Here is a 57,671-nt window from a genome sequence, read left to right as displayed (position 1 = left end):
TTTTATTATTTTCAAGTAAATACTCCCTCAATTCTTTGAATAACTCTGATGAATAAACGAAATCGATCAGATTTTTATTGCCTGCAGTGATGAGTATGTCTTTGTCTCCCTCCCATTCTTTAATTCCTAATCTGAGATAAACGATTTTCTGACCAATCGTCATTACAGAGTTCATATCGTGGGTGTTGATAATGGTTGTAGTGTCGTACTCCTGCGTAATTTCCACCAAAAGATCGTCAATAACATTTGATGTATATGGGTCTAATCCTGAATTAGGCTCATCACAGAACAGATATTTGGGATGGTTTACAATTGCTCTGGCAATCGCCACACGTTTCTGCATTCCTCCTGAAATTTCAGATGGAAACTTTCTGTTGGCTTTATCTAAATGTACTCTTCCGATTACCTCGAAAACCCTTCTTTTCTTCTCTCTAAAAGTAAGATTGGTAAACATATCGAGCGGAAACATAATATTTTCTTCCACCGTCATGGAGTCAAAAAGTGCACTTCCCTGAAATAATGTTCCGATTTCTGAACGAAGTTGCTGCTTCTCTTCACGGTTCATCACATTGATGTCTCTTCCGTCAAATAAAATTTCTCCTGATGATGGCTGAAAAACATTCAATAAACTTTTAAGAAAAACCGTTTTACCCGATCCACTTTGTCCGATGATCAGGTTTGTTTTGCCTTTTTCGAAAGTGGTTGAAATTCCTTTAAGCACTTCAACATCACCAAAACTCTTTTTAAGATTTTTTACCTCTATCATCAACTTAGTATTAATTGTGTTAAAAGTAATTCGGAAATAATGATGAAAACCATCGTCCAAACTACCGCCTGTGTACTTGCTCTACCAACCTCTAATGAACCACCTTTCACATTATATCCGAAGTATGAAGGAACTGTAGCAATTACGAAAGCAAAAACAATTGTTTTGGAGAAAGCATAATAGATGAAAAGGTTGGGCATATACATTTGGATTCCGGTAATATAATCTGCCGTTGTCCAGCTACCGGTGATCATACCTGCGATATAACCTCCACAGATACCGAAAACGATACTTATTGCAATCAGAATAGGGTTAAAAATAAGACAGGCGAGAATTTTAGGTAAAATCAGAAAATTAGGCGAATTGACCCCCATGATATCCAATGCATCAATTTGCTCAGAAACACGCATGGTTCCTATGGTTGATGCGATATAAGAACCTACTTTTCCGGCCAAAATCAAACTGATAATGGTAGGTGCAAATTCGAGTACTAAAACAGCTTTGGTTGCGTACCCTACAAAAGCAGGTGGAATTGGGAATGAAGATGCATCAAAATTATTAAACATCTGAATGGCAACAACAGCTCCCACAAATATCGATGTGAAGATGACCAACCCGAACGAATTCACGCCCAGATCATTGATCTCCCGCATAAACAGCTTCCAGAAAACCCTCATTTTCTGGGGCTTCTGAAGAGATTTACCGATAAGGATCATGTATTCTCCTATGGCTGTAAAAAACTTTTTTAACATTCTGCTAAATTATACTATTTTTATTTAAATACTTGACCCTGAAATTAAGATTAGCACACAAGAACTAATCTTTCAAAGGCATTTTAACCTGCTTTTTTATCTCCTGTACAAACGAGGAAAACGGTTTTTAAAATGATCACAAGATCCAGAACAAAACTCCAGTTTCTCACGTAAAAAGCATCTGCCAAAACTCTTTTGTTCATTTCAACTTCCACATTACCATCATCGCCACGAAGACCGTTGACCTGAGCGAGACCTGTAATGCCAGGATTGACCAAGCTTCGGAGACTATATCTTCCTATTTTCTGCTTGTAGTGATTATCTACCGCAAGCATGTGTGGTCTTGGTCCTACAACAGACATTTCTCCTTTCAAAACATTGATGAATTGTGGCAACTCATCAAGACTTGATTTTCTCAATAACTTTCCTATTTTTGTAATTCTTATATCATTCTTTTCAGTCGTTTTGGTGGAAGAATCATCATTTACAACCATCGTTCTGAATTTTAAACAACAAAAAACTTTTTCATGAAAACCATATCTTTTTTGAATAAAAAAAACAGGTCCTTTTGAGGACAGTTTAATCAAAATGGCAATCAGGGGAAACATCCACGAACAGATGAATAGCAAAACAAAGACCGAAAAAACAATATCGAAAGTTCGTTTAAGAATTAAGTTTGAAAAATAGTCCAGAGGATATTTTGTCTGCTTTAAAACAGGCTGCGTTTTGATGTATTCGAGATCATAAAGGAAAAATTCGTTTTGCGAAATCGATGGCACCATCGTAACATTTACCTTATTCTCTTCAGCGAGACTGAAAATTTCTTCTTCAGTTTTCTTATCTATTGAATTTTGGGTAGGAATAAATACGGTATGAATACCTTTTTCTTTCCAAAACAACGTCATTGAATGAGGCGAAAACGATTGACTGTAATCAAAAATCCTGTATCCATAATCTCTTCTTTCTTCCAGAAAATTTTTCAGAACCTCAGTAGATGTATTTTCTTCCAGGAACATGATGTTTCTGTTATTGACACCACGTGATCTCAAATATTTAATTCCGAAATAAATGACAGATTTTGAAATCATTACGAAAACAAACAGATACAGTGAAAGCCAAGCCAACTCACTTCTGAAGAATTGATTATTACTCACTTTCCGAATAAGAACCAAACCTATTACAAACAGCACGAATTGGGCAATAATTCGCTCTGTGAATAGAGTATAAGTTAAATTTCGGGGAATGTTGTAAATCTTCGTTCGCCCGCTCAGGAGCAACCAAAAGGAAACCAGCAGAAGTAACGGAAAAGAGTTTTCATACCAAAGATTTACATCGTGAATAAGATCTGAATTTCGGCTTACATAAAAAAAAATGAACACCGATGCCAGCACCAGAAGGTCTAGCAGAACAATGATCATTTTTAAATATCTGGAATACCGGATTCTCTGCATCGTACACTGAATACTTATCGGCTAAGATAACGAATTTTTAAGGGATATTCAAGTATTTATGCGTTTGCACAGATGCCTGCCAACGCGGATTTGCGAGAATAAAATCTGTAATTTTAGGATAGATTTCTTCACGCTTGCTCCATTCACTCTGAAGATATAATCTGCAGTTTTCAGAAACTTTTGCAGCTTGCTCTTCAGCGAATTTTAAATCATTATTATTAAAAACAATAACTTTCAACTCGTGCGCTTTCTGATAGATTTCTTCTTTCGGCAATCCAGTTTTCTTTGGTGAAAGCGTAATCCAGTCCAGCTGTCCGCTCATCGGATAAGCTCCCGAAGTTTCGATGTGAACGGTACAGCCTAATTCCTTTAATTTTCCAGTTAATACATCCAGATTCCACATCAAAGGTTCGCCACCTGTTAATACAACAATTTTACAGTGTTTCGCAGCTGTCTCTGCAATTTCCTCAGCATTCATTAAAGGGTGAAGGGTAGGATCCCAGCTTTCTTTCACATCACACCAGTGGCAGCCGACATCGCAACCTCCCAGTCTGATGAAGTATGCTGCTTTTCCTGTATGCGCACCTTCGCCCTGAATAGTGTAAAAATGCTCCATCACCGGGAGCATTTTACCTTCTTTTAATAATATATCTTCTACTAAATCCATTTTAAATTAGTCGTTATAGACTGAAGTTTTGTAGGCAATGATGGTGTTTTTCATCAACATCGCTCTCGTCATAGGACCTACTCCTCCCGGAACCGGCGTGATCCAGCTTGCTTTTTCTGCACAGCTGTCAAAATCTACATCACCTGCCAGATAATATCCTTTTGGAGAATCGTCATCTACTCTTGTAATTCCTACATCCACGATAACCGCTCCGTCTTTGATCATTTCACCTTTCAAAAAGTGTGGATCTCCCAAAGCGGTAATCACGATATCTGCTTTCTTCGTGTATTCTTCTATGTCTTTTGTGTAAGAGTGTGTCAAAGTAACGGTAGAGTTTCCTGGAAAATCTTTTCTTCCCATCAGAATACTCATTGGTCTTCCCACAATCTTGCTTCTTCCGATAATAACACAGTCTTTACCTTTTGTTTCGATATTGTATCTTTCCAGTAAAGTTAAAATTCCGAATGGTGTGGCCGGTAAAAATGTATCCATTTCCAAAGCCATTTTCCCGAAGTTTGTCGGGTGGAAACCGTCAACATCTTTCCTTGGATCGATTGCATTGATAATTTTTTCCTGATCAACCTGATCGGGTAACGGTAACTGAACGATAAAACCGTCAACCGCTTTTGATCTATTTAATTCATCGATTTTCTCCAACAATTCAGACTCAGAAACCGTGCTTGGAAATTTCACTAAGCTCGATTGAAAACCAACTTCCTCACAATCTTTCACTTTTGCGTTAACATAAGCTTTACTCGCACCATTGTTTCCAACAAGAATGGCTACCAAATGCGGTGCTCTTCTTTTGCTTGCAATGATTTTATCAACTTCAACCTTGATTTCTGCTTTTATTTCTTTGGAAACTTTTAATCCGTCAAGAATTTCTGCCATTTTTACTTTTATTTTTTACTTTAATTAGATTTTAAGTCAGTTCTAGCTATAATTCAAAATATTAATGCATCGTATTTTTAAAGCCAATAGCAATAAGCTAGATGCTAAAAGCTATTTATTTATTTGATTTATAGTAATTAATCAACCCATTTGTAGAACTGTCATGAGAACTGATGGACTCACTATTTTTCAGTTCAGGTAAGATTTTATTCGCTAAAACTTTTCCTAATTCCACTCCAAATTGGTCAAAACTGAAAATATTCCAAATTACACCTTGTACAAATATTTTGTGTTCATACATTGCAATTAACTGACCTAAAGAAAAAGGAGTTAATTCTTTGATTAGCAATGAGTTTGTAGGCGTGTTTCCGTGGAAGACTTTGTAATTTAATAAGAAGTCAATTTCTTCTTCAGATTTTCCGGATGCTTTCAATTCAGCCTCCACTTCTTCTTCGTTTTTACCGAAAGCCAGGGCTTCAGTCTGTGCAAAGAAGTTAGCCAACAATTTATCCTGGTGGTCAGAAACTTCATTCGGACTTTTCGCATACGCAATAAAATCTGCAGGAATCAATTCTGTTCCCTGGTGGATTAACTGATAGAAAGCGTGCTGTCCGTTAGTTCCCGGCTCGCCCCAAATGATTGGTCCCGTTTCATATTCCACAAATTCACCGTTTCTGTCTACACATTTTCCGTTGCTTTCCATGTCTCCCTGCTGAAGATAGGCTGCAAAACGGTCAAGATATTGAGAGTAAGGTAAGATCGCCTGCGTTGTTGCTGCGTAAAAATTACGGTACCAAATACCTAAAAGCCCCATCAAAACAGGAACGTTCTCAGAAAAATCTGCCGTCTGGAAATGCTGGTCCGTATTTTCAGCACCTTTTAATAACTGTTCGAAATTGTCATATCCTACTGCAAGCACGATACTTAAACCGATCGCGCTCCACAATGAATATCTTCCGCCAACCCAATCCCAGAATTCGAAGATGTTTTCTTCTGCTATTCCAAAGTCTTTAACGGCTTGAACATTAGTTGATAAAGCTACAAAATGTTTTGCTACGTCATCCTGTTTTCCGGCTTTCAAAAACCAGTCTTTTGCAGAATTGGCATTCGTCATTGTCTCCTGAGTGGTAAACGTTTTCGAAGCGATGATGAATAAGGTGGTTTCAGGGTTTAAATTTTTCACCACTTCAGCGATATGATTTCCATCCACATTCGAAACGAAGTGGACATCAAGTCTTGTTTTAAAATGCTTTAAAGCAGAAACCACCATCACAGGACCCAAATCTGAACCACCGATTCCGATATTCACCACATCGGTAATTTCTTTTCCGCTAAAACCTTTGTGATTTCCTGAAATTACGTTTTCAGAAAAAGATTTCATGTGATTTAGAACTCTTTTGATTTGTGGTTTGATGTTTTCACCGTCGACCAATATTTCTTTATCAGAAAAATCTCTTAATGCAGTATGCAAAACCGCTCTTCCTTCTGTTTCATTGATTTTATCTCCTGAAAACATCTTCGTAATAGCATCCCTTAACTGACATTCTACTGCAAGATTCAGCAATAATTCTTTCGTTCTTGCATCAATTAAATTTTTAGAATAATCGAAAAGATAATTTTCTTTTTTAATTGAAAACTCTTCAAAACGTTTCGGATTGTACTGAAAAAGACTTCTCAGTTCAAAATCGCTGTCGCCAAAATGTTCATCGAGAGAGATCCAGCTATTGGTTTGAGTAGGGTTTATTTTAGATAGCATAGTGTAAGTTTAAAATTAAATTTAAAAGATTTTGTGAAGAAAATTCCTTTAAATTCTTTCTGATAAATTTTGATTTGCAAATTTACGGAATTTCGGGCAATGATGTTAATTGTGGATTAAAAATCAGTTTGTGGATTTTATAATTTAATTTTAGAAAATTTCGACAATAGAATCTGATGACATGGATTGAATAAAAAATCTTAGATTTGAATTGATAAATTAAATCAATCTTTAAATGCTAAACAGAAGAACATTCATCAAAAAATCATCACTCGGATTGGGATTCTTTGCAATGCCAACTTCTGCAATATTTTTATTTGAAAACGATTTTACATCCAAAAGACCTAAATTATCCGACCGAAAATTCAGTTCAGAAGCCGTTGAAAACGCTATTAAAAATATTAAAAAAACGATTACAGATCCTGAACTGGCGTGGATGCTTGAAAACTGTTTTCCCAATACTTTAGATACAACTGTAAAATATTATCAGAAAAACAACAAACCTTTCACGTACGTAATTACGGGAGATATCGATGCAATGTGGCTTCGGGATTCTTCGGCGCAGGTTTATCCGTATTTGAGTCTGGCCAATGAAGATGAAAAATTAAAAAAATTATTGAAAGGCGTTATTAATAAACAGGTTGAGTGCGTTCTGCTTGATCCTTATGCCAATGCATTCTTTGATGATGCCAGCGAAATCAGCGAGTGGAAAGATGATTTAACGGAAATGAAACCCGGAATTCACGAGCGAAAATGGGAAGTAGATTCTTTGTGCTACGTGATGCGTCTTTCATACAATTACTGGAAAACGACAGGCGATTCCTCTGTTTTTGATTCTGAATGGAAAAAAGCAATGCTTTTAATTCTGAAAACATTTATAGAACAGCAGAGAAAAGATTCAAAAGGGCCGTACAAATTTCAGCGGGCAAACGGAAATTCTTTAGATACACAGTTTGCGGGCGGTTACGGAAATCCAACAAAGAAAGTCGGATTGATTCATTCGATGTTCAGACCGTCTGACGATGCTACTTTTTATCCGTTTTTGGTTTCCTCGAATATGTTTGCAGTGGTTTCACTGAGGGAAACGGCTGAGATTTTTTCTACAGTTTTAAAAGATGAAAATTCCGCTTCTCAATTCAAAAATTTAGCTAAAGAAGTGGATGAAGCCATTCAGAAATACGCGATTCTGAATCATCCCACAGCCGGCAAAATCTACGCTTTGGAAGTTGACGGTTTTGGAAATGCTCTGTTTATGGATGATGCGAATGTTCCGAATTTACTTTCGATTCCGTACTTAGGTTACGCTTCAAAAGATGATGAAGTCTATCAGAATACCAGAAAGTTTTCACTAAGCCAAGCAAATCCATGGTTTAGCGAAGGAAAATTTGCCAAAGGAATAGGCGGTCCGCACATTGGCGAGAATAAAATCTGGCCTTTGGGATTGATTATGCAGGCGCTTACGACAGATAACGACGCAGAAATTATTTCCTGTCTGAAAATGATTAAAGCCACGCACGCAGGAACCGGATTTATTCACGAATCTTTCGATGTAGATAATCCTAAAGACTTTACAAGATCATGGTTTGCATGGGCCAATACTCTTTTTGGCGAACTGATTTTACATCTTCATAAAACGAAACCGGAAATTCTGAAAAGAAAGTTTTAAAACAAAAAACCTCCGCAAATGCGAAGGCTCAGAAAAATCTATGTTGATAACCTAAAGGTTAGGATGCCGAATTATGTTCTTTTGTCTGCTGAATTCTATTGTTAGATTTGTTTTTTCGGTAAAAGTAAAATCCGATAACAACAATTAATACAATTGGCCAAACAGTAACCAATCCCACCAAAATTCTCTGAATGAGATAAAAGCCCTCCACGAAAGCGTTTTTCACATCATACAGGAAATTAAATTTATATTTATTGTCGATATTTTTTGTGTTGGTCACTGCAATTTCCGCAATACGGAGCTTAGGTTCTTTGATGTAAATATCAACTGTACTGTACTTCAGATTGTTGGCCACATCCATGTTGGCGAGTTGCTGCTGGTTTTCTTCAGACATATTTTCATCGCTCAAATTTACTTTGTCTTTGTTTGTTTTGAGCTGAGTGATATTTTCGCCGGTTTTTTTAGTTCTTTTCCCTTCCAATTCTGCATATTTAATGTTGGCAGTAACGTCTTCTGCGTTGATAACTCTTGAATTCAGGAAAAGTTTTTTGCTGTTGATCAGTGTTAAAAATTCGCCCAGCTTTTCTGTAGGTATACGAACCTGCATTGTATTTTCCGTCTGATATTTCTTGACCAACATCGCTTCTTCATTGGATGTGTTGAATGTTTCTTCCGAAAAGACATTGCTTTGAAGATTGCTGTGTGTAACAAATCCACCAAGCTCCTGTACTGATTTTTCCAGAGAAGTGGTTGCTTCGTACACGTCTTTAACTTCCATGTTGACGTTTGCTGTTTTGATGAACTGTTTGTCTTTTACAGACATTGTAGCAGCCGAAGAAATGCTGTCTGTCGTGGTGAAATCTTTGGATTCTGCTGCAATTTCACTTGCCGTAGCTTCGCCTTTTTTGCATGAATAAATTCCGAGTAAAAGAGCTGTTGCGATGCTTAATTTAATGTAAGTCGTTTTCATATTTTATATTTTTGATGTTTATAAATAATTGAATTCTTTACGATAGCTGAATCGATGCATTGTGATTTTGCGGTTCAGTTTCCGTTGCTTTGCTTATTTCAAAGTTGGGGAAGAATGTTTTGCAATGTTTGAAAATTTAAAGTAAAAGAATTGTAAATAATTATTTAATTTAAATCATTGCAAATCAAATATTTGTAAAACTAATTCATTCTTCTGTGTGGTATTTCGGATTGATTTTTGCTTAAATTTTACAAATCAAAACCCAACTTGATATGTCTAAAACTTTTTCCAAAATCAGAAACGCGATAGAATTATTTAAATCCATTGATTTTGATCAGCTCAGCGAAATTTCTCAAAAGGTTAATCTTCCCAAACTCATGGAAAACTTTTCCAAACTGGATGATAAGCAACTCAGCGGAATGATGAAAATGCTCGACCCGAATAAAAAAACACGACAACTTCCACCCATCGATGGAGATTTCTACGATGTTTATCATACTTTAACCCCTGAGCAAAGGGAGGTTCAGCAAAAGGTCAGAGAATTTATGGAAAAAGAAGTCAAACCTTTGGTGAATCATTATTGGCTTCGTGATGAATTTCCACACGAATTAATACCAAAATTTCAAAAATTAGATATTTGCGGCGTAACGTATGAAGGGTATGGTTGCAAAGGAATGCCTTTCTTAATGGAAGGAGTCATCGCTATGGAAATGGCGAGAATCGATGCCTCGATTGCAACTTTTTTTGGAGTGCAGTCTGGTCTGTCGATGGGATCCATTTACATTTGCGGTTCAGAAGAACAGAAGCAGAAATGGCTTCCTCAAATGCAGAAGTTTGAAAAAATCGGTGCATTTGGATTAACTGAACCTGAAGTAGGTTCCGGTGCTGCTGGTGGTTTAACTGTTACCTGCAAGAAAACTCCGGAAGGCTGGATTTTAAACGGACAGAAAAAATGGATAGGTAACGCAACATTTGCAGACATTATCATTATTTGGGCCAGAGATTTAGACGATGGTGAAGTGAAAGGTTTCATCGTTGAAAAAGATAATCCAGGATATTCTGTTGAGAAAATCAGAGGAAAAATGGCATTGAGAATTGTTCAGAATGGTTTGATTACGTTAAAAGACTGTGTCGTTACAGAAGAAAACCGTCTACAAAATGCCAATTCCTTCAAAGACACTGCAAAAGTTTTAAGAATGACAAGAGCCGGCGTGGCCTGGATGGCAACAGGATGCGCGCGAGGTGCTTACGAAAGCGCACTGGAATACACCAGAACAAGAGAACAGTTCGGAAAACCGATCGCTTCATTTCAAATGATTCAGGGGCATTTGGTGGAAATGCTTTCCAACCTAACAGCTATGCAGACGATGGTGTTCAGACTTTCTGAAATGCAGGATGAAGGAACTTTAAAAGATGAGCATGCTTCATTAGCCAAAGTCTTCTGTACGATGAGAACAAGAGACGTTGTTTCCCGAGCGCGCGAAGTGATGGGCGGAAATGGAATCCTGCTTGAATACGATGTGGCAAGATTTGTCGCCGACGCTGAAGCAATTTATTCTTACGAAGGAACTAAAGAAATCAATTCGCTGATTGTCGGAAGATCGATTACAGGATTTAGCGCATTTGTATAAAGGTCAATGGTGAATGGTCATTCGCTTCGCTTGTCAATTTGAAATTCACTTGCGAAGCAAAATTCACTATTCACTATTCACTTTTTTATTTCACTAATGCTTTATATTTCTCTTTATTATCAATAATCATCCAAAGATTAATGACAAACAAAATACCCGCGATAGACATTCCTGTTGTGGATTTGTCTATGGTGAAAACGTGAAGAATAATTCCGACCATTACCGGTAAAATAACGATGGCACCCAAGGCTCTTGTTTTCGGGAAGATAAATAGCAATCCGCCAATAATTTCTACCGCTCCTACCAGAGGCATCAGCCAGTGTAATTTGTTGAAGGCATCAAAGATTTTCAGCTGTTCCGGTGTGATTTCCGGCATTGGCATGTAGTGAAGAAACTTGTCTAAGCCAGCGTTGGCAAACATCAGCCCAAAGAGAAGGCAGATAATAAATTTTATGATTTTCATGATTGTTTATTTTAAATCAAATTTAAACAAAATTTTAATTCGAAAATTTCATAACAAAACTCATATTTTAATTTTCATTATTTTTAATTATTCTAATTAAATTTGTAGTAGATTTCACAGAAAAAAAAATGCCATCAGAAACTAATCTACCTTTTTTCAAAAACGAAAATATCTCCGTACACATTGGTGGATTAGATAATGAATACCAAATCGAAACTGAAAACTGCTTCAATCTTGTATTTTTCCTGAGCTCCAATATAAGTCTGGAAGCAGATGATATTCATTCTGAAATTTCGATTCAAAAAAATTCTTACATTCTTCATTATAGTTTCTCTAAAAAAACCGCGAAACTAATTTCTACAAGTACTTTTGCAATGGAATTTCTACATTTTCAGTTTGAATATTCCTATATTTCGAATCTTTTGGATCCTCAGGAAAGTAACGAAAACAAAAGCATTTTGGACAGAATGATTAAAAATCAGTTTATATTATTAAATCATTCAGAACCTCCAAAAATCACTGTAGAAATGCACATGATTATTAAGGAAATAACAGAAAGTTCTAAAAAAGGGGTTTTACAGAAACTCTTAATTGAAGCCAAAATTATAAAACTTCTCATGCTTATTTTTGAGCAATTCAGCGAATCTAAAAACATTTCTACTACTGAAAATACTGCTCAGATAACAAAAAGTTTCATTGATAAATATTACACACAGCAGATCAGCACACATGATATTGCACTACAATTGGGTTTAAATGAAACTAAAATAAGGTCTGAATTTAAATCTGAATATAAAATTACAATTTCAGAATACATCAATGAACTCAGAATGTTGAAAGCCAGAAAAATGATTATTGACAGAGAGTTTCTCATCAAAGAAATAGCATCGGAGTGCGGCTATGAGTACGTACCCAATTTCAGCCGTGCATTTAAAAAGAAATATGGAATTTCACCTGATAAACTGAGGAATATTTAAATAAAAAGAAAAACCACCGTAAAAAACAGTGGTTTAAATATATGTTGTTTTGCTTTGATAGTCCTTTTTCCGAATTCAGGGGAAAAAGAACTGACAATCAATTAATGATGTCCGTGACTTCCGTGGCTATCGTGAACAAAAGGACCGTGACCTTTAGGTGAGTTGTAAACAACTTCTACACCTTCCTGCTCATAAAGCATTTTGCTTCTGATTTTTTCAGGGTCGAAAGGCTTTACTTTTCCGAAATATTCTTTCAAACCTGCTGTTAACCAAAGTGGAATGATAAAACCGAAAAACATTATAATACACCAAAACCCGACAAGCAACATACATACGAAGTAAACTGTCCAGATGAATTGGTAAAACGGCCAAAATGCTGATAACATCATGATTCTTTTCTTAAAGATTTACGCAAAAATAGAACATTTTTACCTCTTAGGCAAAAGATGAAAGCTGATTTTTGCTATTTATTTTAAATTTAAACTAATTAATGCGCCAAATTTGCGAAGAAATCATTCCCTTTATCGTCAGTTATAATAAATGCCGGGAAATCTTTAACCTCAATTTTTCTTACCGCTTCCATTCCTAATTCAGCGAAATCAACCACTTCCACAGACAGAATATTGTCTTTTGCCAAAATCGCCGCCGGTCCGCCGATTGAACCGATATAGAAACCGCCGTATTTATTACAAGCATTAGTTACATCAGCAGTTCTGTTTCCTTTTGCCAGCATCACCATACTTCCGCCGTGACTTTGGAATTCGTCGACATAAACATCCATTCTTCCTGCAGTCGTTGGCCCGAAACTTCCTGAAGCCATTCCTTCCGGTGTTTTCGCAGGTCCAGCGTAATAAATCGGGTGGTTTTTGAAATATTCAGGCATTGGCTGTCCTGCATCCAATAATTCTTTGATCTTTGCATGAGCAATATCTCTCGCAACAATTAAAGTTCCGTTTAATTTTAACCTGGTTTTAATTGGATATTTTGAAAGTTCAGCTAAAATTTCAGGCATTGGCTTGTTCAGATCGATTTCTACCGCTTCTTCCAAATGTGGCGGCGTTGCAGGTAAAAATCTTTTCGGATCCTGCTCCAATTGCTCTAAGAAAATACCGTCTTTAGTGATTTTTCCTTTGATATTTCTGTCAGCTGAACAGGAAACTCCCATCCCAACAGGACAAGAAGCTGCGTGACGGGGCAATCTGATCACTCTCACATCATGCGTTAAATATTTTCCACCAAACTGAGCACCAATAGCACTTTCCTGGCAGATTTTCTGAACTTTTGCTTCCCACTCCAAATCTCTGAACGCCTGTCCTGCTTCATTTCCTTCAGTCGGAAGATTGTCATAATATTTTGCAGAAGCTTTTTTCACTGCAGCCAAATTCGCTTCAGCTGAAGTTCCACCAATTACCAAAGCCAAGTGGTAAGGCGGACAGGCCGCTGTTCCCAAATCTGAAATTCTCTCTTTCACGAAAGCTTCAAGAGATTTTTCATTTAATAAAGATTTCGTTTTTTGGTAAAGGAAGGTTTTGTTGGCAGAACCTCCACCTTTTGTTAAAAATAAAAATTCGTAGTAGTTTCCTTTTTTAGCATAGATGTCAATCTGCGCCGGAAGATTTGATCCTGAATTTTTCTCATCAAACATCGTCAGAGGAACGACCTGAGAATATCTTAAGTTTCTTTTTTGGTAAGTATTGTAAATTCCTTTGCTTAAATATTCACCGTCTTCTACTCCGGTGTAAACGTTTTCACCTTTTTTTCCCATCACGATTGCTGTTCCGGTATCCTGGCAAGAAGGCAAAGCTCCTTCAACCGCTACCGCAGCATTTTGAAGTAAGTTGTAAGCAACAAATCTGTCGTTATCGGTTGCTTCAGGATCATCAATAATTCTTCCTAAACTTTCCAAATGTGAAGAACGAAGCATGAAAGAAACGTCTGCCATAGCTTCCTCAGCCAACAGTTCCAAACCTTTCGGATCAATGGTTAAGACTTCTCTTTCCCCATGTTGCTCCACTTTCACATAATCTGAAGTTAATTTTTTATAAACCGTATCATCTTTCAAAATTGGATACGGATCCTGATATTTAAAATCCATTTACTTTCTATTTTCGGTGCAAAAATAAAACATCGTGCAAAAAGCATGAGCAAAATCAGCGATTTAGGCACGTATTTATAATGATTATAAATTGCGAGGTTTTCAAGTAATGAGTAATTTTATAGAGCAAATTTTCATCATAAAACAAATAGAAATTTTCGGTGTTTTTGTCATTCCGTAGGAATCTCAGCAAAGACTTTAATGTAAATAGTTCAGATTCCTTCGGAAGGACAAACCTAATGGATAGTTTGATGGCTAAAATTTGTGATTAAAATTTAATAAACAGAAAAAATAATATCAATCACTATGAATTACAGAATAGAAAAAGACACCATGGGTGAAGTGCAGGTTCCTGCAGACAAATTTTGGGGCGCACAGACAGAGCGTTCAAGAAACAATTTCAAAATCGGTCCGGAAGGCTCTATGCCTCATGAAATTATCGAAGCATTTGCTTATTTAAAAAAAGCTGCGGCCTACACGAACACTGACTTAGGAGTTTTAGATGCAGGGAAAAGAGACATGATCGGAAAAGTTTGTGACGAAATACTGGATGGAAAACTCAACGATCAGTTTCCTTTGGTGATCTGGCAAACCGGCTCGGGAACACAATCGAATATGAATGTGAATGAAGTAATTGCCAACCGATCTCACTTTAACGCAGGTGGAAATTTGGGCGACAAAACTGAAGTTCACCCGAACGATGATGTTAATAAATCTCAGTCTTCCAACGATACCTATCCAACCGCGATGCACATTGCTGCCTATAAAAAAGTGGTTGAAGTTACCATTCCTGCGGTTGAGAAACTAAAAAATACGTTGAACGAGAAAGCTGTTGCGTTTAAAGACATTGTGAAAATCGGGAGAACGCATTTGATGGATGCTACCCCATTAACTTTAGGTCAGGAATTTTCAGGATATGTCGCTCAGTTGAATTATGGAATTAAAGCTTTAAAAAATACATTGCCTCACCTTTCTGAACTGGCTTTGGGAGGAACTGCAGTAGGAACCGGTTTGAATACGCCTCAGGGTTATGATGTAAAAGTTGCGGAATACATTGCAAAATTTACCAACCTCCCTTTTGTAACAGCAGAAAATAAATTTGAAGCATTAGCCGCTCACGATGCAATCGTCGAATCTCACGGAGCGCTGAAACAACTGGCAGTTTCACTTTATAAAATCGCTCAGGATGTTAGATTATTGGCTTCCGGACCTCGTTCTGGGATTGGGGAAATTCACATTCCGGAAAATGAGCCGGGATCTTCAATTATGCCGGGAAAAGTAAATCCTACGCAAAATGAGGCGTTGACAATGGTGTGTGCTCAGGTTTTAGGAAATGATACGACGATTTCTTTTGCGGGAACTCAGGGGAACTACGAACTGAATGTTTTTAAACCGGTAATGGCTTACAATTTTTTACAGTCGGCTCAGTTGATTGCTGATGCGTGTATTTCATTTAATGATCACTGTGCCGTTGGAATTGAACCGAATCATGAGAGAATTAAAGAATTAGTTGATAAATCTTTGATGCTGGTTACAGCCTTGAACACGCATATCGGTTATGAGAACGCTGCTAAAATTGCAAAAACCGCTCACAAAAACGGAACGACTTTAAAAGAGGAAGCGATTAATCTTGGTTTTGTTACTTCTGAACAGTTTGACGAATGGGTGAAGCCTGAGGATATGGTGGGAAGTTTGAAATAATATATTGCTCACAGATTGCACAGATTTTCACAGATTTTCACAGATTTTTAATCTGCATGATCTGCTTGAGATGAAAGCATTATAATATTCAAATATTCAACAGATTTTTCTACCTTCACCTCTGTGCAAATCCGTTAGATCTGTGAGAGATTTAAAACAAATAATTGATAAAAACTCCGTGGAAATAAATTTCTACGGAGTTTTCTGTTAAATATAAATGTGAAAAATCTTACCAGCCTAAAGCAATTCCGAAAACCAAAGCTTTATCGTTTTCAAAATAAGAATCTTTGAAGAAATTGCTGAAATCTCTTTTAACGAAAACACTCAGATTGTCATAGGAAACTGTGAACTGAGCCCCATAAACAAAAGGATTCACCTGATAATTTGAACGGTCTCTGAAACTCTGACTGTCTCCTTTAACAATATTATTCGTTGACATTCTTACGCCTCCATACACATTCGCAGTCATTCTCAAACCATCTGAATATGGTCTGTACTGTACATCCATTCCGGCATTTTTAATTTTAGAAAAATTATACTGAAAACCAAAAGGTACCATCAAATAACCTGTTCTCAATTTAGATTTATCTAAGCTTCCTTCATATTTTGCCAACATCACATCACTGTTCTGTTTAGCGAAAATCATATTGTTGTCCGGACGAACTGTTCTCCATGAGAAACCTAATCCTGAAATCAATCCCCAAGGGCTCGTTCTGCTGAACTGGTAATTGAATTTTAACCCGAACTCAAGATTGTTTGCGTAACCCAGGTTTTTATCCAAATCATTATCCGGCTTGTCATTCGTCAATGTCATAATTCCGTAAGCGAAATATCCTTCAAGGCTTTTTGTGGGACGGTATTTCTTAAGCAATTGTGCTTTCAATTCTTCGTTTGAGGTTACATCAGAATTCAGAAGAGAATATCTTACCTGCTTTTGAATGACCTGATCCAAATCAAAACCCAGGGCTTCAATTTTTGTGTCTATTTTATCTGAATAGCTGTCTGCAATTTGTGCTTTCTGTCTGTCGAATTCAGCTTTCTCTAAATTTTTGGCCTGAAGAGTCGCCAATTCGCTTTCCATTAACTTTTTTTCTTCCTGAATAATTCCGTTGATTTTCGCAGCGTATTCTTCAACTTTCTCTTTAACGATCGGGCTTACCGTGGTATCTTCTTTAGACTGAAGATTGATTCCCAATGTTTTTTTCTGTGCATTAACTGAGTTGGCAACAAGGCACAACATTCCTGTGATGATAAATTTCTTAATCATAGTATTATTATTTTTTAGTTTAAAATTGAATTATTTGTTGTTCAGATCGATGGTTGCAACGTTGCTTCCGTCTTTAGATTTTTCGATGACTTCCTTATGCTCGATTGAGAAAAGCAAAGTTGAAGGATCAACATATCTTTTTTTCTTTTTCACCTGTACAGAATCAGATTTTGCGATGATTTTAGCAGGTGAATTCTGAATGATCTGAGAAGCGACCTCAGAAGGATTTTCTTTGATGAGAGGCAGATTGCTTTGAGTCTGAATTTCCTGTGCAGCATTTTCCTGCAACGGCTGGTTCTTTACCTGAGTCAGTTTTTCCTGATCTTGATCTGTAATGATTTCCTGAGAATTGATGATTTCGGGTTGAGCAACAGTTTCAGATTCTAAAGAAGGTGTTTTTACCGCTTCAGCCATCTGTATTTTGGGATCATCATCATTATTCAAAAAAAGTACTGCTCCCAAACCGAAGATTACAACAAAACACGCAGCCAGATAAACCCAGTTAAATTTAGATTTCTTAAAACCGGAATTGTCAGTCTGAGCCTGAATTTCTGCCCACAAATCTCTTGAAGGAGTTAGCTCTCTTTCATCGATTTGTTTTTTGATGTTTTTTTCAAAACTATTATTAAACGAGTTCATTTTTCAGTTGTTTTTGTTGTTGAAAGTAAATCTTTCTTAATTTTTCTTTTGCTCTGAAGAGTTGGGTTTTGCTTACTGCCAAGGAAATGTTCAGCGTATCTGCGATTTCCTGATGCGAATATTCTTCAATCACATAAAGATTGAAAACCATTCTGTACGCATCCGGAAGCTGATCTAAAAGTTCCTGAGCATTAAAATCAAACTCAAATATCTCTTCCTGCAAATCTTCCAAAACAGAAGCGTGAACGTCATCGAGGTAGAAAACCGTCTTGCGGCTTTTAATAAAATTGAGACATTCGTTGACTACAATTTTTCTCGCCCAACCTTCGAAGTTTCCTTCTCCACGGAAGCTCTCAATGTGTTTAAAAATCTTGCAGAATGCTTTTATCACGCAGTCTTCAGCCTGATAAATATCGCTGACGTAGGTTTTAGCCACACTCAGGAATTTCTTTACACTCTGATCATAAAAGGTTTTCTGCGCAGCCGGATCCTGCCTTTTGAGGCGGCTCAGCAGATCATCTTTTTTATTTCCAAACAAAAGCTTCATGGTTTATTCTATTTGACTTCGTCGAATCTTCGATTTCTATACTAAAGACAGCAAAAGTTTAAAATGGTTACAATATTTTTTAAACTTTATTTAAATTTTTCGTAACCTACTGAAAATGAATGTTATATTTTTTGAAATTATTTTAAATATTTCTGATATGATGCACCGATTATGTTGATGTCGCCCTTCCAGGGCTTTTTGAAAAAATTACATATTAACATTGGGCTGCACCCAATGCTGATGATGAAGCCCTTTCAGGGCTTAATTTTACCGTTGAAATCTTTTAGATTTAATCAAAACGTTCCGCCCGTATTTTCTTCTGGTAAATCCTCAGAAACTACAGGCGCCTCAACAACAACTTCATGTTTTGCCGAGTTGACCTGATCTTCAAAATACTTTTCAAGATCACGTAAGGTTTCGGGAGTGGTTTGGATATCACGTACGACTTCGCCTTTATTCACAACCACAATTCTGTTGCAGACTTCTGTTGTATGAGCAAGATCGTGGCTTGAAATTAAAAATGTCACCCCATTTTCTCTTGCAAAATCACGGATCATATTTTTAAGTTTGATCTGCGTGGAGGGATCAAGATTGGCAAAAGGCTCATCCAGAATAATGATTTCCGGTCTACCAATTAAGGATCCAACAATTCCTACCTTTTTCTGATTCCCTTTTGAAAGATCACGGACGTATTTTCCTGCATTGACAATTTCGCCATTAAATAAATCATGGAACTGCTTTAAAAACTCATCTACAGAAGCTTTATTTTGACCTCTCAGTTCGCCGATAAAATAGAAATATTCTTCTGGAGTCAAATATCCAATTAAGAAAGTTTCGTCGATGAATGCTGAAACTTTATTTTTCCATGCTTCAGATTCATTTACTTTAATGTCATCAACGCTTACAAATCCTGTTGTAGGCTGAATTAAATCAAGTATTAAACTGAAAAGTGTTGTTTTTCCAGCACCATTGTTTCCGACCAGGCCGAAAGTTTCGCCTTTTGTAATTTCTAAATTTTCTATATTGAGAACGGTTGCTGTTCCGTATGTTTTCTTTAAATTCTGTATTGTAATCATGTTGTTCAATGTTGGGTGTTTGATGTTTAATGAAGGATGTTAAATAATAAATTTTACATTTTAATTCCCATGGGTCTTACCCACGGCTACTTTTGTTTGACCCTTTCGGGTCACCTAAGTTTTCTTTAACAAACTTGGCTCTTTTCCCTTTTTACTTGGTTTTTTCAATTTAATCTTTCTTAAAAGCCTCAATCGTACTGTATTTCTCGGTTTTATAAACTTTAATAATGATATCGAAGATTTTTTCGCGGAAAATAAATCCTAAAAGACCCAAAACTGCGATGCTGGTTACCGCTGCAGTAATTCCGAAGAAGTAGAAGAAAATCCCGTAAACAGCCATTGGCAAAAGCATTTTTGGCACCATCAGAATAATCGTTTTAAAAGTGAATGTATTTTTTTGCCCAACTCTCTTTTCTTTTGAATTTAAATCGATGAGGTTTTTATTGTAAGCGCCCGACAAAAGGGTAAACTGTGAGTTGACACCGATATTGTAAATTCCCGCCGCAAAAAATGCGAGGTAGACATCCCATCCGAAGTATACGTAGAATAAGGCCAAGACGATAGAAAAGACCGTTACAATATTCATGAGCCACCATTTGCCTTTGATGTATTCTTTATACGGCACGTTGAGCGTCATCATCAGAGGATAATAGGCACTGTCGAACGCAGGAACTCTCCCTCCGAAAGTAAACTGAAAACCTCCGGTTACAAAAAGTCCCATAAACATCAGCGCTGCAGGTGTCTGGTAATATTTATTGGAAAACATCAGCAAGCCGTAAAACACAAACATGAAACTGCCTATCACAACACCTTTGGTCACCTTGTTTCGCTTCAGCATTTTGATGTCATTGTTGATAAAGGTTCCGATAGCTCCGTATTTGTTCAGGAAAGCGATGTTTTCGGTTTTTCCGATTTCTTTTTTAGCTTCAAGACCTTCATCAAGATAAAAACCTTTTCGGATGTAATTAAAGGTAATTTTCCACAGACCAAGGAAAAGCACAACAGGAACTACCGCAAAATAAGGTCGTTCGTACAAATTATAGAAAAGCTTTTCTGAATAAGATAAAATAGGGACAATTTCGTAATAATTTAAAGCAGCAAAAACTGCAACGAAAATGCCGACACCGATCGCCACACTTTCTTTATCATTAAATAAAAGATTGATAAAATTATTAAGATAAAACAGAGAAGAAACTCCTATAAACCAAGTGAAAACCCCAAGAAAACCGTAACCGTTGAAAACTAAAATTCCACAGAATGTAACCAAAAATATGGAATTAAACCAACTCAGCGGCGTAAGAAAAGTTTTAATTAAAGTATAATTGACAACAACTTTTTTAGGAATATTCTGGGTAAGAAAAGGCTTGATATTCTGCGTGGGAATCTGTTGAATCATGTATTTGAAAACCAAATCTATAAGCCAGCCAATAATCAGAAAACGTGAAATTATTTTCAACGGATCCTCATTCATTTCTTCCTGTACATAGAAATAGGCAATGAAAGACATCATTGCAAGCCACAAAACAAAGAAACAAATCCCGACGATTCTCAAAATCTTCATAGCCAGATTAATCCCGACCGAAGAACCTCTGAAAAAACTCTTCCACTCCAGCTTCAGAAACCTTTTAAACATAGTTTACTTTTTTACATTAGTAAATATAAGGCAGTTTTTGTTACAAGTTTGTCCTGAAACAGGGATTTTAATTGGATTTTTATGAGGAATGTATTGTGGAATATTAATATAGCATTACCAATTTTCAAAATCAGATTTTTGGATTTCGTCATCCGATACATAATTAAATTGCTCAACCAAGTCAGCTTCGATAAAGGTTTGATTCTTTGGATTGACAATTAATTCAATAATATCATCTAAAATTTGGTATTTATCGGCAAATTTTGCGTTGATTTCATCTACCATATTGATATGAAAATATGCTAAGTTGAATCTTGGGCTACATTCCAGCCATCCGGAATTGAATTTTAAGAGCTTGGTAATTTGGATTTTATAATTTAACATTTTAGGAAAAATAAACAAAATTTCATGTCGCCGTAGCGGTTCGATATATTCTTTATCCAACATTTTGTCTAGTATAAATTGATGTACAAATTCTGTTGTCTGATTTGAGATTTCCCAATCCAAGTTTTCATAAAAATTCCCATTCAGGACTTGAGCGATTTCGTCTCGCAAAGAAATTACCGCATTCTGTTTTCTTAAGCCAAAAGCTCCAATTAAAATATCTATTTGCTTAAGTCTTAATAAAGCTGACTCATTATTCTCCAAGGATTTGTAATTCCACAATTCCTTATCAGGTATCATTTCAATGAATTCAATGATTTTCTCAATTAAATCAATACCTTTAATCATGAACTTAAATAGTTTTTTCTAACCAATCAACTCCTTCGCCTGCGCCAAAGCGGCTTCTGTAATTTTACTACCCGAAAGCAACTGCGCAATTTCATTCAATTTATCTTCGTCAGAAAGAGCAACGATGTTGGATTGCGTTTTACCGTTGACATCCTGCTTAACCACTTTATAATTGTCGTTTCCTTTTGCGGCAACCTGTGCGAGATGAGAAATAACGATCAGCTGCATATCTTCAGACATTTCACGCATCAGATTTCCGATTTCTTCGGCTACTTTTCCTGAAACTCCTGTGTCGATTTCGTCTAAAATTAAGGTTGGAAGTTCGTCGCTTTCGGCAATAATTTTCTTTACAGCGAGCATCACTCTCGACCTTTCCCCGCCTGAAACCGCAGTTTGGATCGGTCTCAGCGGAAATCCTGAATTCGCCTGAAACAGCAGCTGAATATTTTCTTTTCCAAAGGAATTAAAATCGAGTGAATCCTGAAGATCAATTTCCACTTTGGCTTTTTCAAGACCTAATTTTTTAAGCAAACCTTCAGCTTTAGAAATAAATGACGGCGTGCTTTTCTTTCTTTTATCCGAAAGTTTTTTTGAAAGATCTGCAAGTGTTTTTTCTTTTAAAATAATATTTTTCTCAATCTGATCAATCAGTTCTTCAAGTTCGGAAGCACCTTTTTGTTCGCCGGCCAGCTGATCTCTGATTTCCTTCAAACCTTCCACATCAGAAACGTTGTGCTTGATGAAAAGTGTGTTGAGTTTATTATTAAGCAGACCTAAAAGCGCTAAATTTTTAGGATTGATTTCAATTTTTTCAGCTTCATTTTCCAGTTCGGAAATAATATCTTTCACTTCTACAAAAGAAGTTTCCAGTCTTCCGTCGAGTTCTGCAAAACTTTGTGAAACTTCGGCAATTTTGGAAAGTTTATTTTTCGCTTCATTAAAAAATGAAAGAATCCCCAATTCTTCCTGATGAAATCTTGAAAGAATCTGAGCGAGATTTTCTGAAATCATCTCCGCATTTTCCTGTACTGAAAGCTGGTTCTGAAGTTCTTCAAAATCTACATGATCGAGATCAAATTCTTCCAGTTCATTTAAAAGAAAGGTTTTATAATCGCTTTCTTTATTGTTTTCTGAAAGCTGGGTTTTATATTTTTTAAGCTGAAGCTGAAGACTCTGAAAATCTGAAAATTCTTTCTGATATTCTTCCAGAATACTTTTATTCCCGGAAATACCGTCGATGATTTTAAACTGATATTCTGAAGTAAATAAATTTGAAGTTTCAAACTGAGAATGAATGTCTACCAACTGCGAAGTAAGTTCTTTAAGGATATCCAGAGTTACAGGAACGTCATTGATAAACGCCCTTGATTTTCCTGAAGGCAGAATTTCCCTCCTGATGATTGTCTGATGCTCGTAATCGAGATCGTTCTCGATGAAGAATTTTTTGAACTGATTGTTTAATGAAAATTCAGTTTCTACAACGCTCTTTTCTTCCGCTTTAGAAATAGATTTCAGATCGGCTCTTTCACCCAAAATCAGGCGCAGTGCACCGAGGATAATAGATTTTCCTGCACCGGTTTCTCCGGTAATGACCTGTAAACCTTTATTTAGATTAACTTCGAGCACATCGATGAGTGCAAAGTTTTTGATATAGATTCTGGAAAGCATATTTCTGAAGTCTGCATTAATACTGCAAATATAAATTTTAGTAATGACAACTCAACAATTATGCGAGTGGCGAAAATTTCTGTTTCAAATAATTTTTTTAAAATCATTACAGAAATTTTACCATTAAGACAGCTAAGTGATTAAGGAAAAAGCATCTTAGAGTTGTTAGATTTACGAGATAAAATACATTAAGCTGAATGCATTAATAATCTGATAACAAACATCTATTTCCACTTATTCCATTTCGTTTCGGCGAACTTGGGAGCAAATGTGGTCATCAGCTGTTTCAGATCAGCAACATTTACACCTCCGTTGTTGCTGGAATTGAAAATATTGTAGATCTCATCGCTTTTGTTATCCATGAAAAGATTGAAAAAATAATTCTGCTGGAAGTTGTTTTCATACATTTTCAACTGCATCAGCGTATCAAAAAGAATCTTTTTGCCCTGACTCTGATCCTGATTGAAAAGATTATCCAGACCTGCTCTGTGATAGGTATATATCGTCGAACGAAGCTGGTTCATGTTAGGATTCAAAATTTCTCCTATTAAAATGGTGCGGCTTCTCGGCTCATTAATCTGATTCCAGCCTTCATAACCTCTGTTTTGTGCATTTTGTGCGATCTGCTGAGCTTTTGAGAAATACTGTGTTCCTCCGTTAGACTGAAAACTGTCGGCATCATAACCTAAAATTACATAAACGTAAAAACTAATCACATCAATTAAATTTTTCCCTGAAAACTGTCTTTCATTGAACACAAGATTTTCATTTTCTACATATTCAAATGCAAATTTTGTATCCTGAAGATTAAGTAACGGAGATTCGTAAGATGAGTTGAAAACCGGTCTTACAGCCTGCACTACAATACTACCTTTATATCTGTTCCCATCTCTTTCGCTAAGAACGAGAGAGAAATTTGATTTGATTTTTTCGAAATTCTGAAGTTTTTTACCCGTCCAGCTGGTGTTGTTGATAAAGTCTCTTAAACTTTTCTCTAAAGCCTTAAAAGCCTGCTGATTGCTCCCCTGAATCTGCTGTGTATTGACTTGTACGGTCGCAAGAATTTCCTGCGCAAACGATAAGTGAGAAATTAAAAGCAAAAAGAGTATGATGTATTTTTTCATTTCTAATAGTAAAATTGAGAACGGAAATTTATTAAATTTATTTTAAATATTGATTCTCAATGAAGTCGAGAATATCAATTGCAACAGAGTCTTTCGATTTCAGATCAAATTCAACCTTTTTAGTATTGGTGAAAATTCTGATTTTATTGGTGTCATTTTTAAATCCAGCACCCGCATCGCGAAGAGAATTCAAAACAATCATATCAAGATTTTTCTTGTGAAGTTTCCCAATTGCATTTTCTTCTTCATTTTGAGTTTCCAAAGCAAAACCTACTAAAAACTGATGTTTTTTCTGCTCACCCATTGTTTTGAGAATATCGGGATTTTTGATTAATTCAATTGTAAAACTTTCGTCATTTTTCTTAATTTTTTCTGAAGCTACCACTTTTGGCGTGTAGTCTGCGACGGCAGCACTTGCGATGCCGATATCAACGGTATCATAAAATTCAAAAACCTTATCGAACATTTCTTTTGCCGAAGTCACTTTGTGGATTTCAATATTTTTATTTGAAACTTTTTCAGAACTCGGTCCGGAAACCAGAATTACTTTTGCGCCACGCTTTGCTGCTTCATCAGCCAGAGAATATCCCATTTTTCCTGAGGAATGATTTCCTATAAACCTTACAGGATCGATGGCTTCATAGGTTGGCCCCGCTGTAATCAAAACAGTTTTGCCTGCCAATGATTTATTTTGATTTAAATTAAAAAATTCTTCAGCAATTCTTGCGATCGTTTCAGGTTCGGCCATTCTTCCCTGACCTACCAATCCGCTCGCTAATTCGCCACTTTCTGCAGGAATAATGATGTGACCAAAACTTTCTGCAAGATCAAGATTTCTCTTTGATGACGGATGTTTATACATATCCAGATCCATCGCTGGTGCGATAACAACAGGGCACTTTGCCGACATATAAGTTGCAATCACAAGATTATCGCAAATTCCGTTAACCATTTTAGCTAAAGTATTCGCCGTGCAGGGTGCAACTATCATTAAGTCTGCCCAAAGTCCCAAATCTACATGGCTGTTCCACGATCCGTTTTCGCCATAAAAATCGCTGTAAACAGGCTTTTTAGATAAAACTGAAAGACTGAGCTTGGTGACAAACTGTTCTGCATCAGCCGTCATAATGACCTGTACATCTGCTCCTTTTTTCATCAAATCCCGAATCAAAAAATGGATTTTGTAAGCTGCGATGCCGCCGGAAACTGCAAGTAGGATCTTTTTCCCTGAGATTGCCATTAAAATATTTTTAAAGTACTAAAATACTTATTTTTTGGTGAACGACAGTGGTGTAAACAACAAAGGTCATAAAAGAAAAATTCTTCTATGACCTCTGTTTATAAAAAACACATAATATTACTTTCTTTCTTCAGTTTTTCTGAAGTAAACGTCTCCGTTTAACCATTCTTCAATTGCAATTGAAGTTGGTTTTGGAAGTTTTTCGTAATGCTTAGAGATCTCAATCTGCTCTCTGTTTTCGAAAACTTCTTCCAGAGTAGAATTGTGCACCGCAAATTCGTCCAGCTTATTGTGAAGTTCTGTACGGATTTCTGCATTGATCTGCTCTGCTCTTTTGCCCATGATAACAATCGCCTCGTAGATTGATCCTACTTTTTCTTCAATCTTATCTTTGTTGTAAGTAATAGTATTTACTTCTGCTTTTGTATCTTTTACGCTCATTTTGAGAAAATTAATTTATTTTTAAGATGGCAAATGTACGACTTATCTTTGGATTTTGAAAGTAGCTGCGGGAGGAGGTGTCTGCAACACTGCACTGTCTCTTCTCATTTGGTTTGCCTGCTTTTCGTTTTCCATCTGATCTTTCATCTGCTCTTCAGTTTTTATCTTTTTCGCTTCCTGATCTGCAATTCTTTTCTGTCTTTCGTTCAGCAATGCGATTCTCTCATCATTCTCCTTCTTTACTACAACGAAATTTTTCTTTTCTCTTTCCAATTTACCTCTTAAATCAACCGCGGTTTTAGCGTATTCTGTATTCGGAAGTTCTTTTTCAACCTGTCTTGTAAAAGCCAAAGCACTTTCAATACGCTCGTCTTTCAGATTATAATTAGAACCCATTGCCAAAGAATAGCGTGCATTCATCATATAATCATAGATTTTCGGACGGAGTTTTGTACTTGGGAAATCTTCCAAAACATTTTCAAATGCCACACCGGTAGATTTGTAATCTCCCATTTTGTAGTAGTGTTTTGCATTTTCGAAAGCTTTAAACTCAAGTTTGTAAGTAAGCTCATCAATCATTGTGTTGATGTTTTTGCCTCTTTCAGAATCCGGATGGTTGGTTAAGAAATCCTGAAGTTCGTTAATTGCCAGTTCTGTACTCGACTGATCCAAGTTGTAATCCATCGATCCGTTGTAGTAGCACAATGCAGACATATACGCAGCCTCTTCTTTTCTTGGATCCTGCGGAAAGCTTACTGAGAAATTTTTAAACTGATGACCTGCCAGTTTATAATTTTTATCATAATAATTGGCATACGCCGAATTGAAAACCACATTCGGTGCATCATCTGTACCTGCAACAAGATTGGGAAGTCTATCGTATAATGCCAATGCATTCTTCCATTTCTTTTTAGCAAAATTTTCGTTGGCAGTTTTCAGGATAAACGTTTTATCCGCACTGGTTAATGCTTTTTGCTGAGTGCTTTTACAGGCAGCAAGTACCGCTACAGCGAAAATACCTAAAATATACTTTTTCATAAGGAATTCAACAGATTCGGTATTTTTCCGAACTTTTAATTTGCAAAAATAAAACTTTTTTTGCAAAAGACTTTTTTTTATGATTATTTAACGTAAAATTAGTCTGTAGCGTATCCTAAAATAGCAAAAACCGACATTAATGTATTCACTCTTACCTTTTTTTCAGCTTCTTTGTCGTAAGAATCAGAATCTTTGTGTGGAACATAGAGCTCGTAGAAATTTTTATTTCTGATTACAAATAGTGTAGCTCCGATAATCACGGTGAGAAGATCTTCAGGTTTTGGAGTAAAAGTAAAAACACCCGAGGCAACCCCTTTTTTTGTCACTTCGTCAATTTTTCTAACAAACAGCTGATAGCAGTCCAGAAGTTCATTCTTCACCTGATCAGAATGTCTTAGCTCCTGAGTAACGAAGCCGTGAAAATAATTATACTTAAAAAGTTGAGAGATGATAAACTTTACCATTTCCTTCATCTGCATTTCAGGCTTGCCATCTTTGATCGTATCTGCAAATTCTGAAAAATTCTCTCTCGTCTTCAAAACTCTGTACTGATAGAGATATGACATCATTTTTTCTTTGGAGCCAAAGTAATACGAAATCATCGCAACATTGATATTCGCTTTAGAGCAAATATCCCTTACAGAAGTGCCTTCATATCCCTTTCTGGCAATAAGTTCTTCAGCAATATCTAAAATATGGATCTGTTTTTCCGTAAACTTTTTCTTCATAGAAACTGACTTTGCCTTAAAGTTATGAAATTTTTAACAAAATCCATAAACAGCCGTTTGATAATTTAAAACATAAATTTGATTATTTTTGAATATGTCTTACTTCGATTTTCATCATCATAAACAAAATTTTGCCAACGGAATTTATAATCTTGAGCTGTTTCAGGCAGTTCCGGAAATGCCTTTCTCTGCCGGAATTCATCCGAAGGATATTGATGAAAATAAATTAAGCCTGCAAATTGAATGGCTGAAAGAAAGTATAAATGAAAACTGCTTTGCCATAGGTGAATGCGGTTTAGACCCGATGGTTTCGGCGACTGCTGAAGTTCAGAATAAAGTTTTTCTGGAACAGATTAACATCGCCAATGAATTAAAAAAACCTTTAATCATTCACTGCGTCAAAAGATTCTCTGAACTGATTCCTTTCAGAAAAAAATCTGAATTTCCGATGATTCTGCATGGTTTTAATAAGAAACAGTCCGTTGCAGACAGCCTTCTGTCGAATAATTTTTACCTGAGTTTTGGAAAAGCAGTTTTGTATAATCTATCTTTGCAAAATACTTTAAAAAACGCTCCTTTAGATAGACTGTTTTTAGAAACTGATGATGCAGATTTCAGTATTGAAGAACTGTATCACAAAGTTTCGGAAATAAAGAATATATCGACAAAAAATCTTCAGGATCAAATCTTTGTTAATTTAGAAACGATAAAAAATGGATAAAAACTGGCTTGAAAGAACAGAACTTCTCATCAAAGAAACAGGTTTGGAAAATCTTCATAATTCCAACGTTTTGGTTGTAGGACTTGGCGGTGTAGGATCTTTTGCAGCAGAATTTCTGGCCAGAGCCGGTGTGGGAAATATGACAATCGTAGACGGCGACACCGTAGATATTACCAATATCAACAGACAGTTACCTGCGCTGCATTCTACCATCGGAAAACATAAAGTAGAAATTGTAGGCGACAGACTTTTAGACATCAATCCTAAACTTAATCTTATCCGGATAAACGAATTCCTGAATCCTGACCGTATGGACGAAGTTTTTGACGGAAAAAATTTCGACTACGTTTTAGACTGCATCGACAGCATCACACCAAAACTCGCTTTAATTATTGCCGCGAAACGCAGAAAAATAAAAGTAGTAAGCTGTATGGGAGCGGGAGGAAAATCTGATCCTTCCAAAGTTATGGTGCGTGACATCAGCAAAACCCAGCACTGTCATCTTGCAAGACAGATCAGAAAGAGACTGAAAAAAGTAAAAATTGACAAAGGAGTACGCTGCGTTTTTGCTGACGACATACAGGATGAAGACAGCTTAAAAATGACTGACGGCAGCAACTATAAAAGATCATTCTACGGAACCATCAGCTTTATGCCTGCCATTTTTGGGCTTTACGCCGCTTCAGAAGTAATTAATCATCTGGTTAAAAAGACAGATTCCGGTGATGAATAACTTTAAATATCCGGCCGCTGAGAAGCTGAAAGGGAAAAACGACATCAGTTTACTTTTTGAAAAGGGAAAATGGCGGACTTATGGTAATTTACGAATCATTATTCTGAAAAATAAAGAGACCCAACCGATCTCTGAACTGAAATTCGGAGTTTCTGTATCAAAGCGATACTTTAAAAAAGCCGTTGACAGGAACCGTTTCAAAAGACTTCTGCGGGAATGTTTCCGTTTAAACAAAGATCTGTATAAAGAAGCTTTTGGAGATTTATCCCACGCTATGCTTTTTTGGGCATCTTCAGAAAAAGCTGTGGGATACAGAGAAGTTGAAGAACAGTTTATAAAACTGTGTCAGGCTCAGCGTAAGAAATAAATCTTTCTGCAAAAGATTTTCAGAGTAAGCATCTAAAATTTCATTAAATTTAAACTTCACAAATCTGAAAATAAAATGCTTGACAATATTCCCTACTTTCCATATATCGTGAGTGCCTTTTTTGGCATTGGTCTCGCTGCTGCAACCGGTTTCAGGGTTTTTCTGCCTTTGTTTGCAGTAAGCCTTTCTTCCTATCTTGGCTGGATCCCGATGAGCGAAAACTTTGAATGGCTCGCAGGTCTTCCCACATTAATTATGACCGGAATTGCCACTGTTGCAGAAATTCTCGCCTACTACATTCCTTTTGTAGATCACTTGCTGGATTCCGTGGCCATACCGCTTTCTACGGTGGCCGGCTCGGTTTTGTTCGCGAGTCAGTTTGCAGATCTCGGGACTTTTCCGCAGTGGGCACTGGCTATTATTGCGGGAGGAGGGACGGCAGCAACCATCAGCTCAGGCTTTGCAGGATTACGTGCGGCTTCCACAGCCACTACAGGCGGAACCGGAAATTTTATTGTAGGAAGTACCGAAACTGCAGGCGCAGGATTTATGACGGTTGTTTCGATGCTTGCACCTGTTATCGCTTTTATTTTAAGTATTATTATAATTATCCTGATTATAATCGGAGGAAAAAAACTGATAAAAAAGTTTTTGGCCCGTCGCCAAAAATTGAGAAATTAAATTTCTAATATTTCAAATTTATTCTGATTATTTGTTCTTTTGTCTTAAAACAAAAGAACCAAAAGTTCAAGACTTGGAAACTTTGGCTAAAATTTCGAAAAATTTCCTAAAATCTCCAAAACTCGGGCGGAAACACGTTTTTGGTTATGAAAAAATATTTTTGCCGCCACTCAAACAGTGGAGATTTCTTAACGAAAATTATTCGAAATTTCTTAACGCCGCTGTTTCCTATGTCACTCAAAACAACACGTAAATACCACTATAATAAATGGCGAATGGTTAAGATTTTATTTGATATATTCAATCTACTAAAACGAAATAAAAAAACAGATCGGAAATGATCTGTTTTTGCTTTTACTATCTACCTCTGGTGTCTTTTACCTCCTGAATTTTTTCTTCAAAGTAAGATTTTTTATCCGGATGTTTTCCAATTAAAATCTGGTATGCCTGAATCGCTTTTGAGTAGAGCTTCTGCTCAGTATAAAGCTTTGCCAGTGTCTCTGTCATCAGGTGTGAAATATCGTCGTTGCGTTCTTTTATCACAAAACTGCTTTCGTCTTTCAGCTGACTGATTTTAGGATTATTTTCAATGAAAGCTTCGATTGCTTTTTCCTTGATTTCAATTTTTTCCTTTTCTACTTCTGCTGTCCTGTCAATTTTCAGCCAGCTTTGCCAGGTATTGATAAAACCAGGAACGTTGCTGTCTAAAATAGAAGGAATCTCGCGTTGATCCGGTTTGGCTTTTGGCTGAGGAGAAGGTTCAGGCGTAATTTCCGGCTGGGCTTCCTCTTCGCTTTTTTGATTTGATTTGATGAATGATGAGATATCACTCCCAAAAAAAGAAACGTTAAAAGCCGGAGCACTTTTTTCATCTTCTACATTTTCCTCAGCATTTTCTGAAACTTCTTCGGTTTCCGCTTGCTCTTTATTTTCGGTATTAACTTCCTGTTTTTCTTCGGCATGAACAGCATCAGGTGCCTTTTCTTCTACGGAAAGCTCTGGTTTTTCAGCCGGTTTTTGTTCAACATCTTCAGTCTTTCTTCCGATAGAGTAATCCAGAGTATTTACCTCGAAGGACATTGGTTTCCAGGAAGTTGAAGGTACAGTTTCGGACTCAGTTTCTGTTTCAGATGACTGAGAATCCGTTTCTGTCTGAGCAGAAATTCCTTCATCATCCATCGAAATTTTGTCTTCATTTAATTTCTTTTCTTCCTCATTTTCAACAACTTCCGGTGACTGAGCTGCAACATCAAAAGACTGTGTTTCCGCAAAGCTGATTTCAGAATTTACAGTTTCCTGTTCTTTTTCAGTCGCTTTTTCGTCCTTCGGTACATCTTTTTTAGCTTCCTTCATTTTCAGCTCCACCTGCTCAATCAGGCGGCGCATTTCCTCTTCATATTTATTTTTTGAAGGTGTATTCTGTGCCGGGATTTCCTGCTGTACGGTAGTTTTTGCTTCCATTTTAACTTCAGGAAGGAAAGATTCGGTTCCGTGAAAACTCAACTGAGAATCATCTTCGACCTTTTGTTTTTCATCATCAGATTCAATTTTATCTTCAGAAATAATCGTTTCAGAACTAAAATCGGTCTGATTCTGAACCTCATCCTGAGAAACCTTTTCCGCTTCTTCAACGTTCTCTTTAATTTCAGTCTGTAAAGGTGCTATTTCCTGAAAACTTATCGCTTTATCTTCCGCGATAACTTCCACAGCTTCCTCTAAATTACTGTCAGGTGAAACTCTGATTTCAGACTGATTAAAATTAATTTCCGTTTCTCCAACCTCATCCGCTTTTTCTTCCACATCACCCATTTCATGATTTTCTACTTCTGATTTATTGGCATCAGTTTCAATTTTATCATCAGAAACATTTGTTTCAGAACTGAATTCTGTTTTGGTATTAAGCTGATCTTGAGAAATAGTTTTCTCTTCCTTATTTTCAGTTTCTAAAGGTATAATTTCCTGAAAACTAACCGCTTTTTCTTCCGCAACAATTTCACCTGCCTTTTCAAAATTATCTTCCGGTGAAACTTTTATTTCAGACTGATTAAAATTGATTTTCGTTTCCTCAGCCTCACCTTTTACTGATTCTGCATTAGGAATTTCAAGCTTTTCAATTTCAGATTCATCCACATCAGCTACATTTTCTTTTGATTCTGAACCTGATTCGTTTTCTTTAATCTCAGAACTAAGGTGATCATCAGTTTTAGCTACTTCTTCAGTATTTGGCTTTTCTTCGAATATCACTTCACCAGGCTGATATGAAGCCTGAGAAGCATCGAGTTTTTCTGTTACCAAATTTCCTGATTCCATGCTGGATTCGAGATCAATTTTCAGTGTATTTTCTTCGTTGAGAAAGTTTTCTTCACCTTCGAAAAGAATTCTGTTTCTCTGGCCTTCCACTTCTACCGGCTGGTTTGAAACTTCCGGCTGTGGCTGTACAGCGGTGTATGGTGATTCTTCAGTATTTACCTCTTGCTTTTCTTCGGGACGTTTCAGCGGGAAGCCTCCGTTTTTCGGAGCGTAAGCGGGATAGGCTTTTTTATTTTCAGTAATCTGAGAAACTTTTGACAAAGGAATATCTGCCTTTTTTGTTTCCAAATTACCGTTGATGAGATGGTACAGATTTTTCTTATCTGTAGTGTAGGCAGCAGTTTTAGAAAGTTCTTTCTGATAATTTTCCGGTTCATAAAGGTGTACACCATACAGATGTAGAGCACGCACATTTTGAAGATACGGAAATTCCTGTATCTGATCTCTCAGAATCTGAAGATCATCATTCTGAATATTTTTGGGCTCAATTAAAAGCTCTAAAACTCTAGTTTTCATCTTACCAGTTTGCTACAATATCATTAAAAATCTTGTTGATAATTCTCTCAGTTACCAATCTCACCTGCGACGCTTCGATATCTGCCTGCGAAAGATCGCTGTTGAAGGCTGCCTCATCCATGTACGTTCTGTCGAAACTTAAGTCTGGGTGCAGTTTGTTTTCGTAATGCACTTTGATTGTAATCGTAAGTTTATTCTGCGATTGCTGAATGGTACCGGCCGACGTCTGCTGCGTAGTTGAGCTGATGTTGGTAGGCATGATCGAATAATCTGTAATCTCACCTTCAATTAAAATATCGGGGTTTGATTTTGTTCCTTTCAAAGTAGTTCTCTGTAAAAATCTGTTTTGAATATCTGTGGAAAACTGTTGCGAAAGCGTAGGATTTACCAACGGAGCATTGTTTGGAAACTCGTTGATCTGCACCGTTTTTTCATCTTTCAGGGATGAACCTGTGAAGCTGTAGCAGGAATTCAGCAAGCTCACAGATATGAATAGTAAAAATAGATTTTTAAGAGAATTCATTTAATTTAAATTTAAAATTTTTCCTGGATGCCAATCTCGGTAATTTCGTCGTGATCAATCTGCTGAAGGGCGTCTTCGTAAGCAAAATAATTGGCAACGTAGACAAAGGGCATGGTAGCGAACAAACCGATACCACAGGCAAGAATACCAGCATATAATATAATAACCAAAACAAATGAAAAAAGGAATATTGAAACCAAATTTCCTTTGGTCATAACTTTTGAAACATTCCATGCTGTCTTGATATCTGTTACGTCTTTTAAAGAAATCAGCGCCGGAATGTAAAATCCTTTTAGTAAAAAATAAATTAGAGCTGCATAACCCATCAACATAAATGGAAAAAATAAAAATCCTATCCATGGAGACGGCTCATCACCTTGGGTGTACGCAATCATCGGCATTAAAATTATAAACGGAATATAAAGAACCAACATAGCTCCCACTAAAATAAGCTGAAGAATAAAATAAGGCATAAATTTATCGAAATTGAAAATATCACTCGGACTTGCCTGTTGACCTTTATTCAGTTTTCTTAGATACTGATAAAAATTTCCGGCACCAAGCATTCCGCAGAAAGGGATAATTCCCATCACGAAACAACATAAAAATGCAAGGAATATGTTCCCAAAATCTTTTTTTAGAAGTTCAAATCCTTTGTTGATGTACTCGCCGAATTTAAAATTAATTGGTTTTGCGGTAAAGTTTAAGTTCATATTTTTTGATTTAGTGTTATAATTTATTCTTCTAAGTTATATTGTTTTATTTTTCTGTACAGAGTTCTCTGGGAAATCCCGAGTTCGTCTGCTGCACGGTTTCTTCTGCCGTTATGCTTTTCCAGAGCTTTTACAATTAAATCTTTCTCATTGTTCTGCAATGAAAGAGATTCTGGTTTGTTTTCTTCAATTTCAATATCTTCAAAATCTTCATAAGTATCATCCGCATTAGAAATGATCGTAGGATTCTGAATATTCTGACCGTTGTTGCTGTTATTTTCAAAATACAGCAAAGAATTCGGACTTGCCGTTTGTGGCGTGGATTCGGGAGTGTAAATTCTGTTAATCAAATTTTTCTCCTGATTGCTCAGATCTCCTGTTCCACGATTCTTTATGAGTTCCGAAGTTAAGGATTTTAAATCATTTATATCGCTCCGCATATCGAAGAGAATTTTGTATATGATTTCCCTTTCATTTCCGAAATCAGTTTGTTTTTGACCGCCCGGCTGATTTACCACCATCGGCAAATGCGCATCCATCGGGATATATTCTGTAAGTTTTGTCACAGAAACTTTTCGTTCACGCTCCACAACCGTCATTTGTTCCACCAGATTTCTCAGCTGACGTACATTTCCAGGGAAAGTGTAATTTTCGATGTAATGAACGGCGCCCGGCTCAAGTTCAAGCTCTGGCATTCTGTATTTTTCGGCAAAATCAATGGCGAATTTTCTGAATAACAAATGAATGTCGCCTTTTCTTTCTCTCAAAGCAGGCATATCAATCTGAACGGTATTCAGACGGTAAAACAAATCCTCACGGAAACGCCCGTCCTGAATGGCTTTCATCATGTTTACATTTGTTGCTGCAACAATTCTCACATTGGTTTTCTGAATCTGTGAAGAACCCACTTTCATAAATTCACCGCTTTCCAAAACTCTTAACAGACGAACCTGCGTCTGCAAAGGCAATTCACCAACCTCATCAAGAAAGATTGTTCCGCCGTCTGCCACTTCGAAATATCCTTTTCTTGTAGCCGTAGCGCCTGTAAATGCACCTTTTTCGTGACCGAAAAGCTCGGAATCGATGGTTCCTTCAGGTATTGCCCCACAGTTGACGACGATGTATGGCTGATGTTTTCTTTTGGATTCTGAGTGAATAATTTTCGGGATAAATTCTTTCCCAACACCACTTTCCCCGACTACCAAAACGGAAATGTCGGTAGGTGCCACCTGTATTGATTTTTCGAGTGCACGGTTTAAAGCGGGAAAATTTCCGATGATGCCGAAACGGTTTTTTATATTTTGAAGTTCGATACTCATATAATTAAGATTTTTTTTGATTAAATTTTCATCTACTTTGCTGTAGATAAATCAGTTAGATAAATAATTTGACTTGATTTTCAGCTAACTGTATTCAAATAATCCTTGTTTCTAATCTTTGAAACCTTACTTTTTAAATATAAAATATCAGCAATAAAGTTCTTTTTATTTTCTTTTAAAAAAACAATTAAAAGCTGATTATGCTTTTCTTCCGAAAAACGGATTTCTGTTTTATGAAGGTTGTTTTTATTCTGTGTATTGAATGAACCAAAAAGATCGGCTGCATTCTGCTTTTCGCCAATTGAAAACCTGCGTTTTGAATTTCCATTTAAAACGGTTTTTTCTAATGCTTCACATTGTCCTGAGCTTAAAAACTGATTGTAAATTTCATACAGCACTTTACAGTCTTCACTTTTTACAGTGCCGTTGCTGATCTGCGCAGAAATATTGGTACTGATGATCACCAATAAAACACTGAGGCAATATTTTTGAAATTTCTCCACTGTGTAGGTTTATTGATTTTCTTCTAAAATTTTAATAAAATCTTCCTTGCTCGGCAAAACAGTGAGATACTTGCTGGCAAAAATCTGCAATTCCCGCAAACTCCAATTGTTTTTTAATGATTCAATTTCATAAAATTTCCTTTCATTTAAATCTTTGATTCTCATTAATTTGAGATAATGAGACCAAGAGAGATTTAATTTTGGAAATAATTTCTGGGAATCTGTTTCGGAGATTTCAAACTGCTGATTGTGAGCCGTTTCAAATTCGGCAGACACTGTCTGACTTATTTTTTTGAATCCGTCAGATACTGTCTGACCAATTGAATAAGACATATAAAAATGTCTCATCTGTTTTAGATTTGTTTCAGAAAAACCTTTACCAAACTTTTCCGTTAAATTAAGAGACAAACCTTTGAGCAAAGCTTTACCATACTCAGCACGATTTTCGCCATTCTGCTCATCTTCCACAATCATTCTTCCTATTTCAAAATAGGTGAGAACCATTGTCTGATCTACAGCAATAGCGACTCTCTTTCTTGCATTTTCTAACAATGCAGAAATATTTTGAAATAATTTTTGAGACTGAAGATTATCCACTAAAATTTTAAATATCGAATTCCTAAACCGTTTCCCCCAAAAGCGTTCCCTGCGTATTTCCGTGCACAAATACAGACACAATGTCGCCCAATTTCTGACCTTCCATCATATCAAATACACAAACTGCATTTTGGGAATTTCGGCCTTTCCACTGGTTTTTATTTTTCTTGGAAATTCCTTCAATCAAAATCTCGTGAACTCTGCCCACGTAACCCTGCATTCTTTTTCTTGAAAGTTCACCTTGCAAAGCAATTACTTCTGCCAATCTGCGTTGTTTGACATCTGCAGGAATATCATCTTCCATCTTCTTGTGAGCGGGTGTTCCGGGTCTTGTTGAATAAGAGAACATATAACCGTAGTCGTACTCAACTTCACGCATTAAACTCATTGTCAATTGATGATCTTCCTCAGTTTCGGTGCAAAATCCGATAATCATATCTTGTGAAAATGAAATGTCGGGAACAATTTCTTTTCCTTTTTTAATTAAATCCAAATATTCCTGACGTGTGTGCTGGCGGTTCATCAACTGAAGAATTCTGTCGCTTCCACTTTGAACAGGAAGGTGTACATAATTACAGATATTATCGTGCTTTGCAATCATTCTGAAAACCTCTTCCGTCATTTCGTGAGGATTGGAAGTTGAGAATCTGATTCTCATCTTAGGAACAGCAACCGCAACCATATCAAGCAACTGAGCGAAATTAGTTGCCGTTAATTTTTGCATTTCAGAAGCTTTTGCGAAATCTTTTTTCGGACCGCCACCGTACCAAAGATACGAGTCAACATTCTGCCCAAGCAAAGTGATTTCTTTGTAACCATTTTCCCACAAATTTTTACATTCTTCGATGATTGAATGTGGGTCACGACTTCTCTCACGGCCTCTCGTAAACGGAACCACGCAAAAAGTACACATATTATCGCAACCACGTGTAATAGTCACGAAAGCTGTAACACCGTTTCCGCCAAGACGAACCGGATTGATGTCTGCATAAGTTTCTTCTTTTGAAAGGATTACGTTGATGGCATCTCTCCCGTCTTCGGTTTCTTTCAAAAGATTCGGTAAATCTCTGTAAGCATCAGGACCTACGACCAAATCTACGAGTTGTTCTTCCTCTAAAAATTTAGTTTTTAATCTTTCCGCCATACAGCCCAAAACTCCGACCGTCATATTTGGGCGTTCTTTTTTAAGATTTTTAAACTGAGCCAAACGCATTCGCACGGTTTGCTCAGCTTTTTCACGAATCGAACAGGTATTTAGAAGAATCAAATCCGCTTCTTCTACTTTCAAAGTAGTGTTATAGCCTTGTTCGTTAAGAATTGACGCAACGATTTCAGAATCAGAGAAATTCATCTGACATCCGTAGCTTTCCAAAAACAGCTTTTTAGAATTTTCCGGTTTTTCGAGGATGGCAAAGGCTTCGCCCTGTTTTGTTTCGTCTATATATTTTTCCTGCACGGTATCTTGATTTGAGATTTGAGATTTGAGATTTGAGATTTGAACTGCTGTGCAATTCAATTTCAAAAATTAAATTTACAAATCGATTGAATTTGCAAAGATACAAAATATTGTGACAGAATGGCAGGAGTGAAATTTGAGTTTTTTGCCTGAAATTTATTCCGGTGCACCAAAACGCAGAGGTAATCTGAACCTTGACCTTACAGGAACACCATCCATTTTTCCGGGAGTCCATTTGTGTTTTTTTCCTGTAACACTTTTGATTCCGCGAAGAACTCTCTGGTCAAATTCGGGTAATCCTGAAGACTGTACAACTTTTAAATCCTCTATTCCGCCATCTGTATTTACCACAAAAGTTACCACCATCGTAAAAGCTCTTGACCAGTTGTAACCACGTGTATCAATTCGGTCAGCAACCAGTTTCCGGAATGAATTTATTCCGCCGCCAGATTGATTATTGTAATTTGTCGCCATTCCGGAAGGGATGTAGCCTTGTTTATAATTTTCAAAAAGATGATCTGAGATAATATAAAACTGCGCAACAGACTGTTTCTTTTCTCCGTCAATTACTACAGGTTTCCATTTATCCATCAGGGAAACTACTTTAAGACCCAAATCATAAGTACATTTGTACTTTTCTGCTGCATCTTTATTGGTTTCATCTTTCAGATATTTTATGGGACCACTTTCGGGGATAATCACTTTTAGATTATAGATTTCCTCTTTATTTTCACAAGGCTGAAATCCGTTTTTCGTAACGATCTCATGAAAATCTTTGTAAAAAGCAGCTTCGCCACCCTGATAAGGATATTGTCCGCGCGGATATTTATTGTATTCGTCAAATTCAGCCTGAGCTTTCAAAATAAGCGAAGCGAACACCAATATTGAAAATAAAATTCTTTTCATCACAAAAAAACTCCGAATTGATCAGAGCTTTTGCGAAAATAAAATATCTAATTCAATTAAGCGTGTTATATGAATTAAGAAATCATGAATTAATCATGATCATAAGAATTTACTCCGAATCTTACTTTCATTACAAAATTAGACTCAACAGGTAATCCATTTTTCATAGCGGGCTTCCACTTCTTTTTGATTTTCTTTACTGCATAGCTCATATCATCTATAAACAGTTCATTATTTTTAAACTTCGGCAGTACTTCAGACATTTTTGTTTTGCCATCGCTGCCAACAGTAAATACAAAAGTGACATCACCCTGTAATCGGTAGAGTGCCGAATCAATATAAGCGTGCACCATATTCATAAATTCTTTCCGGAAAACTTCTTCTCCACCGGGAAATTCTGCCTTTTGGTACGCCACAGCATTCTGAGTACTCTGAATACCTGTCTGAGCGTAAGATTTAAAACCTATCAACAGGAAGGGCAACATTAAATAAAGATGTCTCATAAATTAAAGATCTGTGGCTACAGAATTGAAATTCATTTTAATTTTAATTTCACTGGAGACAGGCTTTCCGTTGCAGGTTGCCGGCGTCCAGGTATTTTTTATTCTTCTCATAATGTATTTCATATCATCAAAAAAAACTTCACTGTTGTCTACCTTCGGGCTTCCTTCAATTTTTGTGATTTTACCCTTTTCGTTTACTGTAAGTGTAAATGTGAAATCACCGTTCAAAACATAAAATTCTGAATTAAGATAATTGAACATGTATCTTCTTAAAGTCTCTGTGTAGGCTGTGACACCACCACTAACATTGGCTGCTTTAAAATCTTTGCAGTTTTTTACCGCAACCTGAAGCGGATCATTGATCGCTATTTTCAGAATGTTTTTATTGGTTTCTGAAATGATGACGTTGCTTTCCTGATCTTCCAAATCATACTGCTGGGCAAATAACAAGTTTGAAAACACAAAAGCTACTATAAAAAATGTTGATTTCATAAGAATTTAATTTGTGCTAAACCGTACAAATTTCTCACCAAATATATTTAAATTATTCTCTTCCTTCTAAATTTCCACTGCTTTTCTGCCTGTTTCTTTCAGTAAAAATGAAACTGATATTGCCAAAACAATTCCTGCAATCCAAAAAATTACAGAGTTCTGAAAATGAATGTCAGCATCCGACAGACCTAAACTCTTCCCGAAATAATGACTGAAAACCGGGCTGACCAATGTAGTGACTCCGAAAGTGATAAAATTAATTGCGCCGGTAGCACTGCCTTTTACAAAATCAGGATTCGCTTCTTTGATTACAGAATACGGAATCATTGCTGCTCCCGAGCCTACTCCCAAGATGAACATTGTGAGTTTAGCAGAAAATAATTCCGGTAAAAATGCGAGCTGGAGAAGACTTAAAATCATGAGTATTGCTCCACCAACCAAAACTGGTTTTCTTCTGCCAATTTTATCGGTGATAAACCCTAATAACGGGCAGCCGAAAACCCATCCGAAAGCGACCATTCCGCTGGTTACGGCAGCATCGTGAAACGCAAACTGCTTATCTGTTTCAAAAAACGCAACTGCCCAGGTCATTGCAAAAATAGTTGTCGGAGCAAACAGCAACCCTGAAATCAATCCGCAGAGCCACGACTGAGGATTTTTAAAAACAATTTTATAGGTTTCAAAATACCCTAATTTTTTAGAATGAGTTTCTTCCTCCGGTTCAGAATCTTCTTTAGGTATTACAAAATAAAGTGCGAAGGCTGTAATGATTGTAAATATTCCAGACCATAGCCAGAACGTATTGATATCCATTCCGGATTCTACCCACGGGCCAACCAAAAACTGTCCTGATGCACCGCCCAACATCCCAAGACATTGCGTAAAACCAATTGCGGTTGCTAAAGATTTAGATGAAAAACCTTTACTCGCCAGATAAACACAGCCCGGAAATGCAAATGCACAACCCGCCCCCTGCAGAAGCCTTCCGCAAATTCCGGCAAACTGGCTTGAAATTAAAAATAATAATGCACCAATTCCTAAAATCAAAGTTCCTGCAAAAAGAGATTTCTTACCTCCTAATTTATCTAAAGCAATCCCGGCCAACAAACTACAGGTAGAATACGTATAATAATAAGTTCCAATCATCCAGACGAGATCCAGATTATTAGTTTTAAAATGACCTGCTAACTGTGGCAACATCACTGCTGGCGCAGATCTGATGACGTAGTCTAAAAAATAAAAAACAAGCCCGAAAATCCAGGCGATAACATAAAATTTCTTCAAAGAACTACTCATTACAACAATTCTCTGATGTGTTTATAATTGCTTTTTACAGTGTCTAAAGCTTCTTCCATTTTTCCGCCCAACATCAATTGTGCCATCGATTTGGTCATGCCGATCACCTGTTCGAATTCAATTTTTGGAGGTAAAGCCAAAGCATTCGGATTTGTGAAAATGTTTAAGAGATAGGGACCGTCATGATTTAAACATTCGGTAATTGCTCCAACAACTTCTTCCGGCTTGTGAACATTTTTTCCGGGATAGCCCATCGCCTGAGCTATCATCGCAAAATCAGGATTGATCATATCGGTTTCGTTATCCGGCATTCCGCCCACTTCCATCTCGAGTTTTACCATTCCCAAACTTCTATTGTTGAAAACGATCAGTTTTACCGGAAGTTTATACTGGAAAATGGTTGCCATATCGCCCAAAAGCATCGACAAACCACCGTCACCACACATCGCAATCACCTGTCTTCCCGGATAAGCCAGCGATGCACCGATTGCCATCGGCATTGCATTGGCCATAGATCCGTGATTAAATGAACCTAACATTTTTCTTTCGCCGGTTCCTGTTATGAATCTTGCTCCCCAGACACAGCACATTCCTGTATCAACCGTAAAAATCGCATCATTTTTTGCCAGCTGATCTAAAGTGTGGGCAACAAATTCAGGCTGAATATTATCTTCCGTACCAAATTCTTTTACATAGGTCAACTGATGTTCTTTTACTTTTCCGTAAAACTCAAGTTGCTGATTCAGGAAATTGATATCCGTTTTTTCTTTTAATAATGGAAGTAAAGCTTTGATGGTCTCTTTCACATCACCTGTAAGACCTAATTCCAGTTTTGCTCTTCTGCCCAATCGTTCAGGACTTTCATCGATTTGAACTATTTTATTCTTTACGGGCATAAATTTCTCATAAGGAAAATCTGTTCCAAGCAATAAAACAAGATCCGCTTCGTGCATGGCATGATACGCCGAGGGCAATCCTAAAAGTCCGGTCAGCCCAACTTCATTCGGATTATTGGGCTGGATGGACATTTTACCTCTGAAAGAATATCCAACAGGAGCTTTTAAATATTTAGCCAATTGTACGACTTCAACATTGGATTTTTCAGCTCCGATTCCACAGTAGATGGTGACTTTTTTACTGTCATTGATCAAATCTGCCAGCTGATTTAATTCTTCATCTGAAGGACGGATCACAGGATTGGTTTTAAAAATCTGACTGGAAGTCGTCGCTTCTTCAGCATCCAGTTCTGAAACATCACCCGGGAGTCCGATTACCGCAACCCCTTTTTTGGAAATTGCATGCTGAATCGCTGTCTGCAAAGTTCTCTGAACCTGTTCAGGTCTCGTGATCATCTGATTGTAATAACTGCAGTCGTCAAATAATTTTATGGTATTGGTCTCCTGAAAATAATCCATCCCCATTTCATTGCTTGGAATGGTAGAGGCAATGACCAACATCGGAACGTGAGATTTGTGGGCTTCGTAAACTCCATTGATCAGGTGAACGTGACCCGGGCCGCAACTTCCGGCGCAGACTGCAAACCCATCGAGTTCTGCTTCAGCCGCTGCTGCGTAAGCACCAACTTCTTCATGCCTTACATGAATCCACTCGATACTGCTTTTCTTTACAGCAATATTTAAATGATTTAAACTGTCGCCTGTAACGGCGTATATTCTTTTAACATTGGCGTTTTCGAGCATTTCAACAATCTGCTCTGCAATATTTTTAGCCATAATTACACTGTTTAGATTAATTTCTACTTTGAAAATAGAATTTGAAATCAATTTATTTTCTGCTGAAAAATCAGAAAATAAAATAAAAATCAAATTTAGTCAATTAAAGTTTCTTAAAGAAGCAATAAAAATACTTTTTATTTCTGGTTACATCATAGCAAAAAAAACTCCGCAATCACTTGCGGAGTCGTTTTTAGTTTATTTAAAATGTTTTTCTGCTCAGGAACTTAGTCAGGCTTTTTACAATTCTATTTCAATTTGTTACAGATTAAATCAAAAGATTTTATCTCTAAAAAAGTTAAAGACTGATCGTCAGCGGCAACCTGAAACGGCTTTTGACAGGTCTTCCGTGGATGTTAGCAGGTGTCCATTTATTTTTAACCTGAGCTACACTTTTCACGATCATATCATCAAATTCTTTAAGTCCGGATGACTGTTCCAATTGAATATCACTCATTTCTCCGTCTATACCAATGATGAATCTGACCTGAAGTCTGACTGTACTTTTAAATTTAAAACGCGAAAGGTCAACGCTTTTCGCCACTTTCTTTCTGAAATTATTAATCCCTCCATCATATTCTGGCATTTTATAATCTTTTGCAGGATCGTAACCTTCCGGCAATTCGCCAAACAGCTCGTCAGGAATAATCCAAAAACTGGTCTGTGCCGCGACCTTTTGACCGTCAACTTCAGCAGGTTTCCAGCCTTTTAAATATTTTGCAACCTCTCTCGAAAGATCGTGAGTACATTTGTTTCTGTTCAGCGTCTCTTCGTTTTCTTCCTTTACATATTTTACTGTACTATCCGGATAGACAACTAGTTTAAACGAATACATTTCATTTTTATCGTCACAAGGTTTAAGATTCTTTTCCTTTAAAACTTTATGATAATCTTTGTAGAACTGTATGTTTCCACCATGATAATCATCCTGATCTTTTGGATACCGGTCTAAAATCTGTGCACTGGAAAAGCTACTGGTCAAAATAAAAAATAACACTATTTTTTTCATCTGTATTTTTTTCAAATTTAAAAAAAATTCAAATTTTAATTTTGGTGTTTTAATATTTAACAGGATTATAATATTTCAATCTGATTTCTCAACAAATCTTCAAACTCATCTCTTTTTCTGATCAGATGAGCCTTTCCGTCCAAAAACAGAACTTCGGCAGGCTTCAGCCTTGAATTAAAGTTTGAACTCATCTCAAAACCGTAAGCACCAGCGTTGTGGAAAGCCAACACATCGCCTTCCCTCACTTCATTTAGTTTTCTGTCCCACGCGAAAGTATCGGTTTCACAGATATTTCCGACTACAGTATAAATTCTTTCAGCACCTTTTGGATTGGATAAATTTTCAATCTGATGATAAGAATCGTAGAACATCGGACGGATCAAATGGTTAAAACCGGAATTTACTCCGACAAAAACAGTTGCCGTTGTCTGTTTAATCACATTGGCTTTTACCAGTAAATGACCACTTTTCCCAACCAAAAACTTGCCCGGCTCAAACCAAAGTTCGAATTTCTTACCTGTATTTTTTGAAAATTCTGCGATTACTTTTTCTACTTTTTTACCTAAAGTTTTCACATCCGTTTCCTCTTCGCTGTCCTGATAAGGAATTTTGAAACCACTTCCCATATCCAGATATTTCAGATTCGGGAAATGTTCTGATAATTCAAGCATGATTTCAAGAGCCTGAAGGAAAACATCCGGATCTTTAATTTCACTTCCCGTGTGCATGTGAAGCCCTTCAACATTAAGATTTGTAGATTTCATCACCCTTTCGATATGACGAACCTGATGAATGGAAATACCGAATTTAGAATCGATGTGTCCTGTTGAGATTTTATAGTTTCCGCCTGCAAAAATATGCGGATTGATTCTTACCAAAATCGGATACGTGTTTCCGTATTTGTTTCCGAACTGCTCAAGAATAGAGATGTTATCGATGTTGATATGAACCCCGAAGGTCATCGCCTCCTCGATTTCAGCCAGGTCTACACAGTTTGGCGTGAACAGTATTTTTTCTTTTGGGAAACCAGCCTTTAAACCTAATTTAACCTCATTAATGGAAACACAATCCAGAGAAGCACCAAGGTTCTTGACGTATTTCAGAATATTGATGTTGGTAAGTGCCTTTGCAGCGTAGAAAAACTTAGTGTGTTTCAGAAACGAAGATGTAAGTTTTTCGTATTGTATTTTGATGGATTCTGCATCGTAAACATACACCGGTGTGCCAAATTCATTGGCGATCTTCAATAATTCTTTTGAGGTCATATTTTAAATTTTACATAAAAAAAGGCAGATTCTTCGGAAAGAGCCTGCCACAACATTATTTTTTCATGCAACGCAACTCTTAGGTATTCCAAACCTTTGAAAACTTTACAGCTCCCTTCTTACCGGTTTGTTTTTGTTTAAAATTCTGCATTGCTACTTTTAATTCTTTTGCAAAAATACTATTTATTTTGAGAAATTGAATCTGAAACTTCATTTCTGCTGACAAAATTGTGCCTGAACACAAAAATATTCTTCTATTTCGGCAATGGTAAAGTTTCAAAATCACCGCGGAGCAGTGCTATCTGAAGATCATTGACCAAATCCGAAGACTGAAAACAGGTGTCTATTTTTAGTTTTGATATTTTGCTTAAAGTCTGAATCTGTGTGAAAAGTTCGTAGAAACCGTAAGATTTCACCTTTCCCTGTTCGATAATGATGAACAGTTTTTCACCTAATTTTCTGCCTGCGCCAAGCCAGAGTTCGTTTCTTTTCTTAAATTCAATGGTATTCTGAAGGACTTCAGCGAATTCAAATTCAGGTTTTGTGGCTAAAAACTGAATCGCTTTGGCTCCCTGAGTGTAAGATTTAAATTTAATGATGGGCTTTTCGGTCTTATTCAGTTTTGTTTTTTCAACTACATACTGACTGTTTCTGAAATAGAGCCCGTAAGGAAAAATATCTCTTTTTCTGATATTTTTGGAGTTCAGAATCAGTTTTGCGATAATTTCCGTCCCGGTCAGTTCAAAATTAATCTGCTCAACAGCTTTCTGAACTGGCTCCCACTTTTTAGATTTGGAATTAAAAATCTTCTTCGAAAATTTGTTGATGTCCTGAGCGTGCTCCGAAAAAATAATTTTCCCGTTCCCGTCCTGAAAGTAAACAAAACCCTTTTCGTTGGGCAAATCCTGAGTTAACAGCTTTATTTTGTTAATGTAAGTCTTTGCATTGGTCTCATCATGCTGTTTCTGAATAATTTCATTCTCAGTATCCTTTGAAACCAAAAGTTTAAAAAGTTCCAGTGTTGCTCTGGCATCGCCGTCTGCTCTGTGTGCATTAGTCAACGGAATTCCTAAAGATTTCACAAGTTTTTGAAGCGAATAGCTTACCTCATCCGGAATCAGTTTTTTAGCTAAAGGAATTGTATCTAAAGTATTGATTTTGAAATCATAACCAAGCCGCTGAAACGACTGGCGAAGCATTCTGTAATCAAAATCAATGTTGTGCCCTACCAGGGTTGTACCTTTTGTAATTTCAACCACTCTTTTTGCCAGTTCGTGAAATTTCGGAGCGGTTTTCACCATTTTCGGGCTGATGTTGGTCAGTTTCTGTACAAAAGGAGTGATATCACTTTCGGGATTGACCAGCGAAATAAACTGATCCACAATTTTGTGACCGTCATATTTGTAGATGGCAATATCAATAATGCTTTCTTTCCTGAATCCCGCACCATTACTCTCTATGTCTATAATTGAATACATTATATCTAAATAAATCTTCTTTTCTTAATTACCAAACCTTTACAACAATCAACGACAAATCCGCTTCAGTGGTTTGACCAATCTGCTAAAATAATAAAATTAATCATAAAGCCTGAAAGCCGTACCATTATCTTCTCCGTTTTCCTAAGCCCAACATTCCCAAAATCGCTTTCGCACCTTCACGCATCAAAGTATTTGCAAATGTTCTTCCGGCACTGCTTTTCATCACCTGCTCAAACATTCCCGGCTCTTCTTTTACAGGTTTTGTTTTTTGAGTCGGGGCTGAATTTTCAACCGCCTGCTCCATTCTTTTTACTAAAATTTCGTACGCAGACTCGCTGTCGACTGGTTTTTCATATTTTGAAACCAGTGCTGATCTTGAGGTCAGTTCTGAAACTTCAGCATCGTTCAGAACATCCATTCTGGATTCCGGAGAAATCAGATATGTATGAACCAGAGGCGTTGGAATTCCTTTTTCATCCAAAGCGGTGACAAAAGCTTCACCAATTCCTAAGTTCTGAATTAGTTCTGAGGCATTGTAAAATTCTGTGGTCGGATAATTCTCAACTGCTTTTGAAATTTCCTTTTTATCTTTTGCGGTAAAACCTCTCAGCGCATGCTGGATTTTTAAACCTAACTGTGAAAGCACATTTTCAGGAACATCACCCGGAATTTGTGTGATAAAATAAATTCCAACCCCTTTTGAACGGATCAGCTTCACCATCGTTTCAATTTGTGAAACCAGTGCTTTTGAAGATTCATCAAAAATCAGGTGCGCTTCATCGATGAACAGCACCAATTTCGGTTTTCCGCTGTCGCCTTCTTCAGGGAAAGTCATGTAAATTTCAGCAAAAAGCGAAAGCATAAATGTGGAGAAAAGCTGTGGTTTATTCTGAATATCGGCAACTCTTAAAATATTAACAACCCCTTTCCCATCTCTCGTTTCAAGCAAATCATGAACATCAAAGCTCAGTTCTCCGAAGAAATCTGCGGCTCCCTGCTGTTCCAGTGCAACAATCGACCGTAAAATTGCGCCCAAAGAAGCCGAAGCAATTGAACCGTAATTGGCAGATAGTTCAGCTTTTCCCTGAGGATTGTCGGTTACATACTGAAGAACTTTCTTTAAGTCATTTAAATCAATCAGAGGCAAACCTTTGTCATCACAATATTTAAAAACAATTGACATGATACTTTGCTGCGTATCATTCAGTTCTAAAATTTTGCTTAATAAAACAGGCCCGAATTCTGTGACAGTAGCTCTCAACTTCACACCTTTCCCACCTGAAATACTCATCAATTCTACCGGGAAAGCCTGCGGATTATAAGGCAACTGTGTTTTTGCATAACGTTCTTCAATGATAGAATTCATCTGCCCAGACTCCGCAATTCCTGAAAAATCACCTTTAATATCCAGAACCAAAGAAGGAATTCCTGCGTGAGAAAGCTGCTCGGCGAAAACCTGAAGTGTTTTTGTTTTTCCGGTTCCCGTGGCTCCGGCAATCAGACCGTGACGGTTTATGGTTTTAAGAGGAATGGTAACGTTGACTTCTGTGACTACATCACCGTCCAGCATTCCTTTTCCCAGAATTATATGTTCTCCCTTTGGAGTGTATCTTTTTGAAAGTTCGTCAATAAATTTTGTTTTGTCTGCCATTTGATATTTTTAACATCTAAAGGTAATTATTTTTGTAAAAACTGCCATTTCAATTTTGTGAATTTCTTAATAATCTAATTTTAAAATGAATATAGTTGAATATGATATAAAACAGTCTACAATTTTTATCAACTTCTATCTTACGCTTAGTCGTTGAAGTTTAATGAGTTCCATATAAATTGAAAATATGAAAATTTTACAATTGAAAGAAACTATCAATCAGAATTATCATTTCTTTATAATTAATTCATTACTTTGTAACCTTATAATTATCTTAAATAAAACTCAATGAAAATTGAACAAATATATACAGGTTGCTTGGCACAGGGCGCTTATTACATTGTATCAGGAAATGAAGCAGCAATCATAGACCCGCTTCGTGAAGTAAAACCGTACCTGGACCGCCTTGAAAAAGACAATGTAACCTTAAAATATATATTTGAAACTCATTTTCACGCAGATTTTGTCTCAGGACATTTAGATTTAAGCAAAAAAACAGACGCACCAATCGTCTACGGACCGACTGCACAGCCTGAATTTGATGCTATCATTGCAGAAGACAATCAGATTTTTGAAATCGGAAACATAAAAATTAAAGCCCTTCATACTCCCGGTCACACGATGGAAAGCACGACTTACCTTCTGATCGATGAAAACGGTGTAGAAACAGCGATTTTCACAGGCGACACTCTGTTTTTGGGAGATGTTGGCCGTCCCGATCTTGCGCAAAAAGCAGGAACGATGACTCAGGAAGATCTTGCTGGAATTTTATACGAAAGTTTACATAGTAAAATTTTACCGCTGGACGACAGCATTACGGTTTATCCTGCACATGGCGCCGGTTCGGCTTGCGGAAAGAATATGCAGAAGGAAACGGTTGATATTCTGGGCAATCAGAGAAAAACCAATTATGCACTGAATCAACCGGATAAAGAATCTTTCATTAAGGAAGTCTTAGATGGCCTGACGGCTCCGCCAAAGTATTTTGGGATGAACGTGGCGATGAATAAAAATGGCTATGAAAGCCTTGATGATGTGATGGATAAAGGTTTAAACCCAATTTCTGTTGAAGATTTTGAAAGTTTTGCCGAAGAAACCGGAGCTTTGATTTTAGACACGCGCGGTCCTGCAGATTTTCATAAAGGATTTATTCCGAACTCTATTAACATTGGCTTGAAAGGTGATTTTGCACCATGGGTTGGAAGTTTAATCGTCGATGTAAAACACCCTCTGCTTTTGGTTGCCGACGAGGGAACTGAAGAAGAAGTGATTACGAGATTAAGCAGAGTTGGCTTTGATAATGTTGTTGGCTATTTAAAAGGAGGTTTCAGTTCATGGAAAAATTCTACAAAAGAGATTGATGAAGTGAAAAGGATTACTCCGACTGAATTTGTAGAACAGTTTAATGAACATTCAAAAATTATTGATGTAAGAAAAATCGGCGAATATTCTGCCGAACATATTGACAACGCCTACAGCAGACCTTTAGATACAATCAGCGACTGGGTTTCAACGGTTGATGATTCTGAGCATTTCTTTTTGCATTGTGCCGGAGGTTACCGTAGCATGATCGCCGCAAGCATTCTCAACTCACACGGAATCAGAAACTTTACTGAAATCGAAGGTGGATTTAATGGGATTAAAAAAACAGAAAAACTTCCGGTTTCAGATTTTGTCTGTCAGTCTAAAACATTGTAAGATGATAAGCCATCAGATTGAATTAGAAATTGATAAAGCATTCATAAAAACGTTTCTGGATCCACGAAGAGATGCTCTGACTGAATTTCTTACTAAATTTTTAAATTCAGAATTTAAATTTAGAGAAGACAGCATGAAGATTTATGTAGTAAGTCTTTTCATGTATGCTCCAAGTCCCTTAAGTTTTCTTTTTATTGAGCCGAATTACCAATACTATTCACCTGATTTTACGATAAATCGCCCAGAAATAAACTTTGACGGATATTCCTACATTGAAATTGATGAACTCTGCACTAAAGTTTTAGGCGAAAACAATGTAGATTACTCGGCTCATTTAGACAGTTCGGGAGAACTTGACTCTGCAATCTTTTGGGAAAACCGTTATAAATTAGAACGTGAATTCATATTGAGTTGCTGGAAAAATGCAAGATCAAATTCTCAATCTCAAATAATTGCTTTTTTAGAATACTCTGATTTTGCAGGAGGTATTTATGATTTAGATAATGATTACTGCATTTCTGACGATTTTCCAGAGGTGGATATTTATTTAGAAAGCAAAAATATTTTTTTTGAAAAAGAAATTTAATAATACTTAAAAAAATGTCACAAAAATTTCAGGAACTAATAGAATCAGAAAGACCTGTATTGATCGACTTTTTCGCGACATGGTGTCAGCCCTGCAAAGTGCAGTCATCAGTTTTAACAACTGTGAAAGAAAAAGTGGGTGAAGGTGCAAGAATTGTAAAAATTGACGTTGACCAATACCCGGCAATTGCTTCCCAGTACGGTGTCCGTGGCGTTCCGACATTAGCGGTTTTCAAAAAAGGAGAATTGCTGTATAAAGAAAGTGGCGTGCATGATGTAAACCGTTTAACGCAGCTTTTGGAGGAGTATATGTAGGTTGAGGCTGAGGTTTAGGTTAAGCCTGAAAATATTTTCTGCCCACAGATCACACGGATTTTTACAGATTTTTATTTACTATCATCCGTGAAGATCTGTGAAATCTGTAGGATTGACTTCTAAATCTTAATTTCAAAATCATCCCTATCATTCAGAAACTGGAAGTGATTTCTAAAATCTTTTAATTCTTCCAAGTTTAATTCCGCAGAAACAAGATTTCCATTTTTCTCTGAAATTTCTTTTCCATCAGCAAAAAAACAGTGCGAACTTTCCTGATAAAAAAGATCATTTCCATCGGTTCCGATCCTGTTTAAACCAAAAACATAAGATAAATTTTCAATTGCTCTCGCTTTTAGAAGATGCTCCCACGCTTCCACTCTTTTTTCAGGCCAGTTGGCAACATATAAAATCGCATCATAATCATTATTATTTCTTGCAAAAACTGGGAATCTCAAATCATAGCAAACCTGCAGCAGAAAACGAATTCCAAGATATTCTACAATTACTCTTTCTTTTCCCGGTTTATAAATTTTATCTTCTCCCGAGAACGAAAACAAATGTCTTTTATCGTAAAAAGTAACTTCACCTTCTGGTTTCACAAAATACATTCTGTTAAAAAAACTTCCATCAATTTCTACAGAAGCACTTCCTGAGAAAGCAGCATTTTTCTCTTTTGAAATTTTCTTTAAAAACTCCAGTGATTCTTCATTTTTATCTGAAACTTCAGCAGCATCCATACAAAAACCTGTTGAAAACATTTCAGGCAGAAGAAATAAATCTGCATCCTGATTTTGAAGCTGACTTTCGATCAATTCAAAATTTTCATTTTTATTCTTCCAGACGATGTCGAGATTTAAACCTTTAATTTTCATAAGCTTTCAATAAAGTTCTTAAAATTACGTTTTTTAGATTTAAATCGGTTTTATATTTGATGCGAAAGAATTTATTTAATTTAAAAAATAGACTATGAAGAAATTGTTTTTAATGATGATTTTAATGTTTTCCGGAGTGGCAGTGAGTGCACAGGCATACACCGGAAGCGGCGACCAGAAAGTGAATGCAGGGCTCAGCGCGTGGGGCTACGGAACCGGTATTGCCGGAACCTATGACTATGGTATAAACGATTTGATTTCTGTAGGAGCGGGACTGAATATCTACTTCGAAAATTTTAAGGATAACAACAGTGATAACAGGTTTTTTGCTTTCGGAAGAGTTAATTTTCATTTAAACAAAACACTGGAATTACCTGAAAAACTGGATATTTATCCCGGTGTAGATGTCGGAGTTCTGCATAAGGAATTCGGAATCGGTGCTCACATCGGCGCAAGATATTTTTTCACACAGAATATCGGCGTATTTGCGGAAGTCGGCAACAATGGCAGTCTGGGTGTTTCATTTAATTTTTAATTCCCGGCATATCTGACAAAGCTTCTCATTTAGAGGAGCTTTTTGTTTGGCATCCTTTTGATAATTGTTACCTTTGCAAACTATAATTTAAAAATAATTAATGGAAATAGCAATTAAAGTGTTTCAATTTATTTTGAGCATTTCTATTTTAGTCATTCTTCACGAACTTGGGCATTTCCTGCCCGCCAAATGGTTTAAAACCAAAGTAGATAAATTCTTTTTATTTTTCGACCCTTACTTTTCCATCTTCGCCATGAAGAAGATCAATGGAAAATGGAGATATCAGTTTTTAAGTAAAAACCAACCAACCGAAGAAGAGGTAGAAGTTGACGGTAAAAAGGTGCTCAAGCCTATCGACGTTTCTGTACTTCCTGAAAGCGACTGGAGAAGACATGAAGGCGTAAAATACGGAATCGGATGGCTTCCTTTCGGAGGTTATGTGAAAATTGCCGGAATGGTAGACGAAAGTATGGACACCGAAATGCTGAAACAACCTGCAAAACCGTGGGAATTCAGAGCAAAACCGGCATGGCAGCGACTGATTATTATGCTGGGTGGTGTAACAGTAAATTTCTTTTTGGCTTGGATCATTTTTGGAAGTTTATCTTTTTTTAACGGAGAAACCTCATTTGACACAGCTAAAGTGAATGCTCCGATGAATTATACCAATATTGCCAAAGCAATGGGTTTCAAAGACGGAGATAAGATTCTGAAAGTAGACGGAAAAACCCAGAACAATCTTGACAAATTAGCATTAGACGTTCTATTGAGCGACGAGATTACTGTTGTGAGAGATGGAAAAGAGGTAACATTCCCGACAAGTGATGACGGAAAAGCTTTGGCTTTCAGAGATGAAAATCCGAGAGCCTTTCTTACACCGAGATTTCCGGCTGTAATAGATTCTATTTTCAATACTAAAACAGAACAGGCAGGTCTGAAAGTTGGTGACCAGGTAGTTGGTGTGGATGGAAAGAAAATTACTTATTACGACGAATTTCAGGAAATTGTAAGAAGCAGCGCAGGAAAAAACATTAATGTTGATGTACTGAGAAACGGCACCACTACTCCACTCGTTTTGGCTGTATCGAAAGAAGGAACTTTAGGATTGGCTTCTTATAAGCAGATGAAAAAGTTTTATGAAACCAAACATTTCACATTCGGACAATCTATTGGAAGAGGTTTTACAAGAAGTATTGAAAGTTTGACCTATCAGGTGAAGCAGTTTAAACTGATCTTCAATAAAAAGGTGAAAGGTTATGAAAAAGTAGGCGGCCCGTTGGCCATCATCAACAAAATGCAGGTAGATAAAGCAAAAGACGGCAGTCTTTCGATTGACTGGACCTGGTTCTGGAGTTTTACAGCAATGTTCTCCGTTTGGCTGGCATTCTTAAACTTAATTCCTATTCCTGGATTGGATGGCGGACATGTTATTTTTACTTTGTACGAGATGATTGTTGGAAAGCCAGTGCCACAAAAAATACTGGAAAACGCTCAGATGGTTGGAGTTATCTTCCTGCTTGGATTGATGTTACTGATTTTCGGAAATGACATTTTTAAAATGATAACCGGAGGATTTTAATTTTTTTAAAAAAATTAATTTAAAAACTTGCGTGGTATAAATATCCGTCCTATATTTGCACCACTTAAAAATAAGGACATTCCTCCTTAGCTCAGTTGGTTAGAGCATCTGACTGTTAATCAGAGGGTCGCTGGTTCGAGCCCAGCAGGAGGAGCAAAAAGACTTACAGAAATGTAGGTCTTTTTTTGTTTATAACTTTTAGTATTGTTATTAATTTTAAAATTTAAAATCCTGAAAAATAATCTGATAGGCTGTTTACGGCACTTTTAGCTACAAAATATTTGTATAATATTATTTTTCCTTTTATATTTGCACCACCTTAAACGAGGAACATTCCTCCTTAGCTCAGTTGGTTAGAGCATCTGACTGTTAATCAGAGGGTCGCTGGTTCGAGCCCAGCAGGAGGAGCAAAACCGCAGTCAAAAATGATTGCGGTTTTTTTTATGTATTACATCTATATTTTACATTCTGAATCTGCAGACAAATACTACATTGGATACACCGAGCATCCAGCAGAAAGACTCCTGAAACATAATCAGCAGGAAAACTTTAATACTTTTACACGAAAATTCCGCCCTTGGAAAATGATTGCTCTTTTTGAGGTTTCAACAGAGAAATCTGCTGCGCTAAAAATTGAAAAATTTATTAAAAAACAGAAATCAAGAAAATTTCTGCAAATGCTTTGTGATACAGAATCACAACTCGCAGGAGAATTAGCTCAGTTGGTTAGAGTCCCGATACTTCGGGATTAATCAGAGGGTCTCCCGCACGTGCGGGACCAGCAGGAGGAGCAAAAAGACTTACAGAAATGTGAGTCTTTTTCTTTTTTATAACCTTTTGAGACATATTATAATTGTAAACAATAAACTTTCATTCGCACACAATATCAAGACTGTTTTTTTCGTTACATTTGCACCTTAATAATCAGAGACAAAAGCCCTTTAAATATTTTAGTTTAAATAATTTACAGCACGCTTTTTGTTTAAGCTAAATGCTCGATGAATCAAATGATGTCTACACAGATTTATAAATATTTTCTTTTTATATCTTCCCTCTTTACCACAGGATTTTTTTTCGCACAGACTTCCGTTACCGGAAAAATTTCAGACGCTAAAACCAATAAAGACCTCACAGGAGTCAGCATCTTCATTAACGATAAGACTGCAGCCGCTTTAACGACAACTTCATCACAGTTTACGGTAAGTTCAGACACGGTTATCTACAAGATCAGGTTTGAAAGAAAAAACTATGCTTCATTTGAAGTCACGGCTATTGAGAATAATCTTCAGATCAAACTTTCTCCTGAAAAGGAAAGTGCAATTGCAGAAGTTGTCATTCAGAATACCAAGCCGAAATACAAAAACAAGAAAGAAAATCCTGCCTACGCCATTATGCAGGAAGTCTGGAAGCGCAAAAGAAACAACGGGCTCGAAAAATTCGACAGCTACAGCTATAAAGAATACGAAAAAATTCAGTTTGACGCCAATAATATCGACAGCGCATTTATGAACCGGAAGGTTTTTAATAAACTCGATTTTATTTTCGACTACGCCGATTCCACAGCCAACGGAACAATGGCTTTGCCCGTCTTCCTCAACGAATCTATTTATGAAAACTACGGCTTAAACAAACCTTCCAAAAAGACTAAAAAACTTCTTACTGCACAGAAAACTTCGGGATTTCAGGATAATCAGGTGGTGGCCATTACGGCGAAAAATCTTTACCGTGATATCAACATTTACGATAATACTTTAAATTATTTTGATATCGGATTTCAAAGTCCCGTATCTACCGATGGCTTCAGTACTTACGATTATCAGCTGAGCGACACTATTTCCATCAGCGGAAACCGAGCCTACAGAATCCGCTACGAACCTCGCAGAAAAGATGTTCTGGCTTTTCAGGGCTATCTTTATATTGACACGGAAACATATGCTGTTTTGGGAGCTACTTTGAGATCGACCAGCAAAATCAGTGTAAATTTCATCAATTCAATTTATACTGAACTGGAATACAGCAATCCTGATGATGAAACTTTCCTGCCGAAAAAACTGGTAACTCAAATTGAACTTACCCCTTTTTCAAAAAAGAAAAATTCTAAAAGTCTGCTTGCAAAACGGTCTGTTAATTATTCAGATTATCAGTTTAACAAACCTCTGGCTGACGAAATCTTTATCCGGAAAGAAGAAGAGTACGATGCCAAATTTGTAGAAAAAAACGATGAATTCTGGACTGCTGCGAGACCCGACTCCCTTTCGAAACAGGAAAAAGGTGTTTACGAAATGCTTGAAAAGCTTCAGCAGACACCGAAATTCAACCGAATTGTAAAACTGTATGAAACACTGGCATCACGATATTACAATGTTAAAAAGGGTATTGACTTAGGGCCAATCACTTCCATCTATGGAAAAAATGAGGTCGAAGGTGACAGAATCAGAATTGGGGCGAGGACCTATTTTACCCAAAATGATCCTTGGAGAATTGAATTTTACAACGCATATGGTTTTAAAGACCAGCAATTTAAATATGGTGTGGAAGGGCGTTATATGTTCAACCGTGTCAACCGTTTTATGATTGGTGGAGGAACCAAGAGAGATATCACACAGCTTGGCGTACAGCTGACCACAGAAGATGGAATTTTATCCCGTTCATTTGCCTCTTCAACGGTTTTTGCCAGAGGAGAAAATGCATCTTTAAGTTCGGTTATCCAGACGAGCTTTTTCACATCGGTAGAGCCATGGAAAAACTTTCAGGTACGTGTAGATGGAACTATACAAAGCATTAAATCTGCCAATCCGGAAGATTTCAATCTGATGTATTACAGAAATGGTGACCTTAGAAAAACCGTAAATGATTCGCGCGTTACCATCAGTTTAATTGCCAGACCGGGAGCGAAATTCTCACAAACCGGTGTCGACAGATATGAACACAGCACACTTGCACCAACAATCGTTTTAAAATACACACGTGGAATTGAAGGTTTGTTTAATGCAGATTTCAACTACAACAAACTGCAGTTTATGTTTTACAAACCGATGCTGCTCGGAAGCTGGGGGAAAACCTTCCTGAATTTTGAAGCAGGGAAAAACTTTGACACTGTTCCTTTGGCGCTGCAGAATATTATTCCGGCTAACCAGAGTTATGGTTTGGTTCCGAATACCTTTGCACAGCTGAATTATTATGAGTTTGTAGCAGACACCTATTCTACTCTTCACATTGAACATCATTTCAACGGCAAAATACTCTCATTTATCCCATTAATTAAGAAACTGAAGTTAAGGGAAGTCGCTTTCATCAGAGGAGCTTACGGAACCCTCAGTGACGCTTCTAAAAATATCAATGTTGACAATTTAAAATACTCGGCGCCAGATCAGCAGATTTATTATGAATATG

54 protein-coding genes and 2 tRNA genes (1 of these 56 only partly in view) are annotated in these 57,671 nt (G+C 36.9%); 17 read left to right on the top strand and 39 right to left on the bottom strand.

Annotation, left to right across the window (positions count from 1 at the left end; translation table 11 throughout):
• The 6 genes from IC610_RS12655 to pgi form a co-directional block, all read right to left on the bottom strand.
• Window positions 1-766, bottom strand: partial view of an ABC transporter ATP-binding protein gene (locus IC610_RS12655; protein ID WP_191737185.1) — the 5' portion only. Its footprint begins 50 nt before the window's first position; only the first 766 of its 816 coding nucleotides appear in the window; the start codon lies at window positions 764-766; its stop codon lies off the left edge, out of view.
• The gene (locus tag IC610_RS12650) at window positions 766-1,518 is read right to left on the bottom strand and encodes an MlaE family ABC transporter permease (protein ID WP_191737184.1); all 753 of its coding nucleotides are present in this window, start codon (window positions 1,516-1,518) and stop codon (window positions 766-768) included. The genes IC610_RS12655 and IC610_RS12650 overlap by 1 nt, the downstream gene beginning before the upstream one ends.
• Before the next feature lie 83 nt (window positions 1,519-1,601).
• Window positions 1,602-2,936 carry an exopolysaccharide biosynthesis polyprenyl glycosylphosphotransferase gene (locus tag IC610_RS12645; RefSeq protein WP_228462916.1) on the bottom strand — a complete coding sequence of 445 codons (1,335 nt, stop codon included), beginning with the start codon at window positions 2,934-2,936 and terminating at the stop codon, window positions 1,602-1,604.
• A gap of 70 nt (window positions 2,937-3,006) precedes the next feature.
• Window positions 3,007-3,636: a 7-carboxy-7-deazaguanine synthase QueE gene (locus IC610_RS12640; protein WP_191737182.1), complete on the bottom strand. Its 630-nt coding sequence runs from the start codon at window positions 3,634-3,636 to the stop codon at window positions 3,007-3,009.
• A gap of 6 nt (window positions 3,637-3,642) precedes the next feature.
• Window positions 3,643-4,527, bottom strand: a complete 885-nt coding sequence (locus IC610_RS12635; RefSeq protein WP_191737181.1) for a bifunctional 5,10-methylenetetrahydrofolate dehydrogenase/5,10-methenyltetrahydrofolate cyclohydrolase — start codon at window positions 4,525-4,527, stop codon at window positions 3,643-3,645.
• Between the two features lie 115 nt (window positions 4,528-4,642).
• The gene (gene pgi / locus IC610_RS12630; RefSeq protein ID WP_191737180.1) at window positions 4,643-6,283 is read right to left on the bottom strand and encodes a glucose-6-phosphate isomerase; all 1,641 of its coding nucleotides are present in this window, start codon (window positions 6,281-6,283) and stop codon (window positions 4,643-4,645) included.
• 235 nt (window positions 6,284-6,518) lie between these two features.
• Here pgi and IC610_RS12625 point away from each other — a divergent pair, with 235 nt between their 5' ends.
• Window positions 6,519-7,949: a glycoside hydrolase family 125 protein gene (locus IC610_RS12625; protein WP_191737179.1), complete on the top strand. Its 1,431-nt coding sequence runs from the start codon at window positions 6,519-6,521 to the stop codon at window positions 7,947-7,949.
• Between the two features lie 58 nt (window positions 7,950-8,007).
• Here IC610_RS12625 and IC610_RS12620 read toward each other — a convergent pair whose 3' ends face one another.
• Window positions 8,008-8,919, bottom strand: coding sequence for a DUF4349 domain-containing protein (locus IC610_RS12620; protein WP_191737178.1), 912 nt, complete (start codon window positions 8,917-8,919; stop codon window positions 8,008-8,010).
• Window positions 8,920-9,191: 272 nt separating this feature from the next.
• Here IC610_RS12620 and IC610_RS12615 point away from each other — a divergent pair, with 272 nt between their 5' ends.
• Window positions 9,192-10,550: an acyl-CoA dehydrogenase family protein gene (locus tag IC610_RS12615; RefSeq protein WP_191737177.1), complete on the top strand. Its 1,359-nt coding sequence runs from the start codon at window positions 9,192-9,194 to the stop codon at window positions 10,548-10,550.
• A gap of 85 nt (window positions 10,551-10,635) precedes the next feature.
• Here the strand turns inward: IC610_RS12615 and IC610_RS12610 are convergent, their stop codons facing one another.
• Window positions 10,636-11,013, bottom strand: coding sequence for a MauE/DoxX family redox-associated membrane protein (locus IC610_RS12610; protein WP_191737176.1), 378 nt, complete (start codon window positions 11,011-11,013; stop codon window positions 10,636-10,638).
• 128 nt (window positions 11,014-11,141) lie between these two features.
• Here IC610_RS12610 and IC610_RS12605 point away from each other — a divergent pair, with 128 nt between their 5' ends.
• A complete protein-coding gene (locus tag IC610_RS12605) occupies window positions 11,142-11,990 on the top strand; it encodes a helix-turn-helix transcriptional regulator (protein WP_191737175.1) in 849 nt (282 codons plus the stop codon).
• Between the two features lie 101 nt (window positions 11,991-12,091).
• Here the strand turns inward: IC610_RS12605 and IC610_RS12600 are convergent, their stop codons facing one another.
• Together IC610_RS12600 and IC610_RS12595 are read right to left on the bottom strand one after the other, a co-directional pair.
• Window positions 12,092-12,379: a hypothetical protein gene (locus IC610_RS12600; RefSeq protein ID WP_191737174.1), complete on the bottom strand. Its 288-nt coding sequence runs from the start codon at window positions 12,377-12,379 to the stop codon at window positions 12,092-12,094.
• 98 nt (window positions 12,380-12,477) lie between these two features.
• Window positions 12,478-14,085, bottom strand: coding sequence for a fumarate hydratase (locus tag IC610_RS12595; RefSeq protein WP_191737173.1), 1,608 nt, complete (start codon window positions 14,083-14,085; stop codon window positions 12,478-12,480).
• Window positions 14,086-14,391: 306 nt separating this feature from the next.
• Here IC610_RS12595 and fumC point away from each other — a divergent pair, with 306 nt between their 5' ends.
• Window positions 14,392-15,786 carry a class II fumarate hydratase gene (fumC, locus tag IC610_RS12590; protein ID WP_191737172.1) on the top strand — a complete coding sequence of 465 codons (1,395 nt, stop codon included), beginning with the start codon at window positions 14,392-14,394 and terminating at the stop codon, window positions 15,784-15,786.
• Window positions 15,787-16,015: 229 nt separating this feature from the next.
• Here the strand turns inward: fumC and IC610_RS12585 are convergent, their stop codons facing one another.
• The 12 genes from IC610_RS12585 to IC610_RS12530 form a co-directional block, all read right to left on the bottom strand.
• The gene (locus tag IC610_RS12585) at window positions 16,016-17,053 is read right to left on the bottom strand and encodes an outer membrane beta-barrel protein (RefSeq protein ID WP_191737171.1); all 1,038 of its coding nucleotides are present in this window, start codon (window positions 17,051-17,053) and stop codon (window positions 16,016-16,018) included.
• Window positions 17,054-17,083: 30 nt separating this feature from the next.
• On the bottom strand, window positions 17,084-17,692 hold the full coding sequence (locus tag IC610_RS12580; RefSeq protein WP_191737170.1) for a hypothetical protein: 609 nt from the start codon (window positions 17,690-17,692) through the stop codon (window positions 17,084-17,086).
• The gene (locus IC610_RS12575; RefSeq protein ID WP_191737169.1) at window positions 17,679-18,239 is read right to left on the bottom strand and encodes an RNA polymerase sigma factor; all 561 of its coding nucleotides are present in this window, start codon (window positions 18,237-18,239) and stop codon (window positions 17,679-17,681) included. The genes IC610_RS12580 and IC610_RS12575 overlap by 14 nt, the downstream gene beginning before the upstream one ends.
• Window positions 18,240-18,532: 293 nt before the next feature.
• Window positions 18,533-19,315: an ABC transporter ATP-binding protein gene (locus tag IC610_RS12570; RefSeq protein ID WP_191737168.1), complete on the bottom strand. Its 783-nt coding sequence runs from the start codon at window positions 19,313-19,315 to the stop codon at window positions 18,533-18,535.
• Between the two features lie 169 nt (window positions 19,316-19,484).
• A complete protein-coding gene (locus tag IC610_RS12565) occupies window positions 19,485-20,948 on the bottom strand; it encodes a DUF5687 family protein (RefSeq protein ID WP_191737167.1) in 1,464 nt (487 codons plus the stop codon).
• 114 nt (window positions 20,949-21,062) lie between these two features.
• Window positions 21,063-21,680, bottom strand: a complete 618-nt coding sequence (locus tag IC610_RS12560; protein ID WP_191737166.1) for a hypothetical protein — start codon at window positions 21,678-21,680, stop codon at window positions 21,063-21,065.
• Between the two features lie 18 nt (window positions 21,681-21,698).
• Complete coding sequence (locus IC610_RS12555; RefSeq protein ID WP_191737165.1) at window positions 21,699-23,348, bottom strand: DNA repair protein RecN; 1,650 nt, start codon at window positions 23,346-23,348, stop codon at window positions 21,699-21,701.
• Between the two features lie 224 nt (window positions 23,349-23,572).
• Window positions 23,573-24,472, bottom strand: a complete 900-nt coding sequence (porD, locus tag IC610_RS12550) for a type IX secretion system protein PorD (RefSeq protein WP_191737164.1) — start codon at window positions 24,470-24,472, stop codon at window positions 23,573-23,575.
• Window positions 24,473-24,509: 37 nt separating this feature from the next.
• Window positions 24,510-25,712 (bottom strand): bifunctional phosphopantothenoylcysteine decarboxylase/phosphopantothenate--cysteine ligase CoaBC, encoded by a 1,203-nt coding sequence (gene coaBC, locus IC610_RS12545; protein WP_191737163.1) that lies wholly within the window; start codon window positions 25,710-25,712, stop codon window positions 24,510-24,512.
• A gap of 117 nt (window positions 25,713-25,829) precedes the next feature.
• The gene (locus tag IC610_RS12540; protein ID WP_191737162.1) at window positions 25,830-26,153 is read right to left on the bottom strand and encodes a DNA-directed RNA polymerase subunit omega; all 324 of its coding nucleotides are present in this window, start codon (window positions 26,151-26,153) and stop codon (window positions 25,830-25,832) included.
• 42 nt (window positions 26,154-26,195) lie between these two features.
• Window positions 26,196-27,191, bottom strand: a complete 996-nt coding sequence (locus IC610_RS12535; RefSeq protein WP_191737161.1) for an outer membrane protein assembly factor BamD — start codon at window positions 27,189-27,191, stop codon at window positions 26,196-26,198.
• Between the two features lie 98 nt (window positions 27,192-27,289).
• Entirely contained in the window at window positions 27,290-27,919 is a 630-nt protein-coding gene (locus tag IC610_RS12530; protein WP_191737160.1) for a TetR/AcrR family transcriptional regulator, read from the bottom strand.
• 94 nt (window positions 27,920-28,013) lie between these two features.
• Between IC610_RS12530 and IC610_RS12525 the strand changes: the two genes are divergently transcribed.
• The 4 genes from IC610_RS12525 (at window position 28,014) to IC610_RS12510 (ending at window position 30,421) form a co-directional block, all read left to right on the top strand.
• The gene (locus tag IC610_RS12525) at window positions 28,014-28,640 is read left to right on the top strand and encodes a TatD family hydrolase (protein ID WP_191737159.1); all 627 of its coding nucleotides are present in this window, start codon (window positions 28,014-28,016) and stop codon (window positions 28,638-28,640) included.
• Entirely contained in the window at window positions 28,633-29,373 is a 741-nt protein-coding gene (locus IC610_RS12520) for a tRNA threonylcarbamoyladenosine dehydratase (protein WP_191737158.1), read from the top strand. The genes IC610_RS12525 and IC610_RS12520 overlap by 8 nt, the downstream gene beginning before the upstream one ends.
• Window positions 29,366-29,740 carry a ribonuclease P protein component gene (gene rnpA, locus IC610_RS12515; protein ID WP_191737157.1) on the top strand — a complete coding sequence of 125 codons (375 nt, stop codon included), beginning with the start codon at window positions 29,366-29,368 and terminating at the stop codon, window positions 29,738-29,740. Before IC610_RS12520 ends, rnpA begins: the two co-directional genes overlap by 8 nt.
• Window positions 29,741-29,815: 75 nt before the next feature.
• On the top strand, window positions 29,816-30,421 hold the full coding sequence (locus tag IC610_RS12510; RefSeq protein ID WP_191737156.1) for a DUF4126 domain-containing protein: 606 nt from the start codon (window positions 29,816-29,818) through the stop codon (window positions 30,419-30,421).
• Window positions 30,422-30,778: 357 nt separating this feature from the next.
• Here the strand turns inward: IC610_RS12510 and IC610_RS12505 are convergent, their stop codons facing one another.
• From IC610_RS12505 to IC610_RS12430, 16 genes are all read right to left on the bottom strand, one after another.
• Window positions 30,779-33,247 carry a midas domain-containing protein gene (locus IC610_RS12505; protein WP_191737155.1) on the bottom strand — a complete coding sequence of 823 codons (2,469 nt, stop codon included), beginning with the start codon at window positions 33,245-33,247 and terminating at the stop codon, window positions 30,779-30,781.
• A gap of 1 nt (window position 33,248) precedes the next feature.
• A complete protein-coding gene (gene lptE / locus IC610_RS12500) occupies window positions 33,249-33,770 on the bottom strand; it encodes an LPS assembly lipoprotein LptE (RefSeq protein ID WP_056082774.1) in 522 nt (173 codons plus the stop codon).
• A gap of 11 nt (window positions 33,771-33,781) precedes the next feature.
• Complete coding sequence (locus tag IC610_RS12495) at window positions 33,782-34,483, bottom strand: spermidine synthase family protein (protein ID WP_191737154.1); 702 nt, start codon at window positions 34,481-34,483, stop codon at window positions 33,782-33,784.
• Window positions 34,484-34,506: 23 nt separating this feature from the next.
• A complete protein-coding gene (locus IC610_RS12490; protein WP_191737153.1) occupies window positions 34,507-35,802 on the bottom strand; it encodes a sigma-54 interaction domain-containing protein in 1,296 nt (431 codons plus the stop codon).
• A gap of 80 nt (window positions 35,803-35,882) precedes the next feature.
• Window positions 35,883-36,305 carry a hypothetical protein gene (locus IC610_RS12485; protein ID WP_191737152.1) on the bottom strand — a complete coding sequence of 141 codons (423 nt, stop codon included), beginning with the start codon at window positions 36,303-36,305 and terminating at the stop codon, window positions 35,883-35,885.
• A gap of 9 nt (window positions 36,306-36,314) precedes the next feature.
• A complete protein-coding gene (locus tag IC610_RS12480; protein WP_191737151.1) occupies window positions 36,315-36,902 on the bottom strand; it encodes a DUF1016 N-terminal domain-containing protein in 588 nt (195 codons plus the stop codon).
• 22 nt (window positions 36,903-36,924) lie between these two features.
• Window positions 36,925-38,358, bottom strand: a complete 1,434-nt coding sequence (miaB, locus tag IC610_RS12475; RefSeq protein WP_191737150.1) for a tRNA (N6-isopentenyl adenosine(37)-C2)-methylthiotransferase MiaB — start codon at window positions 38,356-38,358, stop codon at window positions 36,925-36,927.
• A 156-nt stretch (window positions 38,359-38,514) separates the two neighbouring features.
• Entirely contained in the window at window positions 38,515-39,264 is a 750-nt protein-coding gene (locus tag IC610_RS12470; RefSeq protein ID WP_191737149.1) for an energy transducer TonB, read from the bottom strand.
• An 89-nt stretch (window positions 39,265-39,353) separates the two neighbouring features.
• Window positions 39,354-39,767, bottom strand: a complete 414-nt coding sequence (locus IC610_RS12465; RefSeq protein ID WP_191737148.1) for an energy transducer TonB — start codon at window positions 39,765-39,767, stop codon at window positions 39,354-39,356.
• Window positions 39,768-39,770: 3 nt separating this feature from the next.
• Window positions 39,771-40,259 (bottom strand): hypothetical protein, encoded by a 489-nt coding sequence (locus IC610_RS12460; RefSeq protein ID WP_191737147.1) that lies wholly within the window; start codon window positions 40,257-40,259, stop codon window positions 39,771-39,773.
• 66 nt (window positions 40,260-40,325) lie between these two features.
• The gene (locus IC610_RS12455) at window positions 40,326-41,543 is read right to left on the bottom strand and encodes an MFS transporter (RefSeq protein ID WP_228462915.1); all 1,218 of its coding nucleotides are present in this window, start codon (window positions 41,541-41,543) and stop codon (window positions 40,326-40,328) included.
• A gap of 11 nt (window positions 41,544-41,554) precedes the next feature.
• A complete protein-coding gene (locus IC610_RS12450; RefSeq protein ID WP_191737145.1) occupies window positions 41,555-43,288 on the bottom strand; it encodes a thiamine pyrophosphate-dependent enzyme in 1,734 nt (577 codons plus the stop codon).
• Between the two features lie 298 nt (window positions 43,289-43,586).
• Window positions 43,587-44,297 (bottom strand): energy transducer TonB, encoded by a 711-nt coding sequence (locus tag IC610_RS12445; RefSeq protein ID WP_191737144.1) that lies wholly within the window; start codon window positions 44,295-44,297, stop codon window positions 43,587-43,589.
• 65 nt (window positions 44,298-44,362) lie between these two features.
• Window positions 44,363-45,562, bottom strand: coding sequence for a diaminopimelate decarboxylase (gene lysA, locus IC610_RS12440; RefSeq protein ID WP_056082803.1), 1,200 nt, complete (start codon window positions 45,560-45,562; stop codon window positions 44,363-44,365).
• A 254-nt stretch (window positions 45,563-45,816) separates the two neighbouring features.
• Entirely contained in the window at window positions 45,817-47,040 is a 1,224-nt protein-coding gene (locus IC610_RS12435; RefSeq protein WP_191737143.1) for a 3'-5' exonuclease, read from the bottom strand.
• A gap of 127 nt (window positions 47,041-47,167) precedes the next feature.
• Window positions 47,168-48,694, bottom strand: coding sequence for a helicase HerA-like domain-containing protein (locus tag IC610_RS12430; protein ID WP_191737142.1), 1,527 nt, complete (start codon window positions 48,692-48,694; stop codon window positions 47,168-47,170).
• A 288-nt stretch (window positions 48,695-48,982) separates the two neighbouring features.
• Between IC610_RS12430 and IC610_RS12425 the strand changes: the two genes are divergently transcribed.
• From IC610_RS12425 to IC610_RS12415, 3 genes are read left to right on the top strand one after another with little or no spacing between them, the layout of a single operon-like run.
• Complete coding sequence (locus IC610_RS12425) at window positions 48,983-50,392, top strand: MBL fold metallo-hydrolase (protein ID WP_191737141.1); 1,410 nt, start codon at window positions 48,983-48,985, stop codon at window positions 50,390-50,392.
• A gap of 1 nt (window position 50,393) precedes the next feature.
• Entirely contained in the window at window positions 50,394-50,978 is a 585-nt protein-coding gene (locus IC610_RS12420; protein WP_191737140.1) for a hypothetical protein, read from the top strand.
• Between the two features lie 14 nt (window positions 50,979-50,992).
• Complete coding sequence (locus tag IC610_RS12415; protein WP_191737139.1) at window positions 50,993-51,292, top strand: thioredoxin family protein; 300 nt, start codon at window positions 50,993-50,995, stop codon at window positions 51,290-51,292.
• Between the two features lie 119 nt (window positions 51,293-51,411).
• Here the strand turns inward: IC610_RS12415 and IC610_RS12410 are convergent, their stop codons facing one another.
• Entirely contained in the window at window positions 51,412-52,164 is a 753-nt protein-coding gene (locus IC610_RS12410) for a nitrilase-related carbon-nitrogen hydrolase (RefSeq protein WP_191737138.1), read from the bottom strand.
• Between the two features lie 94 nt (window positions 52,165-52,258).
• Between IC610_RS12410 and IC610_RS12405 the strand changes: the two genes are divergently transcribed.
• From IC610_RS12405 to IC610_RS12380, 6 genes are all read left to right on the top strand, one after another.
• Entirely contained in the window at window positions 52,259-52,699 is a 441-nt protein-coding gene (locus IC610_RS12405) for a DUF6646 family protein (protein WP_191737137.1), read from the top strand.
• Window positions 52,700-52,799: 100 nt separating this feature from the next.
• On the top strand, window positions 52,800-54,278 hold the full coding sequence (rseP, locus tag IC610_RS12400; protein WP_191737136.1) for an RIP metalloprotease RseP: 1,479 nt from the start codon (window positions 52,800-52,802) through the stop codon (window positions 54,276-54,278).
• Window positions 54,279-54,358: 80 nt separating this feature from the next.
• Window positions 54,359-54,432 (top strand) — tRNA-Asn (locus IC610_RS12395).
• 180 nt (window positions 54,433-54,612) lie between these two features.
• Window positions 54,613-54,686: transfer RNA gene (locus tag IC610_RS12390), tRNA-Asn, on the top strand.
• 17 nt (window positions 54,687-54,703) lie between these two features.
• The gene (locus tag IC610_RS12385) at window positions 54,704-55,030 is read left to right on the top strand and encodes a GIY-YIG nuclease family protein (RefSeq protein ID WP_191737135.1); all 327 of its coding nucleotides are present in this window, start codon (window positions 54,704-54,706) and stop codon (window positions 55,028-55,030) included.
• 255 nt (window positions 55,031-55,285) lie between these two features.
• On the top strand, window positions 55,286-57,671 hold a 2,386-nt coding region (locus IC610_RS12380; RefSeq protein ID WP_191737134.1), incomplete at its 3' end, for a DUF5686 family protein.

The sequence above is a fragment of the Chryseobacterium caseinilyticum genome (assembly GCF_014837145.1).
In the GTDB taxonomy this organism is placed as follows: Bacteria; Bacteroidota; Bacteroidia; order Flavobacteriales; family Weeksellaceae; genus Chryseobacterium; species Chryseobacterium caseinilyticum.
This window is presented reverse-complemented; position numbering and strand designations above follow the sequence as displayed.

Coding starts and splice junctions, on each gene's coding strand:
- IC610_RS12650 (WP_191737184.1), bottom strand. CDS start 1,518: ATGTTAAAAAAGTTTTTTACAGCCATAGGAGAATACATGATCCTTATC.
- IC610_RS12645 (WP_228462916.1), bottom strand. CDS start 2,936: ATGATCATTGTTCTGCTAGACCTTCTGGTGCTGGCATCGGTGTTCATT.
- IC610_RS12640 (WP_191737182.1), bottom strand. CDS start 3,636: ATGGATTTAGTAGAAGATATATTATTAAAAGAAGGTAAAATGCTCCCG.
- IC610_RS12635 (WP_191737181.1), bottom strand. CDS start 4,527: ATGGCAGAAATTCTTGACGGATTAAAAGTTTCCAAAGAAATAAAAGCA.
- pgi (WP_191737180.1), bottom strand. CDS start 6,283: ATGCTATCTAAAATAAACCCTACTCAAACCAATAGCTGGATCTCTCTC.
- IC610_RS12625 (WP_191737179.1), top strand. CDS start 6,519: ATGCTAAACAGAAGAACATTCATCAAAAAATCATCACTCGGATTGGGA.
- IC610_RS12620 (WP_191737178.1), bottom strand. CDS start 8,919: ATGAAAACGACTTACATTAAATTAAGCATCGCAACAGCTCTTTTACTC.
- IC610_RS12615 (WP_191737177.1), top strand. CDS start 9,192: ATGTCTAAAACTTTTTCCAAAATCAGAAACGCGATAGAATTATTTAAA.
- IC610_RS12610 (WP_191737176.1), bottom strand. CDS start 11,013: ATGAAAATCATAAAATTTATTATCTGCCTTCTCTTTGGGCTGATGTTT.
- IC610_RS12605 (WP_191737175.1), top strand. CDS start 11,142: ATGCCATCAGAAACTAATCTACCTTTTTTCAAAAACGAAAATATCTCC.
- IC610_RS12600 (WP_191737174.1), bottom strand. CDS start 12,379: ATGATGTTATCAGCATTTTGGCCGTTTTACCAATTCATCTGGACAGTT.
- IC610_RS12595 (WP_191737173.1), bottom strand. CDS start 14,085: ATGGATTTTAAATATCAGGATCCGTATCCAATTTTGAAAGATGATACG.
- fumC (WP_191737172.1), top strand. CDS start 14,392: ATGAATTACAGAATAGAAAAAGACACCATGGGTGAAGTGCAGGTTCCT.
- IC610_RS12585 (WP_191737171.1), bottom strand. CDS start 17,053: ATGATTAAGAAATTTATCATCACAGGAATGTTGTGCCTTGTTGCCAAC.
- IC610_RS12580 (WP_191737170.1), bottom strand. CDS start 17,692: ATGAACTCGTTTAATAATAGTTTTGAAAAAAACATCAAAAAACAAATC.
- IC610_RS12575 (WP_191737169.1), bottom strand. CDS start 18,239: ATGAAGCTTTTGTTTGGAAATAAAAAAGATGATCTGCTGAGCCGCCTC.
- IC610_RS12570 (WP_191737168.1), bottom strand. CDS start 19,315: ATGATTACAATACAGAATTTAAAGAAAACATACGGAACAGCAACCGTT.
- IC610_RS12565 (WP_191737167.1), bottom strand. CDS start 20,948: ATGTTTAAAAGGTTTCTGAAGCTGGAGTGGAAGAGTTTTTTCAGAGGT.
- IC610_RS12560 (WP_191737166.1), bottom strand. CDS start 21,680: ATGATTAAAGGTATTGATTTAATTGAGAAAATCATTGAATTCATTGAA.
- IC610_RS12555 (WP_191737165.1), bottom strand. CDS start 23,348: ATGCTTTCCAGAATCTATATCAAAAACTTTGCACTCATCGATGTGCTC.
- porD (WP_191737164.1), bottom strand. CDS start 24,472: ATGAAAAAATACATCATACTCTTTTTGCTTTTAATTTCTCACTTATCG.
- coaBC (WP_191737163.1), bottom strand. CDS start 25,712: ATGGCAATCTCAGGGAAAAAGATCCTACTTGCAGTTTCCGGCGGCATC.
- IC610_RS12540 (WP_191737162.1), bottom strand. CDS start 26,153: ATGAGCGTAAAAGATACAAAAGCAGAAGTAAATACTATTACTTACAAC.
- IC610_RS12535 (WP_191737161.1), bottom strand. CDS start 27,191: ATGAAAAAGTATATTTTAGGTATTTTCGCTGTAGCGGTACTTGCTGCC.
- IC610_RS12530 (WP_191737160.1), bottom strand. CDS start 27,919: ATGAAGAAAAAGTTTACGGAAAAACAGATCCATATTTTAGATATTGCT.
- IC610_RS12525 (WP_191737159.1), top strand. CDS start 28,014: ATGTCTTACTTCGATTTTCATCATCATAAACAAAATTTTGCCAACGGA.
- IC610_RS12520 (WP_191737158.1), top strand. CDS start 28,633: ATGGATAAAAACTGGCTTGAAAGAACAGAACTTCTCATCAAAGAAACA.
- rnpA (WP_191737157.1), top strand. CDS start 29,366: ATGAATAACTTTAAATATCCGGCCGCTGAGAAGCTGAAAGGGAAAAAC.
- IC610_RS12510 (WP_191737156.1), top strand. CDS start 29,816: ATGCTTGACAATATTCCCTACTTTCCATATATCGTGAGTGCCTTTTTT.
- IC610_RS12505 (WP_191737155.1), bottom strand. CDS start 33,247: ATGAAAACTAGAGTTTTAGAGCTTTTAATTGAGCCCAAAAATATTCAG.
- lptE (WP_056082774.1), bottom strand. CDS start 33,770: ATGAATTCTCTTAAAAATCTATTTTTACTATTCATATCTGTGAGCTTG.
- IC610_RS12495 (WP_191737154.1), bottom strand. CDS start 34,483: ATGAACTTAAACTTTACCGCAAAACCAATTAATTTTAAATTCGGCGAG.
- IC610_RS12490 (WP_191737153.1), bottom strand. CDS start 35,802: ATGAGTATCGAACTTCAAAATATAAAAAACCGTTTCGGCATCATCGGA.
- IC610_RS12470 (WP_191737149.1), bottom strand. CDS start 39,264: ATGAAAAGAATTTTATTTTCAATATTGGTGTTCGCTTCGCTTATTTTG.
- IC610_RS12465 (WP_191737148.1), bottom strand. CDS start 39,767: ATGAGACATCTTTATTTAATGTTGCCCTTCCTGTTGATAGGTTTTAAA.
- IC610_RS12460 (WP_191737147.1), bottom strand. CDS start 40,259: ATGAAATCAACATTTTTTATAGTAGCTTTTGTGTTTTCAAACTTGTTA.
- IC610_RS12450 (WP_191737145.1), bottom strand. CDS start 43,288: ATGGCTAAAAATATTGCAGAGCAGATTGTTGAAATGCTCGAAAACGCC.
- IC610_RS12445 (WP_191737144.1), bottom strand. CDS start 44,297: ATGAAAAAAATAGTGTTATTTTTTATTTTGACCAGTAGCTTTTCCAGT.
- lysA (WP_056082803.1), bottom strand. CDS start 45,562: ATGACCTCAAAAGAATTATTGAAGATCGCCAATGAATTTGGCACACCG.
- IC610_RS12435 (WP_191737143.1), bottom strand. CDS start 47,040: ATGTATTCAATTATAGACATAGAGAGTAATGGTGCGGGATTCAGGAAA.
- IC610_RS12430 (WP_191737142.1), bottom strand. CDS start 48,694: ATGGCAGACAAAACAAAATTTATTGACGAACTTTCAAAAAGATACACT.
- IC610_RS12425 (WP_191737141.1), top strand. CDS start 48,983: ATGAAAATTGAACAAATATATACAGGTTGCTTGGCACAGGGCGCTTAT.
- IC610_RS12420 (WP_191737140.1), top strand. CDS start 50,394: ATGATAAGCCATCAGATTGAATTAGAAATTGATAAAGCATTCATAAAA.
- IC610_RS12415 (WP_191737139.1), top strand. CDS start 50,993: ATGTCACAAAAATTTCAGGAACTAATAGAATCAGAAAGACCTGTATTG.
- IC610_RS12410 (WP_191737138.1), bottom strand. CDS start 52,164: ATGAAAATTAAAGGTTTAAATCTCGACATCGTCTGGAAGAATAAAAAT.
- IC610_RS12405 (WP_191737137.1), top strand. CDS start 52,259: ATGAAGAAATTGTTTTTAATGATGATTTTAATGTTTTCCGGAGTGGCA.
- rseP (WP_191737136.1), top strand. CDS start 52,800: ATGGAAATAGCAATTAAAGTGTTTCAATTTATTTTGAGCATTTCTATT.
- IC610_RS12385 (WP_191737135.1), top strand. CDS start 54,704: ATGATTGCGGTTTTTTTTATGTATTACATCTATATTTTACATTCTGAA.